At 50.6% G+C, this 57,671-nt stretch carries 52 protein-coding genes (1 of these 52 cut by a window edge); 24 read left to right on the top strand and 28 right to left on the bottom strand.

Annotated features, from left to right (window positions below):
• A protein-coding gene (xthA, locus tag MED297_RS06525) for an exodeoxyribonuclease III (protein WP_008043409.1) crosses the window boundary here: on the top strand, nt 1–337 show its final stretch. It extends 488 nt beyond the left edge of the window; the window shows 337 of its 825 coding nt (coding positions 489–825); the start codon falls outside the window, past its left edge; its stop codon occupies nt 335–337.
• A gap of 257 nt (nt 338–594) precedes the next feature.
• Here the strand turns inward: xthA and MED297_RS06520 are convergent, their stop codons facing one another.
• Nucleotides 595–3,525 (bottom strand): insulinase family protein, encoded by a 2,931-nt coding sequence (locus MED297_RS06520; protein ID WP_008043406.1) that lies wholly within the window; start codon nt 3,523–3,525, stop codon nt 595–597.
• Between the two features lie 296 nt (nt 3,526–3,821).
• Between MED297_RS06520 and MED297_RS06515 the strand changes: the two genes are divergently transcribed.
• Nucleotides 3,822–6,473, top strand: coding sequence for a helicase-related protein (locus MED297_RS06515; RefSeq protein WP_008043403.1), 2,652 nt, complete (start codon nt 3,822–3,824; stop codon nt 6,471–6,473).
• 119 nt (nt 6,474–6,592) lie between these two features.
• Nucleotides 6,593–7,345, top strand: coding sequence for an enoyl-CoA hydratase-related protein (locus tag MED297_RS06510; RefSeq protein ID WP_008043401.1), 753 nt, complete (start codon nt 6,593–6,595; stop codon nt 7,343–7,345).
• 13 nt (nt 7,346–7,358) lie between these two features.
• On the opposite strand, the gene MED297_RS06505 is transcribed toward MED297_RS06510, so the two are convergent.
• Nucleotides 7,359–7,994, bottom strand: coding sequence for a TetR/AcrR family transcriptional regulator (locus MED297_RS06505; RefSeq protein WP_008043400.1), 636 nt, complete (start codon nt 7,992–7,994; stop codon nt 7,359–7,361).
• 287 nt (nt 7,995–8,281) lie between these two features.
• On the opposite strand from MED297_RS06505, the gene MED297_RS06500 reads away from it, so the two are divergent.
• The 6 genes from MED297_RS06500 (at nt 8,282) to MED297_RS06475 (ending at nt 11,347) form a co-directional block, all read left to right on the top strand.
• Nucleotides 8,282–8,953: a Bax inhibitor-1/YccA family protein gene (locus MED297_RS06500; protein WP_008043397.1), complete on the top strand. Its 672-nt coding sequence runs from the start codon at nt 8,282–8,284 to the stop codon at nt 8,951–8,953.
• A gap of 108 nt (nt 8,954–9,061) precedes the next feature.
• Nucleotides 9,062–9,448 (top strand): sulfurtransferase complex subunit TusD, encoded by a 387-nt coding sequence (gene tusD, locus MED297_RS06495; protein ID WP_008043395.1) that lies wholly within the window; start codon nt 9,062–9,064, stop codon nt 9,446–9,448.
• A gap of 3 nt (nt 9,449–9,451) precedes the next feature.
• Nucleotides 9,452–9,799: a DsrE family protein gene (locus MED297_RS21125; protein WP_008043393.1), complete on the top strand. Its 348-nt coding sequence runs from the start codon at nt 9,452–9,454 to the stop codon at nt 9,797–9,799.
• Nucleotides 9,799–10,059, top strand: coding sequence for a hypothetical protein (locus tag MED297_RS06485; protein WP_008043391.1), 261 nt, complete (start codon nt 9,799–9,801; stop codon nt 10,057–10,059). Before MED297_RS21125 ends, MED297_RS06485 begins: the two co-directional genes overlap by 1 nt.
• A gap of 8 nt (nt 10,060–10,067) precedes the next feature.
• Nucleotides 10,068–10,379, top strand: coding sequence for a TusE/DsrC/DsvC family sulfur relay protein (locus tag MED297_RS06480; protein WP_008043390.1), 312 nt, complete (start codon nt 10,068–10,070; stop codon nt 10,377–10,379).
• The gene (locus MED297_RS06475; protein ID WP_008043387.1) at nt 10,376–11,347 is read left to right on the top strand and encodes a glycosyl transferase family protein; all 972 of its coding nucleotides are present in this window, start codon (nt 10,376–10,378) and stop codon (nt 11,345–11,347) included. Before MED297_RS06480 ends, MED297_RS06475 begins: the two co-directional genes overlap by 4 nt.
• Here the strand turns inward: MED297_RS06475 and cysG are convergent, their stop codons facing one another.
• From cysG to MED297_RS06445, 6 genes are all read right to left on the bottom strand, one after another.
• Complete coding sequence (gene cysG, locus MED297_RS06470; protein WP_008043386.1) at nt 11,348–12,718, bottom strand: siroheme synthase CysG; 1,371 nt, start codon at nt 12,716–12,718, stop codon at nt 11,348–11,350.
• A 66-nt stretch (nt 12,719–12,784) separates the two neighbouring features.
• On the bottom strand, nt 12,785–14,074 hold the full coding sequence (gene serS, locus MED297_RS06465; protein ID WP_008043384.1) for a serine--tRNA ligase: 1,290 nt from the start codon (nt 14,072–14,074) through the stop codon (nt 12,785–12,787).
• A 21-nt stretch (nt 14,075–14,095) separates the two neighbouring features.
• Nucleotides 14,096–14,491, bottom strand: coding sequence for a fluoride efflux transporter CrcB (crcB, locus tag MED297_RS06460; RefSeq protein WP_008043383.1), 396 nt, complete (start codon nt 14,489–14,491; stop codon nt 14,096–14,098).
• Nucleotides 14,488–15,807, bottom strand: coding sequence for a replication-associated recombination protein A (locus MED297_RS06455; RefSeq protein ID WP_008043381.1), 1,320 nt, complete (start codon nt 15,805–15,807; stop codon nt 14,488–14,490). The genes crcB and MED297_RS06455 overlap by 4 nt, the downstream gene beginning before the upstream one ends.
• Nucleotides 15,807–16,436: an outer membrane lipoprotein periplasmic chaperone LolA gene (gene lolA / locus MED297_RS06450; RefSeq protein ID WP_008043378.1), complete on the bottom strand. Its 630-nt coding sequence runs from the start codon at nt 16,434–16,436 to the stop codon at nt 15,807–15,809. Before lolA ends, MED297_RS06455 begins: the two co-directional genes overlap by 1 nt.
• A 13-nt stretch (nt 16,437–16,449) precedes the next feature.
• The gene (locus MED297_RS06445; RefSeq protein ID WP_237613418.1) at nt 16,450–18,774 is read right to left on the bottom strand and encodes a DNA translocase FtsK; all 2,325 of its coding nucleotides are present in this window, start codon (nt 18,772–18,774) and stop codon (nt 16,450–16,452) included.
• 89 nt (nt 18,775–18,863) lie between these two features.
• Between MED297_RS06445 and aat the strand changes: the two genes are divergently transcribed.
• The 3 genes from aat (at nt 18,864) to infA (ending at nt 20,647) form a co-directional block, all read left to right on the top strand.
• Nucleotides 18,864–19,589, top strand: coding sequence for a leucyl/phenylalanyl-tRNA--protein transferase (gene aat, locus MED297_RS06440; RefSeq protein WP_008043373.1), 726 nt, complete (start codon nt 18,864–18,866; stop codon nt 19,587–19,589).
• Nucleotides 19,590–19,592: 3 nt separating this feature from the next.
• Entirely contained in the window at nt 19,593–20,324 is a 732-nt protein-coding gene (locus MED297_RS06435; protein ID WP_008043371.1) for an arginyltransferase, read from the top strand.
• Nucleotides 20,325–20,428: 104 nt separating this feature from the next.
• Nucleotides 20,429–20,647, top strand: a complete 219-nt coding sequence (gene infA, locus MED297_RS06430; RefSeq protein ID WP_008043370.1) for a translation initiation factor IF-1 — start codon at nt 20,429–20,431, stop codon at nt 20,645–20,647.
• Nucleotides 20,648–20,726: 79 nt separating this feature from the next.
• Here the strand turns inward: infA and clpA are convergent, their stop codons facing one another.
• The gene (gene clpA / locus MED297_RS06425; RefSeq protein ID WP_008043368.1) at nt 20,727–22,997 is read right to left on the bottom strand and encodes an ATP-dependent Clp protease ATP-binding subunit ClpA; all 2,271 of its coding nucleotides are present in this window, start codon (nt 22,995–22,997) and stop codon (nt 20,727–20,729) included.
• Between the two features lie 16 nt (nt 22,998–23,013).
• A complete protein-coding gene (gene clpS / locus MED297_RS06420; RefSeq protein ID WP_008043367.1) occupies nt 23,014–23,355 on the bottom strand; it encodes an ATP-dependent Clp protease adapter ClpS in 342 nt (113 codons plus the stop codon).
• Between the two features lie 341 nt (nt 23,356–23,696).
• Here clpS and cspD point away from each other — a divergent pair, with 341 nt between their 5' ends.
• Complete coding sequence (cspD, locus tag MED297_RS06415; protein WP_008043366.1) at nt 23,697–23,960, top strand: cold shock domain-containing protein CspD; 264 nt, start codon at nt 23,697–23,699, stop codon at nt 23,958–23,960.
• A 111-nt stretch (nt 23,961–24,071) separates the two neighbouring features.
• Here the strand turns inward: cspD and MED297_RS06410 are convergent, their stop codons facing one another.
• Nucleotides 24,072–26,303, bottom strand: a complete 2,232-nt coding sequence (locus MED297_RS06410) for an NADP-dependent isocitrate dehydrogenase (RefSeq protein WP_008043365.1) — start codon at nt 26,301–26,303, stop codon at nt 24,072–24,074.
• A 144-nt stretch (nt 26,304–26,447) separates the two neighbouring features.
• Here MED297_RS06410 and MED297_RS06405 point away from each other — a divergent pair, with 144 nt between their 5' ends.
• Complete coding sequence (locus MED297_RS06405) at nt 26,448–27,134, top strand: pseudouridine synthase (RefSeq protein ID WP_008043364.1); 687 nt, start codon at nt 26,448–26,450, stop codon at nt 27,132–27,134.
• Here MED297_RS06405 and fabV read toward each other — a convergent pair.
• Nucleotides 27,070–28,248 (bottom strand): enoyl-ACP reductase FabV, encoded by a 1,179-nt coding sequence (gene fabV, locus MED297_RS06400; RefSeq protein WP_008043363.1) that lies wholly within the window; start codon nt 28,246–28,248, stop codon nt 27,070–27,072. The two genes, MED297_RS06405 and fabV, sit on opposite strands and share 65 nt — an antisense overlap.
• Before the next feature lie 173 nt (nt 28,249–28,421).
• On the opposite strand from fabV, the gene MED297_RS06395 reads away from it, so the two are divergent.
• The 6 genes from MED297_RS06395 to MED297_RS22410 all read left to right on the top strand — a co-directional run bounded on the left by MED297_RS06395 (nt 28,422) and on the right by MED297_RS22410 (nt 33,946).
• On the top strand, nt 28,422–28,877 hold the full coding sequence (locus MED297_RS06395) for an NUDIX domain-containing protein (RefSeq protein WP_040556709.1): 456 nt from the start codon (nt 28,422–28,424) through the stop codon (nt 28,875–28,877).
• A complete protein-coding gene (gene mnmA / locus MED297_RS06390; protein WP_008043361.1) occupies nt 28,874–29,968 on the top strand; it encodes a tRNA 2-thiouridine(34) synthase MnmA in 1,095 nt (364 codons plus the stop codon). The genes MED297_RS06395 and mnmA overlap by 4 nt, the downstream gene beginning before the upstream one ends.
• A 6-nt stretch (nt 29,969–29,974) precedes the next feature.
• Nucleotides 29,975–30,607, top strand: coding sequence for a high frequency lysogenization protein HflD (gene hflD, locus MED297_RS06385; RefSeq protein ID WP_008043359.1), 633 nt, complete (start codon nt 29,975–29,977; stop codon nt 30,605–30,607).
• Between the two features lie 119 nt (nt 30,608–30,726).
• Nucleotides 30,727–32,094, top strand: coding sequence for an adenylosuccinate lyase (gene purB, locus MED297_RS06380; RefSeq protein ID WP_008043358.1), 1,368 nt, complete (start codon nt 30,727–30,729; stop codon nt 32,092–32,094).
• A gap of 138 nt (nt 32,095–32,232) precedes the next feature.
• Nucleotides 32,233–33,351, top strand: coding sequence for a cupin domain-containing protein (locus MED297_RS06375; protein ID WP_040556708.1), 1,119 nt, complete (start codon nt 32,233–32,235; stop codon nt 33,349–33,351).
• Nucleotides 33,341–33,946: a lytic transglycosylase domain-containing protein gene (locus tag MED297_RS22410; RefSeq protein ID WP_008043353.1), complete on the top strand. Its 606-nt coding sequence runs from the start codon at nt 33,341–33,343 to the stop codon at nt 33,944–33,946. The genes MED297_RS06375 and MED297_RS22410 overlap by 11 nt, the downstream gene beginning before the upstream one ends.
• A 29-nt stretch (nt 33,947–33,975) precedes the next feature.
• Here MED297_RS22410 and MED297_RS06365 read toward each other — a convergent pair whose 3' ends face one another.
• The 4 genes from MED297_RS06365 to htpG form a co-directional block, all read right to left on the bottom strand.
• Complete coding sequence (locus MED297_RS06365) at nt 33,976–34,212, bottom strand: hypothetical protein (RefSeq protein WP_008043351.1); 237 nt, start codon at nt 34,210–34,212, stop codon at nt 33,976–33,978.
• A gap of 14 nt (nt 34,213–34,226) precedes the next feature.
• Nucleotides 34,227–34,580 (bottom strand): hypothetical protein, encoded by a 354-nt coding sequence (locus MED297_RS06360; protein ID WP_154650860.1) that lies wholly within the window; start codon nt 34,578–34,580, stop codon nt 34,227–34,229.
• A gap of 113 nt (nt 34,581–34,693) precedes the next feature.
• On the bottom strand, nt 34,694–35,254 hold the full coding sequence (locus tag MED297_RS21120; protein WP_161599278.1) for a YfaZ family outer membrane protein: 561 nt from the start codon (nt 35,252–35,254) through the stop codon (nt 34,694–34,696).
• 170 nt (nt 35,255–35,424) lie between these two features.
• Nucleotides 35,425–37,308 carry a molecular chaperone HtpG gene (gene htpG / locus MED297_RS06350; protein ID WP_008043345.1) on the bottom strand — a complete coding sequence of 628 codons (1,884 nt, stop codon included), beginning with the start codon at nt 37,306–37,308 and terminating at the stop codon, nt 35,425–35,427.
• Between the two features lie 291 nt (nt 37,309–37,599).
• On the opposite strand from htpG, the gene MED297_RS06345 reads away from it, so the two are divergent.
• Entirely contained in the window at nt 37,600–38,916 is a 1,317-nt protein-coding gene (locus MED297_RS06345) for an MFS transporter (protein ID WP_008043343.1), read from the top strand.
• A gap of 123 nt (nt 38,917–39,039) precedes the next feature.
• A complete protein-coding gene (locus MED297_RS06340; RefSeq protein WP_008043341.1) occupies nt 39,040–39,357 on the top strand; it encodes a hypothetical protein in 318 nt (105 codons plus the stop codon).
• An 82-nt stretch (nt 39,358–39,439) separates the two neighbouring features.
• Here MED297_RS06340 and sucD read toward each other — a convergent pair whose 3' ends face one another.
• The 9 genes from sucD to sdhC form a co-directional block, all read right to left on the bottom strand.
• A complete protein-coding gene (gene sucD, locus MED297_RS06335) occupies nt 39,440–40,312 on the bottom strand; it encodes a succinate--CoA ligase subunit alpha (RefSeq protein ID WP_008043340.1) in 873 nt (290 codons plus the stop codon).
• Nucleotides 40,309–41,478 (bottom strand): ADP-forming succinate--CoA ligase subunit beta, encoded by a 1,170-nt coding sequence (gene sucC / locus MED297_RS06330; protein WP_008043339.1) that lies wholly within the window; start codon nt 41,476–41,478, stop codon nt 40,309–40,311. Before sucC ends, sucD begins: the two co-directional genes overlap by 4 nt.
• Nucleotides 41,479–41,602: 124 nt before the next feature.
• A complete protein-coding gene (gene lpdA / locus MED297_RS06325) occupies nt 41,603–43,042 on the bottom strand; it encodes a dihydrolipoyl dehydrogenase (RefSeq protein WP_008043338.1) in 1,440 nt (479 codons plus the stop codon).
• A gap of 75 nt (nt 43,043–43,117) precedes the next feature.
• Nucleotides 43,118–44,392, bottom strand: a complete 1,275-nt coding sequence (gene odhB / locus MED297_RS06320) for a 2-oxoglutarate dehydrogenase complex dihydrolipoyllysine-residue succinyltransferase (protein ID WP_008043337.1) — start codon at nt 44,390–44,392, stop codon at nt 43,118–43,120.
• Between the two features lie 29 nt (nt 44,393–44,421).
• Complete coding sequence (locus MED297_RS06315) at nt 44,422–47,265, bottom strand: 2-oxoglutarate dehydrogenase E1 component (protein WP_008043321.1); 2,844 nt, start codon at nt 47,263–47,265, stop codon at nt 44,422–44,424.
• A gap of 93 nt (nt 47,266–47,358) precedes the next feature.
• The gene (locus tag MED297_RS06310; protein ID WP_008043320.1) at nt 47,359–48,066 is read right to left on the bottom strand and encodes a succinate dehydrogenase iron-sulfur subunit; all 708 of its coding nucleotides are present in this window, start codon (nt 48,064–48,066) and stop codon (nt 47,359–47,361) included.
• Between the two features lie 12 nt (nt 48,067–48,078).
• A complete protein-coding gene (gene sdhA, locus MED297_RS06305; protein WP_040556705.1) occupies nt 48,079–49,851 on the bottom strand; it encodes a succinate dehydrogenase flavoprotein subunit in 1,773 nt (590 codons plus the stop codon).
• Nucleotides 49,852–49,854: 3 nt separating this feature from the next.
• Nucleotides 49,855–50,202, bottom strand: a complete 348-nt coding sequence (sdhD, locus tag MED297_RS06300; RefSeq protein ID WP_040556703.1) for a succinate dehydrogenase, hydrophobic membrane anchor protein — start codon at nt 50,200–50,202, stop codon at nt 49,855–49,857.
• Nucleotides 50,196–50,570 carry a succinate dehydrogenase, cytochrome b556 subunit gene (gene sdhC, locus MED297_RS06295; protein WP_008043317.1) on the bottom strand — a complete coding sequence of 125 codons (375 nt, stop codon included), beginning with the start codon at nt 50,568–50,570 and terminating at the stop codon, nt 50,196–50,198. Before sdhC ends, sdhD begins: the two co-directional genes overlap by 7 nt.
• 412 nt (nt 50,571–50,982) lie before the next feature.
• Here sdhC and gltA point away from each other — a divergent pair, with 412 nt between their 5' ends.
• Complete coding sequence (gene gltA / locus MED297_RS06290; RefSeq protein WP_008043316.1) at nt 50,983–52,257, top strand: citrate synthase; 1,275 nt, start codon at nt 50,983–50,985, stop codon at nt 52,255–52,257.
• Nucleotides 52,258–52,273: 16 nt separating this feature from the next.
• Here the strand turns inward: gltA and MED297_RS06285 are convergent, their stop codons facing one another.
• Both MED297_RS06285 and topA read right to left on the bottom strand, forming a co-directional pair.
• Nucleotides 52,274–53,308: a pyridoxal-phosphate dependent enzyme gene (locus tag MED297_RS06285; protein WP_050762882.1), complete on the bottom strand. Its 1,035-nt coding sequence runs from the start codon at nt 53,306–53,308 to the stop codon at nt 52,274–52,276.
• Between the two features lie 259 nt (nt 53,309–53,567).
• The gene (topA, locus tag MED297_RS06280) at nt 53,568–56,264 is read right to left on the bottom strand and encodes a type I DNA topoisomerase (RefSeq protein WP_008043313.1); all 2,697 of its coding nucleotides are present in this window, start codon (nt 56,262–56,264) and stop codon (nt 53,568–53,570) included.
• Between the two features lie 127 nt (nt 56,265–56,391).
• On the opposite strand from topA, the gene MED297_RS06275 reads away from it, so the two are divergent.
• The gene (locus tag MED297_RS06275; protein WP_008043312.1) at nt 56,392–57,099 is read left to right on the top strand and encodes a hypothetical protein; all 708 of its coding nucleotides are present in this window, start codon (nt 56,392–56,394) and stop codon (nt 57,097–57,099) included.
• Nucleotides 57,100–57,204: 105 nt separating this feature from the next.
• On the opposite strand, the gene MED297_RS06270 is transcribed toward MED297_RS06275, so the two are convergent.
• Nucleotides 57,205–57,671, bottom strand: a 467-nt coding sequence (locus MED297_RS06270) for an acetyl-CoA C-acyltransferase FadA (protein WP_008043311.1), incomplete at its 5' end; no start/stop codon positions are given.

Here is a 57,671-nt window from a genome sequence, read left to right as displayed (position 1 = left end):
TATCGGTGAGAAAAATGCCAAGCGTTGGCTACGTGAAGGAAAGTCTGCCTTCTTGCCGGAAGAGCGCGAATGGTTTGAAAAACTGCGCGCTTGGGGGCTGGTGGATTCCTACCGTCACCTTTACCCGGACAGTACCGAGCTGTTTTCGTGGTTCGATTATCGCTCGAAAGGCTTCGACGACGACCCGAAACGAGGACTGCGAATTGACCACCTGATGATCACGGAACCCTTGGTGCCATTGATTCAGTCCGCTGGCATCGATTATCACATCCGTGGCATGGACAAACCCAGTGACCACGCCCCAGCCTGGTTGGAGCTGGACTTACCGTTAGCCTGATCTGAATAAATGAAAAGGGGCCGATCAGTCGGCCCCTCAGACTGATGACAAAGTCACCACCGGTTTCGAGACGATGAAAAGGTAGCTTTCAAATGGACGTCGAAAACATGGCGGTCCGGCGTTCCGGTGTTTTCGTCGAGCTTATCAGGTGGTCCGGCATTCCGGCGATACTTGCAGCGATCCATTTGAAAGCTACCTTTTTGTCGGCGGGGTTTATCAACAAACTGAGGGGTCGATAATTCGGCCCCTCTTTTGCGTTATGACAGTTTATGCCAGGTGAATCCGTCGCCAGCCAACTGTTCAGCGTTCGCTGAGTCGGTGATGATCGCTTCCGTACGCGAGTCGGGAGCAAAATAGGTGTTCGCGACCTGAATCAGGTCGGCCTTATTCACCGACAGCAAACCTTCACGATATTGACGGCGAAACTCGTCGGTTCGACCAAACAAGCGATTCTGATACGCCCCTTTCACTTCACCCGCAGGCGATCCCGGTTTGTCCAGGGAGCTGACCACGCCCAATATGGCTTGTTCGACCTGATCGTCTGAGAACTCACCCTGCCGTACCCAGTCGAGACTCGCCGTGAAATCGGCCAGGGTTTCCTGCAGACGAGGGTCTCGATAAGAGTAAAAGCGGAACACACCGTTACTGTTGTCATGACTGGCGCCGCCACCGTAAGCACCGCCCTGTTCCCGGATTTTGGTGTGCAGTACATTGTTCTGTAAGACACCGGCCAAGACTGTTAATTTCGGCGAATCGGCGTGGGTCGGTGGAACCGTTGAGTACGCGGCTGCACAGAAATTGACATTGGTGTCGGTGCTCCAGACCGCTCGATCATCCCCAAGTCGGGACAGGGTTTGATCTATAGCCGTTTGTTCTTCGACAAACGTAAGCCGGCTTTGCTGCAGTCGCGCTTCCATGTCTCCCAGCACGTCCTGCTCGCCAATAATTAACGCATGAGGTGACTGTTGCTGCATTTTCTGATGCAGTGACTGCAAAGCACTTAACCACTGCTCCAGCCGGGTCGGGTCTTCCTTCCATTGTTGCACCCAGTTTGTCAGGCGAACGATTGCCGGTAACCCGGTGCCATGGTAAATCAAGGAGCTGCCGTTACTGTGTCTGGCCGATGCCGCCTGCATGGCGAGGCCATGTCCACTGCCGGTCACGCCCTGCAAGCGACGGGAACTCATTAACGTCATGTAATCCCGCACCCGCGCAGTTTCGTCAAAGCGCGCGTCCAGCCAATGCATCGCCATAATGTCTGTTAAGTCAGCAAAATATCGATCCAGTGACTTCCCGGTAAACACCAGATAACCGGTTAACTGATCGGTATCGGTCAGCGATGATTTATAAATGGAATACAGGTTCACATTGCCGGTTCGTGCGGCCTGGCGTTGTTGCGTTTCCAGGTAGCTCAACTCCCCGGCTCCGAGCTCGGACAGCAAGGACGTATAAAGCGGAAACAGTTCGCGCTCAGCGTCCGTCAACGATGGAATTGGCCAATACCACTGCTGATAAGCCAGGCCGTTGGTGCCGGCGCTATAGGCAATCACTGGTGATGTCTTAACTGGGCTATGCCGTTTGACGTCTGGTTTGACGTCCTTGAGGGTCACTTTAGGCAACAAATCGCCGTCATCAACCTGTTCCTGGCGTTCTTTCAGCGCCGCCGCCTGATCCAGAATGCGTTGTTTTTCATCATCGGACAGAGTTTGTTCGATGGCCTCCAGTCGAGCCTGTTCATTTGCCTGTTGACGGCTTTTCATTTCGTTGTCGGGACGCATGACCAAACGAACCCGATGTGCGTTGTCCAGCAGTAATCGCTTCACCAGAGACTGAATGTAGCCCGGTTCGCGGGTTCGTTGACGAAGAATATCCAGTGCACCATCAATATCGAGTGCGTCCATTACCGATCCGCCATGGGTCGCTGCGCCCGTAACGCTGAATATCAGCTGCAACCCGTAGGGATAGCCATCACCGGTGATTTCCCGTTGCGACAGTTCCAACTGGTGCAGCATGGCATCAATGTGCTCTTCTTCGACGCCCTGATCCGCAACCGACTGCAACGTATCCAAGACCAGCTTCTCAAATGCCTCGGCCTGTTCTGGTTCACTGCCCTCCAGACCACACATGAACAGCATTTCCCGGTTGGAGTCGTCTAACCCGCATAACGGTGATGGGTTCGTTCCTAACTCGGAGTTTTCCAGCGCCTGACGCAGCGGTGAGGCACTGTTGTCCAACAACAGGTCACTGAGCAGATGTGCTTCGAGCTGACCGATAAGATCGGTACTTTCACCCAGCAACCAGCCGATTGAATGATAGGTTTTACCGTCAGTTTCGCCTTCGGAGGGGTATCGCTCAGTCACTTCGAGTGGTCGGCTGAAGCGTTTTTCCCGCGGCACCGAGAGCCGATGCTCTAAAGGATCGAATGTCGACAGCGCCTGAGTTTCCATCCGTGCTTGTATGTCAGACGCCGGACGGTTACCAAACGTAAAAAAGGACGCATTTGACGGATGATAGTGCGTCTTATAAAAGGCTTTCAGCTGCTCGTAGGTGAGATCAGGAATGTGTTCCGGATCGCCCCCGCTGTTGTAATGATAGGTATTGCTTGGGAACAGGTAACTCTTGAAGGCCTGATAGAGCTGCGACACAGGAGAGCTCATCGCGCCCTTCATTTCATTGAATACCACCCCTTTATAGGTCAACCCGGAGCTGGCATCGTCAGCCTGATTGAACTCCAGTCGATGTCCTTCCTGCAGGAAGTCCAGTTCGTCAAGCCGTGAGAAAAACACCGCATCCAGATAGACCGAGAGCAGATTCTCATAATCTTTGGTATTTTCACTGGCAAAAGGATAGGCCGTCCAATCACTGCTGGTCATCGCGTTCATAAAGGTGTTCAGCGAACGACGCGTCATCATGAAAAACGGATCACGAACGGGGTATTTTTCCGAGCCACACAGCGCGGTGTGTTCCAGAATATGCGCTACGCCGGTTGAGTCTTGCGGCATGGTTCGTAAAGACACCATGAAGACATTTTCGTCACTGTCAGCGGCGAGATGATAGTGTTCTGCACCGGTTTTTCGGTGCCGGTAATACTCCAGCCTGACATTCAGGGAATCGACATACCGGCAATCCACCAGATCAAAGGCGGAATGAGGGGTGACTTGCGTGGACCTGAGATCGATTTGTGTCATACATCCTCGGCTGCTACAAATTTGGCGTAATCCCGGCGAATGATCGCCAGAATGATTCTCTTGTCGGGTATTGTAACCGTTCGCAGGCCAATCAACACCCATGATCAACGAACCCGGACCGATCGGTTGTGCCCTGCTTTCACGCCCAGGCATACGAATCGGATGAGGGATCTGCCCATCTTGAGGGTCGTTCCGATTGAGAAAGGTCGTTAAAATTTCATCCGGTAATGGCTTGTGCTTTCATCCATTGCCGAAATACGTAGAATACCCGCCCCTAATCAAACTCAGAGGTGCATATGGCCGAATTTGTACAGGGTCAACGCTGGCTCGTCGACAGCGAACCAGAACTCGGATTGGGGATGGTACAGAGCGTCGATGCGCGCGCTGTCCTGCTGTATTTCCCGGATTCAGATACTGAGCGCCAATATGCACTTCGCGATGCACCACTGACACGCTACACGCTCGATGTCGGTGAGACACTGGATCATCGGGATCAGGGCGAAAAAACCATCGCTGTCGTCCATTCTATGAATGGTTTGATCGTTTATGAAACGACCGACCAGCAAATGGTACCGGAAACCGAACTGGCCGATAAAGTGAAACGCAACAACCCGATGGTGCGTTTGCTCACCGGACAAACCGATCATCCAAACTGGTTTGCCTTTCGCTCAGCGCTGAACAGCGGCATTCAGGCGATCTGGTCGACACATCTGAACGGTTTGCTCGGAACCCGCTCAACCTTACTGCCGCATCAGCTTTATGTTGCCCGCAGCGCGACTGAACATTCCCATGTCAGAGCCCTGCTGGCTGATGAAGTCGGCCTGGGTAAGACCATTGAAGCCGGACTGATTATCAACCGCTTACGCCAGCAGGGACGTATCCGACGTATCCTGATTGCCGTTCCGCCTGCCCTGCAAGCACAATGGCTGGTCGAACTGATCCGTCGGTTCTCGCTTTTCTGTGAAATGTACCAAGGGCCGGAACATGATTTCGCGATTGGTCAGGTCCATCTAATTACACACACTGAGCTCACCAGTGAAGAGACCCTGGCACACATCAGTGAACAAGATTGGGACATGCTCGTCGTCGACGAAGCCCATCATTTAAACACCGAAGCCGACGAGGCAGACTCACTGCACTGGAGTCAGTTTGCACGTCAGCTTCCCCATCTACTATTGCTGACCGCAACGCCAGAACAACTGGGGCAACAATCTCATTTTGGGCGCCTTCAGTTACTGGACGCCGGTCGTTTTGCCAGTTTTGAACAGTACCAGGCCGATGAAGCATCGTTTGCCGATCTGACTGATATCGCCCGTGCGCTGAACGAAAATCAGGTCACCCCGGACGTCATTCAGCAGTTGGAGAGCCTTGGTATCAGCTGGCAGAACGATGCTCATCAGGCACTTTCCGCCCTGCTGGATCGGCATGGAACCGGGCGAGTGGTTTATCGCAACACGCGCAAAGGCGTCAGTGGCTTTCATCGTCGCCAAGCCGACCTTGAACTGTTTGCAAGCGATTCAGACCGCGTAAAAGCGTTGGCACAATGGTTAAAAACCAATCGTGATGAAAAGGTTTTACTGATTGCTCACGATAAAGAAACGGCAAAGAGTCTTGCCTATGAACTGTGGCACGACTTCGGCGTGGACGCGACGTCCTTCCATGAAGACCTGGATCTGATTGAACGGGATCGCGCGGCGGCTCACTTTGCGGATGTCGATGACGGTGCTCATATTCTGGTTTGTTCGGAAATCGGCGGCGAAGGCCGCAACTTTCAGTTCTGTCACCATCTGATCCTCTGGGACATCCCCAGCCATCCGGACAGTCTTGAACAGCGTATTGGTCGTCTGGACCGAATCGGACAAACACAAACCATTGGTATTCATGCCTACTTGCTTCAGAACAGCGACGATCAACGTCGATACCAGTGGTATCACGATCTTCTCGGGTGCGTGGAGCAAAGCCAACCTGCCGCCGGTACCATTCACGAACAGTTTGCCGAAGACTGGTTTGCCCGGGGCGATGACGCCTTGGCAGACAGCATTCGTAAACAAATGCGCGAGTTGACTGAACAGCTGGAACAAGGCCGGGACATACTCCTTGAGCTGAACTCCTGTCGCCAGCCTGAGGCGGATAACATCCGCAACCAGATTGAAACGTTGGAACAGAATCACCCTCTGTCCGTTGTTGAGATGGCGGCCAACCTGCTGAACCTTCACTTCGAATCCATCGCCAATGGCATCTATGAGCTGATTCCGTCCAGTAACATGCTCATCCCCGTACTACCTGGCATTCCTGAGGGCGGCGCGGTGGTCACCTTTGACCGGCAGATTGCCAGTCAGCGTGAAGACACTTTGTTTTTATCCTGGGAGCATCCGTTTATTCAGGGACTTGCCGACATGCTGCAAGGTTCTGAACTGGGGCAAGCCTCTATTGCTCTTTTGGAATCAGAGCAGGTACCGGCCGGTCAACTGTTGATGGAAGTTCAGTGGTCGGTTTCCGTTCCGGAACGGCTAACACATGCTCTGAAACCTCACCTGAATACGGCGCTGTTCCGTACCCTGGTGTTAGAAGGTGGCGTCAAAGATCTGAGCGGGGTGTTATCGGAAGACGCACTGCAAGCCCAGATTAAAACCTTACCGGTAAAAATTGCCCGCAAAATGATCCGGGAAGCCAAAGAGCGGATCTCGCCGCTTTATGAGACCAGCCAGACTCTTGCCGAAGATCGCTTTAACACTGCACTGGAAGAGACGCGTGCGTCTTTAGTGGCCGCGAATCAAGCGCGGGTGGAACGCATGAGTTATCTGGCCTCGGTTAACCCGATTGTTACTCAGGCCGATGTAGAGAAGCTGAAGATTCAAACTTTGCTCGAAGAGGAAGCGTTGTCTCAGTGTGAGTTCAGTACCAGCGGTGTCCGATTGATCCTTTGTGCACCACCGGGAAGTCTGTAAACGATCACTCGTCACCCGATGTTAACAAAAAAATTGGCACCGGAGCAGAATCTGGTTTACCTTGAAATTCGGGCCACGTGATTGTGGCCGCCCCCTTCAACGAAAAAATAAGAAAAAATATGAAGGAAACGATATTAATTGAGCGCCCGATTCCGGGGCTTGCAGTGGTAAAACTCAATCGCTATGAGCAGGATAATGCTTATGATGATGAGATGGTCTGTACCCTTATCACAGCCTTTGATGATCTTATGGAAGACGACAGTCTGAAACTAATCTGGTTGACGGCCGTCGGTGAAAACTTCTGCCGGGGGCCGGATATTGAGTGGGTTCGTCGTCGGCAACATTCCGGGCGCGCTGAACATCAACAAGACGCTGAACAACTGTCTCGATTGTTTCAAACGCTTTATGAGTTCCCTATTCCAATTATGGTAACCGTTCGGGGTATGGCTAATGCGGCGGCCGTTGGTGTGCTTTGCTGCTGTGACATCGTCTTGGCCGCAGAACGCGCTCATTTTACGATAACCGAAACCCGCCACGGCCAGGTGCCGGCCCTGCAAAGCCCCTATTTGGTTAAAACGCTGGGCGAACGAGCGACCCGCTACTATTCACTCAGCGCAGAGTCAATGGATGCCTACACCGCGACTCGTTTGGGGCTGGTGAACAAAATCGTTCCGGAAAATGAACTGGATTCCATGGCCGATCTGCTGATTCAACGGATGCTTAGCCGTAAGGGGCTGTCACTGCGACAAACCAAGGCCATGATCAGTTTGTCTGCTAATGAACCGTTCGATGAATCACTGGTGGAAACGCTGATCGATTGTTCGACGGATATCCGGCTCAGTCAGTCGATCGATGCCGATACCACCGTTTGAGCCGTTATACCGATCAGGATTCCTGCTCTAAAGCGGCCGACAGGAACGGAATCAGCATCTGCATCACACGCTCGACACTGGCGTCGTGACCGGTATCCGCCTGTGCCATACTGCGCAACACTTCCAAGCTCGACATGGTAAACACCGCAGAGCCGATGGCGAAATGAATGCGCCAAAAGATCTCATCACTCGACAACGTTGGATGCGCTGCTTTGAGGTAGCCAATAAACCGACCGTATGTCTTAGCGTAATTTTCATTCAGAAAACGCCGTAAATGCCCTTGCGCTTGGGTATAAGCAAGGCCCAGCAATCGCATAAACACAGATAGTTTATTGTAGCGTTGATGGGTTTCGACGCCGGTCAACATGGTTCTGGCCAACACACCGAGTACGTCCTGAAACGTCGGCTCCCGATTGGTTGCCACCATGGCATCGAGCTCTTTGTCGAGTTTCTGAGTGAACGGGGTCAGAAAACGGGCAAACACGGCTTGGATCAGATCCTTTTTGGATCCGAAATGATAGTTAACCGCAGCCAGATTAACCTTGGCACGGGTCGTAATCATGCGCAAAGACGTTTCAGCAAACCCTTTCTCCGCGAACAGCTGCTCGGCCGAGTCGAGAATACGGGTGACGGTATCTGCTTGAGTCATAACTTCAGCTCTTTTCAAACGATCGTTTTAAACGACTAGAATAGGCTTTTTTTCAGGGACTTGCAGCAACTTTTTCACACTTTGCTTACATTTACCGGTAAGCTCACCGCTGGATTGGAATCACCCGGTGCGTTTGCCGGACCGAACCGGTCTCGGTTTCTGACGTAAAATATGTGATAAGGACTTGAGATACTTAATTGTTTTCTTAACACTAAGGGTGATGGGTTGAATTCGGGCGTAACACCCCGATTTTTACACCAGATTAAAATAACATTGGAGGTGGCTTTATGGCCCAATTTGATCAAGTAACGTCGACCCGCACTGAGTCAGCGTTGTCGACCAACAAGGTATTACGTAATACCTATATGCTGTTGTCTATGACACTGGTGTTCAGTGCCTTCGCGGCTGTTGTGTCCATGGCGCTGAATCTGCCACAGGGCGCTTCGCTGATCATGAGTCTCGCGGCAATCGGTATCGTCTGGTTTGTGCTGCCACGAACCTATAACTCCAGCATGGGCATTGTCTGGACCTTTGTGTTTGCTGGCCTGTTGGGTGCCGGCCTTGGCCCGATGCTGAACTTCTACCTGTCGTTGCCAGCAGGACCTTCAATGGTCGCTCAGGCACTGGGTGGTACTGCTGTGGTCACCTTTGGTCTGTCTTTTTATGCTCTGACAACTAAGAAGGACTTCAGCTTCCTCGGTGGCTTCCTGATGGTCGGTTTGATCGTCCTGTTGGTTGCAATGGTCGCAAGCTGGTTCCTGCCGATTCCAGGTTTGCAAATCGCCATTTCTGCCGGCGTTGTTCTGTTGATGTCACTGATGATTTTGTTCGATACCAGCCGCATTATTAATGGCGGTGAGACCAACTACATCCGTGCAACCGTTTCGTTGTACCTCGACATCTATAACCTGTTCGTACACCTGCTGCATCTGGTGTATGTCCTGACCGGTAATGACTGATTATTCAGTCTCAACCTAGTGATAAGAAAGCCGCATCTCGCGGCTTTTTTTGTATCTGAAAACTGAAAACCATTACAATGCCATTTCTGCCTGACTGACAACCCAACGATGAAATTTCAGATTAACGTTTATGGCGCACCGTGGACGGGGAACTCCGCAAGAAGTGCTCAACAATTCATTCAACACAGCCTTGATAGCGGACATGACATCGCGCGCGTGTTCTTCTTCTTTGACGGTGTTTATCACGGCTTAAACACGCAATCTCCCGCGTCCGATGAGTTTGACTTACTGTCTCAATGGCAGGCGCTTTCTGATCGCGGTGTTGAACTGTTGCTTTGCATCGCAGCCTCCGCTAATCGGGGCCTGCTCGATGATGCTGAAGCTAAACGCTACGATAAATCAGCCATTACTGTCGCCCGGGGGTTTTCCCTGACGGGCTTAGGCCAGTGGGCCAGTGGCTTTCATGACGCCGACCGTTTGATAACCTTTAAGTAGCCTATGTCATTTCAACTTATTATCATCAAATCAGCCCCTTATGCCGGTCGTCAGAGTCACGAAATCTTAGAAGCGGTCATGAGCCTTGCTCTGTTTGATATCGAACACCGGATCGTTTTTTTTGAGCAGGGCCTGGGGTGGTTGTTACCGAATCAGCAACCGGTCGGGCAAAAATCACTGGAAAAACAACTGGCCGCACTGCCGATGTATGGCAGCGAGTCTCTGCACTATTGTCAGGAGCACGCTGAGTCGGTACTAAACGACCTTGCCATCAATGATCAGGTTTCCCCCATAACGTCTGCCGCTTTGGCTCAGTGGATACAAGACGCGGCTCATGTGGAGGTGTTCTGATGATCTTAACGCTGACTAACGCACCAACCGTACTTGAGCATGAACTCTTTCAGCAATTATTAACGCCGGAAGACATTCTTATGGTGACAGACCGAGCTTTGATGCTCAGCATTCGTCAAAACCCCTACCCGGCCAAAGGCTATCTCCTGCTCGAGGACAGCCATAGTCTGGGGGGCGCGCAGCACGACGACTGGCAAACGTTGAGCACCAACGATTGGGTTTCACTAGTGACTGAACACGACAAACAGATAACCTGGTAAATGACAGCATGGCATACGAACGCGATCATTTAGGATTTTTACAGGACGCCCGGCAATGGGATATGCAATGGGTTCATCAATCGGCGGAAGCGCTCAATCTTGAGATCACTGACATTGATGAACAAATCATTCAGGCCCTGCGCGATTTTTATTTTGAATATGATCTTTCCCCGGCTATGCGCCCATTGGTTAAGCACATTAAACAAACAGTAGGCCCCGACCAGGGGAATTCAATCTGGCTTATGCAACGTTATGGCGAAAGTCCCGCCAGAACGCTGGCTCTTTTGGCCGGCCTACCAAAACCGAAAAACTGCTTATGACTGAACAACTTTCATTGCCGGGCCTGATTCGAGCGTTGGGACGCGGAAAAAAAGGCAGTCGCAACCTGACCCGAGCCGAAGCTCACTATGCAATGTCATCGATTTTGGATGGCACCATGACACAAGCTCAACTCGGTGCCTTATTGATGTTGATGCGGGTTAAAGAAGAAACGCCGGAGGAAATTGCCGGCCTGGTGGATGCGTGCCACGATGCCCTGCCACACCCTGAAATGAACCGTGTGGATGTAAACTGGCCCGCCTATGCCGGTAAGAAAAAACAGCCGTCCTGGTATCTTCTCGCAGCTAGGCTGTTAGCCGATAATGGTATCCGGGTGTTATTGCATGGCGGTGGCGAACATACAGCGGGTCGACAATACGCGCGGCAAATTTGCCCACTCATAAACATTCAGGTGGTCGACACTCTTGATTCGGCCGCCGATGTTGTCAATCAGCAAGGTATCGCGTATATCGCCGTCAAGGATGTACTGCCGGTGATGTCCGATCTGATTGATATGAAAGCTGAGCTCGGACTTCGGTCTCCGGTCAACACGCTGGTACGTCATTTGAATCCTTTGAATGCCCGCCTGACTCTTCAAGGCATGTTCCACCCCCCTTACATGGCCATTCATCACGAAGCCGCCATCCTTCTCGGTCAACAACAGAATATCGTTATGAAAGGAGACGGCGGAGAGTTTGAAGTACGTCCGGACAGCGACACGCGAATCGCCGTTTCCGATCAATCAGAGCCCATGACGCTGCCACCTGTCTTCAATCAGCGAGCTGTGCGCCCCGATCAGGTTCAGGCCGAGCCATTAACCGAACTCTGGAACGAGACTGAGCATAACAGCTACGGAGAAGCGGCCGTCTGCCAGACGGCAGCGCTAGTATTGTCACAGCTGGAAGGCTTGCCAATCGAAACCGCAAAGCAGCAGACATTGAACTGGTGGCAGAACCGAGGCGCACTCTGATCAGGGTTGGTACCAGTTCAGCTTAGCGTGCAGACTGACAACCTCTCCAACAATGGTTAATGTGGGTGCCTGTGGTTTTTCCCGATCCACAATGTCTGGCATGGTTGCCAGCGTTCCCACCCATACGTGCTGTTCAGGCGTTGTCCCCTTCTGTATCAGTGCGATCGGTGTTTCCGGATGGCGACCATGTACGATCAGCTGCTCACATATCTGACGGATGCCGGTCAGGCCCATATAAAAAACCAGTGTTTGTGCTGTTGAAACCAGATCTTCCCAGGGTAAGTTCGTCGTACCATCTTTGAGATGTCCGGTCACAAAGCGCACCGATTGAGCGTAATCCCGGTGAGTTAAAGGAATGCCCGAGTACGCAGCGCACCCGGAAGCGGCGGTAATGCCGGGCACCACCTGAAAAGGAATCTGATGCTCGGCTAACAGGTCGATTTCTTCGCCACCCCGGCCGAAGATGAATGGATCGCCTCCTTTCAAACGCAACACCCGCTTACCTTCTTTCGCGAGGCTGGCCAGACGTTCATTGATCGCGTCTTGAGGTAAGGTGTGGGCAGAACGCCGCTTGCCGACATAAATTCGGTCAGCATCGCGACGAACAAGGTCCATAATGGCGTCAGAGACGAGTGCATCGTATACCACCACATCGGCTTGCTGCATCAGACGAAGCGCTTTAAAGGTTAACAGATCCGGATCACCCGGTCCTGCGCCGACCAGATAGACCTCGCCCTGCACTCTCAATTGAGGATCATCCAATGTCTTCTGCAGGCTGCGTTCAGCTTCATCGAGCCGGCCGGCATATACGTGTTCTGCCGTGACGCCATTCAACACCTTTTCCCAGAAACGCAACCGATCCGATGACGACGTAATCACCTGTTTTACTTTTTCGCGATAGGCGGACGCCAACCTTGCCAAATGTCCAAAACTTGCAGGGATCGTGCTTTCGAGTTTTGCACGTACTGTACGGGCCAGTACCGGCGCACGACCGCTCGAAGTAATACCAATAATGAGGGGGTTTCGGTCAACAATTGACGGGAAAATCACATTACAAAGATCCGGACTGTCCACCACATTGACCAGCATACCGCGAGCTTTCGCAGCATCGCTGACTTCCTGATTGAGCGCGGTGTTATCGGTTGCACAGATGACCAGCGCATGACCGTCGAGATCCGTCTCCCGGTACTCTCGATACTCACACTGACAACTGGGACGCCTGCTAATGTCTTCCCGAATTTCAGGGGCAACTACGCGGACGTTAGCGCCGCTGCGTTCAATTAGGGTGATTTTCCGCAGCGCGATGGTGCCACCACCAACAACCAATACGGACTCACCGTTAAACTTGTGAAATAAAGGAAAGTAATCCACGGTTTGGCTCCATGTCCGGCAGTCAGAAACAAAAAAGCCCCGTTATGGGGCTTTGATGCTAGGGGTTCAGGCAAAAGGAATGAAATCGACCCCACCCATATAGGGTTGCAGCACGGCCGGTACGTTCAGTCCGGTATCGGTCTGGTAGTTTTCAAGAATGGCCACCAATGTTCGACCGACCGCCAAACCAGAACCATTCAACGTATGTACCAGTTCCGGCTTGCCGGTTTCCGGGTTTCTATACCGGGCTTGCATCCGACGGGCTTGATAATCTGTCATGTTGGAACAAGACGAGATCTCCCGGTAAGTGTCCTGCGCAGGTAACCAGACTTCTAAATCGTACGTTTTAGCCGCACTGACACCCAGATCTCCACCACACAAGATCACTTTACGGTACGGAAGTTCCAGTGCCTGCAATACCGCTTCGGCATGGCCCGTCAGCTCTTCAAGCGCCTCAAAGGAACGTGACGGCTCCACGATCTGTACCAGTTCAACTTTTTCAAACTGGTGCTGGCGAATCATGCCACGGACATCACGACCGTAAGAGCCAGCTTCAGAACGGAAACACGGCGTATGCGCAGCCAGGCGTACTGGCAGATCAGCGACATCAAGAATTTCGCCACGAACGATGTTCGTCAGCGGAACTTCAGCCGTAGGTATCAGGTAGTATTCCTGGTCAGCATCCAGTTTAAACAGATCTTCACCGAATTTTGGCAGTTGACCGGTACCGTACAAAGAATCGCGATTAACCATGAACGGGACGGCGGTTTCCAGATACCCATGCTCATTGGTTTGAAGGTCCAGCATGTACTGAGTCAGCGCCCGGTGTAAGCGAGCCACCTTTCCTTGCATTACCGCAAACCGGCTGCCCGTCAACTTGGCTGCGGTTTCGAAATCCAGCCCGTTCAGGGCGGCACCCACATCGACATGATCTTTGATGTCAAACGCAAAGCTCGGCGGGGTTCCCCAACGGGCCACCTCCACGTTGTCATCCTCATCCTTGCCTTCCGGTACACTCGCGTCAGGCGTATTGGGGATGGAATACATCAAGTCGTCCAGCTGATCCTGAACCTTTTTAAGTTCGTGTTCTTTCTCATCCAGCGAGGCTGCAATTTTGTCCAGAGTTTCCTGGACCTTGGCTTTTGCCTCGTCCGGCGTCATACCTTCACGAACATATTGACCAATGGCTTTTGATGCCTTTTTACGCTCAGCCTGAAGCTCTTCGGTCTCTACCTGTAAGGACTTACGACTGGACTCCAGAGACTGAAAGGCCGATACATTCAGGTCGAAGCCTTTAACTTTCAGTGTCTTTGCGATGGAGTCGATGTCTTGTCTCAGCTGCTTGATATCCAGCATAGGGATTCAGTCCTTACGTTTTCAAAAAATAAATCTGCCTGTCGCGTAGCCGGCCGTGACTGCCACAAGGCAGATCAATACGGAAGCTAGCGCATAGGTCAGAGCGATAGATATAAAATGTTGTTGGAACAGTGACAGCAATTCCAGGGAAAAGCTGGAAAAGGTCGTAAAGGCACCCAAAAACCCAACCAGAATAAAACTCCGCAGACTTCCGGGTACCTGTGGGTATTTTATGGTGAACAGCACAAAAGCCAAGCCCATAATGAAGCTTCCGAGCACATTCACAGCAAAGGTTCCCCATGGGAATGCGCTACCGTGTAGACGATTCAGCCAGCTCACAACGCCGAAACGGGCCATCGCCCCTAAAGATCCGCCAAAGCCGATGACGGCCCAGTGCCACAATGACATCTGCATCATGATTCATCCTCCTGATTCTGCGCCTGTTCGTCCAACTGCTTTAAAAAGTCGAGTTTTTGCCGGATTTTCTGTTCCAAACCACGGTCCACCGGATCATAGAATCGTTGTCCCTGCATGTGATCAGGCAAGTAAACTTCACCTGCGGCATAAGCGTGTGGCTCATCGTGGGCGTAGCGATAGTCACGTCCATAGTCGAGGTCTTTCATCAGCGACGTCGGCGCATTGCGCAGGTGCAGTGGCACCTCGGCACTGTGAGACGACCGAACTGCGCTCATCATGGCATTGAAGGCGGTGTAAACGGCATTTGATTTGGGTGCGCTGGCCAGATAAACCGCGGCCTGTGCCAGCGAAAGTTCCCCTTCCGGAGATCCCAGCCGTTCCTGGCTGTCCCAGGCATTTAAAGCCAGGGTTAATGCTCTCGGGTCTGCATTACCGATATCTTCTGAGGCAATTCGCACCATTCTCCGGGCCAGATACAGTGGATCGATACCGCCATCGAGCATTCGACACAACCAGTACAACGCGCCATCGGGTGAAGATCCGCGAACACTTTTATGAAAGGCCGAAATCTGGTCGTAGAAATTCTCACCGCCCTTATCGAAGCGTCGCGGCTGATGGCTGAGTAGTTCGCGGATATCATCCAGGGTGATGACAGCCTCGGAGGTGAAAAAATCGATCGCAATTTCGAGAAAATTAAGAAAGCGACGCGCGTCACCGTCCGCAAACTGGATCAACCCGTCTAAGGCGTCATTTTCGATGGCTAACTTTGCTATGCGCTCGTCCAGAGACCTCGCCCGTTGCCACAGTTGCCGGAAGTCGTCGTCAGTAAACGACTTTAAGACGTAAACACGGGCCCGTGACAATAGGGCTGAATTGAGTTCAAAGCTCGGGTTCTCCGTGGTTGCGCCAATAAAAATAAAGGTACCATTTTCGACATAAGGCAAAAAGGCATCCTGCTGGGCTTTATTGAAGCGATGCACCTCGTCGACAAACAGAACGGTCACCTCGCCATAAGCCTGAGCTTGCTTGGCTTTTTCAGCCACCAGTTTGATGTCCTTTACACCAGCCTGAACGGCTGAGAGCACTTCGAACCGAGCCTCGACGGTATTGGAGATCACGTTCGCCAAAGTGGTTTTACCCACGCCCGGTGGACCCCAGAAAATCATCGAATGAAGATTTCTGTTTTCCAGCGTTTGTCGCAGCGGTTTACCTGGACCCAGAATGTGCTGTTGTCCGATGTAATCGGTAAGCGTCTGAGGTCTGAGCACCTCAGCCAGTGGTTGGTAGGCATGCCCCTGATCAAACAGGTCCGTCATCACATCTGCTCGAAAATGTCGGTACCGTCAGGCGGGGTAAATACAAAAAGATCATCCGCCAGCGGTGAGTTCACGTCCACATTACTGAACGTGACCTGAGTTTCCTGCCCTAGAGAATCAAGAATTCGCAATTGATTGATATGACCGGCCGGGTCAAAGCGCATCAACAGTTCATCGAAAATGGCGTCGTCTGAGCTTGGCGTTAAGCGATATGCAACGCCATCTTCCAACGCTACCTTAATCACGCCATAGTCATCGGTCAGCGTTTGCCGCGGTTGCGTCAGAATCATCGCCGGAGACTGACTTAAGTTTTGATTCAGTGACTGATAAGTAGCCTGTTCCAAGTCTGGATCATATACCCAGAGCAGTTCCCCATCCGCAATGACACGCTGCTCAAACGGTTCCTGAACATGCCAATGGAAACGGTTAGGCTTGCTGAGCTGAAACGTACCCGATGAAACATCAGCCCGTGGTGAGGTTTCCTGATACGTTCTCTGTTCAAAATCGGCCGATAAGGTTTCCAGGGCTTCAAGCTGCTCGATAAGAGCAGCCCGAGCCTGATCATCAGCATAGGACGCCGCCATGACCATGAAACTGATAGCAAAAACCGATATTTTTTTTCCAATCATTCTGAGAAATCCTTTACATGGATGGAGGTGGTGGTGCGAGCACTTCTCGGGCGCCGTTGTGACCGGGCGGACTTACCACGCCCGCCGCTTCCATCGCCTCAACCAGACGAGCCGCCCGATTGTAGCCAATTCGCAGTTTTCGTTGCACGGATGAAATCGAGGCTTTACGTGAGGTTGTCACGAACTCAACAGCCTGATCAAACAACGCATCGGCTTCAGGATCGTCATTGTCAGACTCAAAGCCGGGAATACCCGGCACATCAGCGTCGCCACCACTGGTAATTTCTTCAATAAACTCAGGTTCGCCGCGCTTTTTCCAATCCGCAACAATGGCGTGAACCTCATCGTCATCCACAAACGCTCCGTGAACCCGAATCGGAAGACTCGTACCAGGCGGCATATAGAGCATATCCCCGTGACCTAACAGTTGCTCTGCTCCACCCTGATCCAGGATTGTTCGGGAGTCGACTTTTGATGAGACCTGAAATGCGATCCGTGTCGGGATGTTGGCTTTGATCAGTCCGGTAATAACATCGACAGACGGCCGTTGAGTTGCCAAAATCAAGTGGATACCCGCAGCACGTGCCTTCTGCGCGATTCGGGCGATTAACTCTTCCACCTTTTTACCGACAATCATCATCATGTCGGCAAATTCGTCGATCACGACCACGATGTACGGCAATGGTTCCAGAACCGGGGCTGGCTCGCTCGGATCAAGTGCCTGAGTCGGGTCGTACAGTGGATCAAGTATGGGCTCGCCATTCTTGATCGCCTCGGAAACCTTCTTGTTAAAACCACCGATGTTGCGGACCCCAACAGAAGCCAACAGCTTGTAGCGCCGTTCCATTTCTGCAACGCACCAGCGTAGGCCGCCTGCCGCTTCCTTCATGTCGGTAATCACCGGTGTCAGCAGATGCGGAATGCCTTCATAGACGGACAACTCAAGCATTTTCGGATCGACCAGAATCAACCGTACTTCTTCGGGGGTTGCCTTAAACAACAGGCTGCACAGCATGGAGTTCACACCAACCGACTTACCGGAGCCTGTGGTCCCCGCAACCAGCAAATGTGGCATTTTGCCCAGGTCGGCGACCACCGGGGCACCGGAAATGTCATGTCCAAGTCCCAGTGACAAGACGCTTTTTGATTTGTCATACACCTGAGACCCCAGCACATCGCTGAGCCGGACAATGGCACGCTTCTCGTTGGGAATCTCGATACCAACCGTGGTTTTTCCCGGGATGATTTCAACCACACGAACGCTGACAAGCGCCATGGACCGAGCCAGATCTTTGGCCAGATTGGAAATTTTGGAAACTTTCACGCCCGCAGCAGGCTGAATTTCAAACCGGGTAATGACAGGCCCGGGCGCCACTTCGGTTACTTCCGCCTGAACACCAAAGTCTTTCAGTTTGATTTCCAACAACCGAGACATGGCTTCTAATGCTTCAGCCGTAAATCCGCCCGCTTCGTCACCGTCCGACGGTGTCAGCAGTCCCAGCTCAGGCAATGAACCACTGACAGGCGTATCATCGAACAGCGATTTCTGCTTCTCTTTGGCGACACGATCACTGGGCTCGCTGGCTTTCTTCTTCAACGGTTTAATTTGAGGCGGCTTGCGCTTGGACTGTTTTTCAATCTGAATTTCCAGATTCTGTTTGCGCTGTTCAACGACTTTTCGTACTTCGGCTTTTTCAGATGCCGCTTTTTGACGTCGCAGCCAACGATCGCGCAACGCTCCAGCCTGTCGGAACACCCAAGCACCGATACCATCGACGACCTTTAACCAAGAAATGTGTGCGGCGAGCGTCAGTGAGAGGAACCAAATCAGAATCAGAATGGCGGTGCTGCCGGTCAGGCCGAAAATCGGAAAGAACCATTCAGACACACCGATCCCAAGATAACCGCCTGCGGTACCCAGATGATCACTGGCGATGTGAACGGTTGCCAAGGCGCAGCCAACAATCAGAAACATCAACCAGCCAACCGTCCGCATAGCCGTAATCAGCGGGTTCCACGGTTGTGACTTTTTCCGTTCCCGAAACACGACCCAGGCCCGATAAAACGCGATCATAGGCAGCGCAAAGGCGAAAATACCGATCATGCTGATTAAAAATGAGGCTAACCAGGCACCGGCAGTCCCGGCCAGGTTTGTCACCTGAGCGGAACTTGATTCGGCATAAGCCCAACCCGGGTCTTTTGGGTTATAGGACAGCAAAGCCAGGCTTAAGAACAGACCAATCGCGAGCGATGAGATCCAGATCGCCTCATGAACAAAGCGCGATTTGACCTCGGTAAACCGATCGTCCTGTTGATATGCCTTCAAACGTTCAGCCAAAAAGCCCCCTTTACTGGTTTGCAGTCCTGAAAATAGTGCATAAGATAACACAGATTGATGGCCAACTTATTGAATTAGTGACACTTTTTATGCCACAACTGACCTTGCTGAAAGCTGAACAACCACCCTCTTTTCCGCCGACATCCATGGCGCTGGAAGAACCGGAAGGCCTGTTGGCGATCGGTGGTCAGCTGACGGAAGAATGGCTGTTAAACGCCTATCAAAGAGGGATCTTCCCTTGGTTCAGCCAAGGCGACCCCATCATGTGGTGGTCTCCGGCGCCGCGCATGGTACTCATTCCCGGGCAGGCCCACATCAGTCGCAGTCTGAAAAAGCATTTTCGCCGCCAAACTGCACTGACTGTTCGCGCCAACACGGCGTTCGAACGCGTTATCGGATTTTGTGCCGATGAATCCCTTCGTCAGGAAGGCACCTGGATCACATCAGATATGCAGTCGGCTTACAATGATCTGCACTACTCCGGTTGGGCGCATTCCGTTGAAGTCTACGATCATGATCAGCTGATTGGCGGTCTTTATGGAATAGGGATTGGTTCGGTTTTCTATGGCGAGAGCATGTTCTCGTTGCGCAGCAATGCTTCCAAATATGCCTTCATCGCACTGAGTGCATGGGCTGCTGAGAATGATCTGAACCTGATCGATTGTCAGCTTTACAATCCTTACCTCGCCTCGCTCGGTGGAGAGTTGATCGGACGAGACGACTTTGAATCGTACCTTCCCCATCAGAAAAACCGTCTATGCTTAGGGAACGGACAAGATCTGACACTGAGTCTGCAGCAAGCGATGGGTCAATAAAGCATGAGCAATTCTGAGTCATTAAGGACGACCACCATAAAACTGTTCAGAACCGGGGACCATGATTGCAGTTATCTGCCCGATCGACAGTCCAGAACGCTGTTCCTGGACCCTGAACTGAACTACGACACCCGACTCTATGAAGAGCTAACACAATCCGGTTTCCGGCGCAGTGGCCGACACCTGTATCGCCCTGACTGCCGCGGTTGCCAATCCTGCATTTCTGCCCGAATTCCGGTTAACGATTTCAAGATGACCCGCCGCTTTCGGCGGGTTCTGAAAAAAACCGATCATCTGCGTTTAGAAATCGCTCCCGCGACTTTTCGCGACGAAGACTATGCGCTGTTTGAGCGTTATATCAATGAACGACATTCAGACGGCGATATGTATCCGGCATCCAAAATCAGCTATCAGGACTTTCTGGCTACGGAGACTCCTTTTTCATGGCACCTACGGTACTTTGACCAGGACCGTTTAATTGCTGTAGCGGTAACGGATCAACTCCACAGTGGATTGTCAGCTATCTATACGTTTTTTGAACCCGACATCGATTACCTGTCCCCAGGTGTGTTTTCAATTTTGCGTCAACTTGAGCTTTGCGAACAACGAAATCTGCCTTACCTTTATTTGGGATACTGGGTACCCGGGTGTCAAAAAATGCAGTACAAAACCGATTATCGCCCTATCGAGTTACTGGTAGATGGTCGTTGGCAACGATTGGTTACCCGCGACTAACTTGAAAGACGAAGCCTGCAAAATTTCACATTTCTTTGCCAATTGGCTTTTTTTCAGGCAGAATGCGCGCCGATTAATTCCCTCAAAGGTTTGTAAAGGTCTCTATGGCGAAAGAAGATGTAATTGAAATGGAAGGCGAAATTCTCGACACCCTTCCAAACACTATGTTCCGGGTAAAACTGGAAAATGGGCACGTTATCACGGCACACATCTCCGGAAAAATGCGAAAAAACTACATTCGTATTCTTACCGGCGACAAAGTTAAGGTTGAGCTCACTCCCTATGACTTGACGAAAGGCCGCATCGTTTACCGCGCTCGTTAATTACAGTCTTCAAGTCATAAAAAAAGGCACCCTAGGGTGCCTTTTTTATGTCTGGGTGTACCACTTTGATTGGATGTGATCAGGCTTCCGCCATCTCATTCAGAATCTGAATATCCAGTTCATCATCGACCACGGTCACTTCGGCAGTACCGCCGTCAGCCAATGCACCAAACAGGATCAGATCGGCCAGAGGTCGCTTGATGCGTTCCTGAATCAGTCGTGCCATCGGGCGAGCCCCCATGTTGCGGTCGTAGCCTTGTTCAGCTAACCACTCACGTGCCGCCTGATCAACTTCCAGGTGCACACGCTTGTCATCCAACTGTGCCTGAAGCTCGACAAGGAACTTATCAACGACATTAAGCACAACTTCAGCTGGCAACGCTGAGAACTGCACAATACCATCCAATCGGTTCCTGAACTCTGGCGTAAAGGTCTTCTTAATGGCTTCGACCCCGTCGGTACTGTGATCCTGTGTAGTAAAGCCGACTGAACGACGACTCATCTCCTGAGCACCGGCATTACTGGTGAGAATCAGGATGACATTCCGGAAATCGGTTTTCCGGCCATTATTGTCAGTCAGGGTGCCGTGATCCATCACCTGAAGTAACAGGTTAAAGACATCCGGGTGGGCTTTCTCAATTTCGTCCAGCAACAGGACACAATGCGGGTGACGGTTTACGCCGTCCGTCAACAAACCACCCTGATCGAATCCAACGTAGCCTGGAGGTGCACCGATCAGCCGTGAGGCTGTGTGGCGCTCCATATACTCGGACATGTCAAAACGTAACAGTTCAACGCCCAGCGATTCAGCAAGCTGCTTCGTCACCTCGGTTTTACCGACGCCTGTTGGACCGGCAAACAAGAACGATCCAATCGGTTTATCAGCTGACTTCAGGCCTGCGCGCGCCAATTTGATAGCCGAAGCGATGTTTTCGATGGCCTCGTCTTGACCAAACACCGTCATCTTCAGGTTGCGTTCAAGATTTGCAAGCAACTCTTTGTCGTTTTTATTGACAGATTTCGCAGGCACCCGCGCAATGGCCGCCACTACTTTTTCAACGTCATTGACGCCAATCGATTTCTTACGTTTGCTTTCCGACTTCAATCGTTCAGCCGCGCCAGCTTCGTCAATCACATCGATGGCTTTGTCAGGCAAATGCCGATCGGTAATGTATCGATCCGACAGCTCAGCGGCCGCCCGCAAGGCTTTGTCGGTATATTTCAGATGATGGTGTTCTTCGAAGCGCGACTTGAGTCCCTTCAGGATTTTATAGGTCTCATCCACAGACGGCTCATTGACATCAATCTTCTGGAATCGACGGGTTAATGCCGAATCTTTTTCAAAAATGCCGCGGAACTCTTGGAACGTTGTTGACCCAATACAGCGCAATTCGCCAGAACTGAGCATTGGTTTGAGCAGATTTGAGGCATCCATGACACCACCAGATGCTGCACCGGCACCGATGATGGTATGAATCTCATCAATAAACAAAATGGATTTGTCTCGCTTTTTAAGCTCAGCCAGCAGCGCTTTCAGCCGCTTTTCAAAATCACCACGGTATTTTGTACCCGCCAGCAACGCGCCCAGGTCTAAGGAGAACACCTGTGCGCCCAACATGATTTCGGGGACCTTGCCGTCAATGATCCGCTTAGCCAGACCTTCGGCAATGGCCGTCTTACCCACCCCGGTTTCGCCAACCAGCAACGGATTGTTCTTACGACGTCGAGACAAGATCTGAACAACACGGTCAACTTCGTAATCCCGACCTACTAACGGATCAATACGCCCGTTGGCGGCGGCTTCATTCAGATTGGTTGCAAAGCTTTCTAACGGATTAGATCCGCTGCTTTCAGCTCCGCCCTCTTCCTGACTCTGCTCAGAATGAAAGTCCTGATGCTCTGCATCGTCGGATTGCACCTTTGAAATACCATGAGCGATGAAATTAACGACATCGATGCGAGAAATACTTTGCTGTTTAAGGAAGTAAACCGCTTGGCTTTCCTGCTCAGAGAAAATCGCAACCAGGACGTTAGCCCCGGTTACTTCTTTTTTACCCGAAGACTGAACGTGGAAAACCGCGCGTTGCAGAACCCGCTGAAAGCCCAGCGTTGGCTGTGTTTCACGGTCTTCATCGTCGACCGGAATCAGCGGAGTTGTGGAATCAATAAACTCAATCAGATCTCGGCGCAGCTGTGGTATGTCCGCCGCGCACGCACTCAGGACATCGGCCGCCGCGTGATTGTCCAGCAACGCCAGCAACAGATGCTCAACAGTCATAAACTCATGCCGTTTAGCCCGTGCTTCCTTAAACGCACTGTTCAGGGTTAACTCTAAATCTTTGCTTAACATAATGTGTCACCCATCCTCAACGACTCTCGTCGTCCAACTCTTCAACCTCGCACAGCAGCGGATGCTGGTTTTCACGCGAATAATCATTAACGAGTGCTGCTTTGGTTTCGGCAATATCTTTAGTATAGACGCCGCAGACACCTTTGCCTTGTGTGTGTACGGCTAACATAACCTGAGTGGCTTTTTCGCGGTTCATCGCGAAGAACTGCTCAAGTATGTGTACCACAAACTCCATCGGAGTGTAGTCATCGTTCAGTAAAACCACGCGATAGAGCGACGGACGCTTCAGTTCTGGGTCCGCCGTCTGAAATGCTACATCGCCCTCACCCTCACGTGACGATTGATCGTCATCACCCATTCTCGGTTCAAAATTCGGGCCAGCTTTTACAATCATAGACACAGATTTCATTAGATAAATTCAGGTGTATTATCGATGACTTGCCCGGATAATGCGACTTACGCCGGGGGAAATCCTCTTTTTTAGAGCTGATCTACAAATCAAACGTCAACTCGATCATAAGTCCTTAAATATGGGTTGACTTGCCACTTTCAACGGTATTCCATAACCCGACGTCGCGATTTACTAAAGATATGTACGCAGAACAGAGTCTTTTCGATCGCACGCAGTTGTTGACTTTACAGTCAGGAAGGGACTGAGTCAGCAGTGTTGGAGTAATAAACGGTCGTAAGGAGTCCGATATGCCAGTAGGGAAAGTTAAGTGGTTCAATAACGCCAAAGGGTTTGGATTCATCGTTTGCGATGATCACAAAGAAGACTTGTTTGCTCACTTTTCATCTATTCAGATGGAAGGCTACAAGACACTGAAAGCCGGTCAGGATGTGGAGTTTGAAACCGTCAAATCTGAACGAGGCATTCACGCCGTCAACATTCAGGTTGTCGATGTCACGCAACCGGTCACCCAAGCAAAAACGGCCTCGTCTGCATTGCCCGAGACTTCCTGAGCATTCTTTCGATCCTCAGATGTAAAAAAGCCCAGTTGATACTGGGCTTTTTTGGTTAAAAGGCTTAAGAAGCTAAGGCAGAGCTATGGCTCTGCCTTTACAAGCCTGGCTTTACTTCACCAACTCCAGAGCGGCATTTAACGTTGCACTAGGACGCATAGCCGAAGACACGAGCGCCGTATCGGGGCGGTAATAGCCACCAATATTGACCGGACTGCCTTGAATGTCATTCAGCTCTTTTACGATCTGCTCTTCTTTGCCGTGCAGCTCTTTGACCAACACTTTGAAGCGTTCGGCCAGTGGCTTATCTTCATCCTGAGCGGCCAGTTCTTCGGCCCAGTACATGGCCAGATAGAAATGACTGCCTCGGTTATCAAGCTCGCCTGCTTTTCGTGATGGACTCTTGTTCTCTTCGAGGAACTTAGCGGTCGCTTTGTCCAGTGTCAGACCGAGGAGTTTCGCACGTTGGTTATCGAACGTTTTACCCAGGTGCTCGAAGGACACGGCCAGTGCCAAAAATTCACCCAGGGAATCCCAGCGCAGGTGATTCTCTTCGACAAACTGCTGCACATGTTTCGGTGCTGAGCCGCCCGCACCGGTCTCAAACAAACCACCGCCATTCATTAACGGCACAATTGACAGCATTTTGGCCGAAGTCCCTAGCTCCAGAATCGGGAACAGGTCTGTCAGGTAATCACGCAGTACGTTACCCGTGACGGAGATGGTGTTTTCACCATCTTTCAAGCGCTGTAACGTGTACCGCGTAGCTTCGACAGGTGCTTTGATCAGAATTTCCAGACCGTCAGTATCGTGCTCTTTCAGGTACTCGTTGACCTTATTGATCAATTGCGCATCGTGTGCACGGTTGGCATCCAGCCAGAAAACGGCCGGCCAGCCAGTATCACGCGCACGGTTCACAGCGAGTTTAACCCAATCACGAATCGGCGCGTCTTTCACCTGGCACATACGGAAGATGTCACCCTCTTCCACTTTCTGCTCCAGATACACGTCACCGGTTTCCGAAACAACCTTCACCGTACCGGCAGATGCCATTTCGAAGGTTTTATCGTGGGAGCCGTATTCTTCTGCTTTTTGAGCCATCAGACCAACGTTCGGACAGGTTCCCATAGTACGCGGATCAAAGGCACCATGTTCTTTACAGAAGTCGATCGTGGCTTCATAGACACCGGCATAGCAGCGGTCTGGAATCACCGCTTTGGCATCTTTAGGTTGACCATCAGGTCCCCACATCTGGCCCGAGGTGCGGATCATGGCTGGCATTGAAGCGTCGATGATTACGTCAGATGGGACATGCAGGTTGGTGATGCCCTTATCGGAGTTCACCATTGCCATCTCAGGTGATTCTTTGTACAAAGCCTCGATATCCGCTTTGATCTCGTCTTGCTTGTCTTGCGGCAACTGCTCCAGTTTGGAGTAAAGATCGCCAATACCGTTGTTAACGTCGACACCCAGTGGTTTTAGAACTTCCGCGTGTTTAGTAAGTACGGAATCATAAAAAACGGTTACCGCATGGCCGAAGATGATCGGATCACTGACTTTCATCATGGTGGCTTTCAAATGCAGTGAAAACAGTACATCTTTAGCTTTAGCATCGGCAATCTGTTCTGCAAGAAACGCTTGCAGCGCTTTCTTACTCATTACAGCTGAGTCGATAACTTCACCTGCCAGCAGCGGCGACAGTCCTTTCAACTCCTGAACCGCACCGTCTGCGGAATGGAACTCAATTTTAAACTGACCGTCTTCGGCTACCGTCGTAGACGTTTCGGAGCCGTAGAAATCGCCATCCGTCAGCGATGAAACGTGGGATTTGGAGTCTTTTGACCAGGCCCCCATGGAATGCGGGTTGTTACGGGCATATTGTTTTACCGCCGATGGTGCGCGGCGATCGGAGTTACCTTCACGGAGCACAGGGTTAACCGCACTGCCTTTAATTTTGTCATAACGCGCTTTTATCTCGCGCTCTTCGTCGTTTTTTGGCTCAGCGGGATAGTCCGGAAGCGCATAACCTTTGGCCTGCAGCTCCTTAATGGTTGCCACTAACTGCGGTACCGATGCACTGATGTTCGGCAACTTAATAATGTTGGCATCCGGCTGTTTCGCCATCTCGCCCAGTTCAGCCAGGGCATCTGAAATGCGTTGTTCTTCTGTCAAAAACTCAGGAAAATTGGCGATGACGCGACCCGATAGTGAAATATCGCGTGTTTCAATTTCAACCTCAGCCGCCTTGGCAAATGATTGAACGATGGGAAGAAGGGAATAAGTGGCCAGCGCTGGGGCCTCATCAGTTTCCGTATAGATAATCTTAGCTTTCTTATCAGTCATGATGTTTCCTAGTTAGAAGAGGAATTTGCAGACAACTCTCCCTGCCTGCATATCGGACGCAAATTTTCGGGCAGGAATGATACCAGCAGTTCAATTTAATGTAATCGGACTTTAGAATTATTCTTTTTTTGCCATCAGGTCATCATGTCGCGATATCTTCTGTTCAATAAACCTTTTCAGGTCCTCACCCAGTTTACCGACCCTGATAATCGACAAACTCTGGCCGATTTTATCGATGTACCGGAGGTCTATAGCGCGGGGCGACTGGATTACGATTCTGAAGGGCTGCTATTGCTCACAGATGATGGCGCTCTGATTCACAGCATGATGAATCCCCGATTTAAAACTCCGAAGACCTATTTAGCCCAGGTGGAAGGTGACATTACAGATGAGGCCATTCGACGCCTTGAGAGTGGCTTACAACTGAAAGATGGCCCTACTCTGCCTGCAAAAGCAAGACGCGTATCAGAGCCTGCATGGTTATGGCCTCGACAGCCGCCTATCCGTGAGCGCGCAACGATACCAGCGTCTTGGGTAGAACTGACCCTGGTTGAGGGCCGTAACCGCCAAGTGCGTCGAATGACGGCCGCCGTTGGCTTTCCGACATTAAGACTGATCAGGGTTGCTTTAGCCGAGCTCACCGTTGAATCACTCTCTGTAGGCCAGTACAAAGAAGTCGATCGAGAACTCATTGTAGATAACGGTATAAAATGGCAAATCAAAAAAAGCAGCCCGAAAGCTGCTCATTCAAAACATCAGACTACGGTTAAACGACAGGATCGACGTCGGCATCGTAATCGACGCCCTCAAAGCCGAAACCGAAAAGTTTAAAGAACTCTTCCTGATACCCTTTAAAATCCGTCAACTCGTCCAGGTTCTCCGTGTTAACCTGCTCCCAGATAGCGGCAACCTTTTCCTGAACACTGGCTTTCAGTTCATTGTCTTCCATGCGGATTCGACCTGTGTCGTCCAGATTTAATGCATTTTCTGAAAATAACTGATCGAAAAACAAACCGGTGATTTGTTCAATACAGCCTTCATGGGTGCCCTCTTCTTTCATTACCCGGTACAAGGCCGAAATATACAGTGGCATAACGGGTATCGCTGAGCTTGATTGCGTGACCAGCGCTTTCAGGACCGCAACATAAGAAACACCCTGGTATTTATCGGCCAGCTTTTTATTGATGGCCACAGAGGCGCGGTCAAGGTCTTCTTTCGCTTTACCGATGGTTGCACCGCCATAAATCGGCCAGGTCAGTTCTTTGCCAATGTAGGTGTATGCTGTGGTTTTCACGCCATCAGCCAACACGCCAGCATCGTCCAGTGCGGTCATCCAACGTTCCCAATCTTCACCACCCATTACTTTCACGGTATTGAAGATTTCCTCTTCCGTTGCCGGTTCCAATGTTACTTCGCCAACTTCCCGGGTATCGGTATTCAGATTTTTTCGGGTAACGGCTTTGCCAATGGGTTTTAATGTCGATGAGTAGACGGTCCCGGTCTCCGGGTCTTTTCGGCGCGGCGCACCCAGCGAATACACCACTAGGTCGATCTTACCCATATTGGCTTTTACCGCTTCAATAACCGCGGTTTTAGCCTCGTCACTGAACGCATCGACATTTAAGGACTGCGCATAAAGCCCTTTTTCCTGAGCCGCTTTCTCCAGTGCCCGCGTGTTATACCAGCCTGCACTGGCAGGACGTCGTTCGGTCGGTTCTTTTTCGAACATGACGCCCAGCGTATTGGCCCCAAAACCGAATGCGGAAGTAATTCGCGACGCCAGTCCATAGCCATTTGAACACCCAATGACCAAAACGTTTTTTGGTCCGGATGACGGTGCATTTTGCGCGGCGACATAGTCAATTTGCTGTTGCACATTTTCAGCACAGCCGACCGGATGTGCGGTCGTACAGATAAACCCACGAACTTTAGGCTTAATGATCATGAACTGATTCCTTACCGGTTATACATTCATTGAACTCAATCCGCGCAGTATACCTCCGTTCGGAATCACTGAGATGCACAAGACTTGTGAACACAATGACATATTTCGTTCCCGAGTATGCCTGAAAGTTGGTAAAGTTCCGCCCATTGACACATGGCATCACAGGAACATTAATGAGCATTCCCCATCTGACTGTCGCCGTTGTTTGCCAAAAAGGGCAAAATATTTTGATGGTCAATGAAATAGATAACGGTATAAATTGCTGGAATCAACCTGCAGGTCACGTCGAGCCCGGTGAATCTCTGGAATCCGCAGCGATTCGTGAGGCGTTGGAAGAAACCGGCTACCACGTCAAACTACTCGGCATCCAGGGCTTGTACCAGGGCCGCCATATCACATCGGGAACGCATTATGTCAGGGTCTGTTTTGTCGCCGAAGTTACCACTAAATCTGACCACCCATTGGATCCGGATATTTTAAGCGCGGAGTGGTTATCGTTAGACGCTCTCCTGAATGGGGACTATGTGCTGCGCAGTGAGATCACCCGAGCCACCCTTGAAGATCTGAGGAACGCGCCCATTTACCCCCTCACAATGATCAATTCCATCGGTCCCGGAGCATTAACATGAGTTCAAACAGCGAAACCAAAGTCATTGTCGGCATGTCCGGCGGTGTGGATTCTTCGGTCACGGCTGCACTTTTGCTCGAACAGGGGTACCAGGTGGAAGGCCTGTTCATGAAAAACTGGGACGAAGACGACGGTACCGAATACTGTACCGCCAAAGAGGACCTGGCCGATGCCCAGGCTGTTGCAGACCGGTTAGGCATTCACTTGCACAAAGCCAATTTTGCAGCTGAGTACTGGGACAACGTCTTTGAGCACTTCCTGGAAGAGTATAAGGCGGGACGTACGCCAAATCCGGACATTCTTTGTAACCGGGAAATTAAATTTAAAGCGTTTCTGGAATACGCCTTAACGTTGGGTGCCGACAAAATTGCGACTGGTCACTATGCCCGGACCGACACGATGAATGGCAAAGGTCGTTTACTGCGCGGCAATGATCACAACAAAGATCAAACCTATTTTCTGCACGCTGTTGGTCACGAACAGTTCGAAAAAACGCTGTTTCCGGTTGGTGAGTTGGAAAAGCCACAGGTGCGCGCCATTGCGGAAAAATACAAGCTGGCAACCGCGAAAAAGAAAGACAGCACTGGTATCTGCTTTATAGGTGAACGTCGATTCAGTGACTTCCTGAAGCAATACCTCCCGGCCCAACCGGGTAAAATTGTGACGCTCGAAGGCGAAGTGCTGGGTGATCATCAAGGCCTGATGTACTACACCATCGGGCAGCGTCAGGGGCTCGGAATCGGAGGTACCCGACACGGTGAGGCGCCATGGTTTGTGGCTCAAAAGAATCTCGCAACCAATGAGTTGGTCGTAGTTCAGGGAACCGATCACCCGGCCCTGTTTACGACATACATGTCACTGAATAACATCTACTGGGTAGACGATACAGGTCCGGAACTACCGGTAACACTGGCTTGCAAGCACCGATACCGCCAACCGGATCAGAGTTGTGAGCTCAGCCGAAATGCTCAGGGTGAGTATCAGGTTACCTTCCATGAGCCTCAGCGCGCTATCACACCGGGCCAATCCGCCGTTTTTTATCTTGGTGACGTCTGCCTGGGTGGCGGCGTTATCGAAACCACCTGGAACTAATCCTTTATGTTTGACACACCCTTAGATCGACAAGTTCATTCTCTAGCCGGTATTTTTCAGGCCGCGACGTTGGTCGATGGCTTGGCGAAAACCGGAGAGGTCGACTCTCAGGCGCTGCAAACCGCCGTTGAAACCATCTTAAACCTGAATCCGACATCTTACGCCGACCTTTTCAAGAGCAGCGATCATTTTAAGCCTGGTTTGAAAACCCTGAAAGATGCGCTTGCAAGGCACGGCAAAGGCGTAAGCCGAGAAGTTCTGCAGTATGCCATGGCCATCATTGCGGTGCAGGGCAAACTGAGTAAGCAAACCGAGCTGATGGATACACTGTCAAGCGAGTTAGATCGAGCGGTGGATCAACACCAGTACTTTGATGATTTTCTGCACGAATCCGTATTAGCGGCAACAGCGAGATGTTATGAAAACAGCGTATCGAAGCTGAACTTCCGTATCCGTGTAACCGGAAATCCAGCCTATCTGCAGAACCCTAAGATTGCAGAAAAAGTACGCACCCTTTTGCTCTTTGGCATTCGTTGTGCACTTCTCTGGCGTCAGGCCGGCGGACGGCGATGGCAATTCATGCTGCAACGCCAAAAGATCCAGAATCAGGCTCAGCACCTTCTCGCAGATATTTCCTGACTTATCAGTCATATCTGCAACCCTCTCAGCCCCGCAAACGCGGGTGCTCTGAGCTTATTATTCCGGTATACTCGCCGCGCTTTTTCGGTGTCCCGCTAGGATTAATAGGCTAATACTTTATGGAATTTTCCACTTTAACCGCGTTATCCCCCATTGATGGTCGCTATGCCGGCAAAACTGAGAGTCTGCGCGAGTTCTTCAGCGAATTTGGACTCATCCGCTTCCGAGTCGAAGTGGAGGTCCGATGGTTACAGCATCTGGCTGCCCATGACGGAGTCAAAGAATGTCCGCCCTTGTCAGCTGAAGCCTCAGCATACCTGAATGCCATTGTTACGGAGTTTTCCACAGAAGACGCTCGCAGCATTAAAACCATCGAAGCAACGACCAACCACGATGTAAAAGCGGTGGAATACTTCCTGAAAGACAAACTCAAAAGTCATCAAGAACTTCAGCCCTACCTCGAGTTTGTCCATTTTGCCTGCACCTCCGAAGACATCAACAACCTGTCTCATGCTCTGATGCTGCGCAATGGCATGGTCAGTGTCATCCTGCCCACATTGCGAGAAGTAACTGACGCCATCCGCCAATTGGCTCACAAACTGGCCGATGTACCCATGTTGAGTCGAACGCATGGTCAAACAGCATCGCCAACAACCGTCGGCAAAGAAATGGCCAATGTTGTTGCCCGGCTTGAGCGGCAAATACAGCAAGTCGAGGCCGTTGAATACCTGGGTAAAATTAATGGTGCGGTTGGCAACTACAACGCCCATTTGGCCACCTACCCGGACATTGACTGGGAACGAAACGCCCAAAGTTTTATTGAAACACTGGAGCTGACCTGGAACCCGTACACCACACAGATTGAACCGCATGATTACATTGCCGAGCTGTTCAATGCGCTGGCTCGCTTTAACACCATCCTCATCGATTTTGACCGCGATGTCTGGGGCTATATCTCCCAAGGGTATTTCAAACAAAAAACCATCGCCGGTGAAGTCGGCAGTTCCACCATGCCACACAAGGTCAACCCGATTGACTTTGAGAACTCAGAAGGAAACCTCGGCATTGCCAACGCTGTCATGGCGCATTTGGCTGAAAAGCTGCCCATTTCCCGGTGGCAACGCGACCTGACGGACTCAACCGTCCTCCGAAGCATGGGGGTCGGTTTGGCTCACTCGTTGATTGCTTACCAGTCTTCACTGAAAGGCATCAGCAAACTTGAAATCAATGCAGATCGTCTTGCCGCGGATCTGGATAACGCCTGGGAAGTGATGGCCGAGGCCATACAGACCGTCATGCGTCGTTACGGCATTGAGGAGCCCTATGAGAAACTCAAAGCCTTTACGCGAGGCAAAGCTATCACACAGCCGATGATGATCGACTTTGTGAAACAGCTGGAACTTCCTGATTCTGCTAAAGAAGAACTTCTGGCGATGACGCCGTCAACTTACATCGGTAACGCTATTGAACAGGCTCGTCGAGTGTAATAGCACCTACAACCGGGGGTTAGCTATCGCTGGCCCCTTACCTCTTTAAACGCACCTCAACGCGTATTGATATTGCCCCCTGAACTCACCATCCTGAATCTGCTAGACTGAATGCACCGCATTCGGCCGGAGTACGATATGCCCCCTGTTCAAAACCCGTTCAACTCGCAAGAATTCTTGAATACTTACTGGCAACAAGCGCCATTGTTGAAACGAAATGCTCTGTCTTTGCACGACATTATCACAGCAGATGAGTTGGCCGGGTTAGCCACAGAAGCGGAGGTTGAGTCGCGACTGATTTCCGGTTCGAACGAGACTGAACAATGGACATTGCAACACGGCCCTTTCTCTGATGATGTTTTTCAGACGCTGCCAGAGCGTGACTGGACACTTTTGGTACAGGCTGTTGACCACTGGGTACCCGAAGTACGGCAAGTTCTGGCGCAGTTCAGCTTCCTGCCCCGTTGGCGCATTGATGACATCATGATTTCTTTTGCAACGGATGGTGGCGGAGTTGGGCCCCATTTCGATCAATACGATGTCTTTCTCGTACAGCTGGCTGGTCAACGAGAATGGAAAATCGGGCAGATGTGTGATGAGGATTCTGACTTGGTCGAAAACATCCCGGTAAAAGTCCTGTCAGCTTTTGAAGAGCAGGATGCCTGGGTGCTTGACCCCGGTGATGTACTTTACCTGCCACCCGGGGTTGCTCATTGGGGAACCTCTTTAGGCGACTCGATGACTCTGTCGGTGGGCTTCCGAGCGCCATCTGACAGTGAAACCATTGCCGAACTCGGCCATTTTATGAGCAGCATGGTCAGTGATTTTCAACGCTATGGCGATGCAGGTATATCTCAACGTAATCAAACACCGCATGCCATTGAAGAAGAAGACATCGATCGGGTTCAAGCCATCATAAAGCGCCTTGCAGACGACCGCTCTTTGGTCTCTGAATGGTTTGGCCAGTACGTTACAGAACCAAAATATGACGATATGAACGTCGACACGCAGGATTGGTCAGACGAGTCCTTCATGAAACATTGGCAGCACCATCCTCTTTATCGTAATCCAGGAAGCCGGCTGGCTTATCGGGAACAGACCCTGTTCGTGGATGGACAAAGTTATGGAGTCAACGCCACTCCGGAGGAGCTGCACCTGATCTGTGATTGCGATGTGCTGCCATACAATCATAACGTTCACATTCAACGCATCGCCTTACAACTGTTAAACGCCGGAGCGCTGATCTTTGAAGATTGATTTTACGATTCTGTTGTTCGTTACAATATGGCTGTTTCCGTCGGTGACTCTGGCGTCAAACCTGTTTATTTACATCTCACCCACGGGTGAAAGAGTGGTGACAGACCGACCCATCAATCTTGATGGTTACGAACTCGAGCAAAACGCATTGGACGCAAGGTCCGCGGGTCAATCTCTTCGTTATCAGGACAATCAACAGAATCGGAACCTGATCGAGCGATACATCAACAACGCGGCGTATCTGTATGATATGGATTCAGCCTTGATTAAAGCGGTTATCCGACAGGAGTCAGGCTTTCAAATCGATGCCCGATCGGTGAAAGGTGCGATGGGACTCATGCAATTGATGCCCGACACGGCGCGCCAGTATCGGGTACGTAACATTCTAGACCCAAAAGAAAATATCTATGCCGGCACTCAGCACCTGCGTTACCTGCTCGGTCGTTACAATGAACTGCCACTCGCTCTCGCCGCTTATAATGCCGGAGAAGGCGCCGTAGCCAGGTATCAGGGCATTCCACCCTTCAGAGAAACGCAAGATTATGTTCAGAAAGTGATGCGGTGGTATCAGGAATACCGGGGCAACGACGGCTGAGAAGAGCCAGACCGCCGCTCTGGTTTGGTTTAATGAAGCGTCTCGTACTCGACAGCCTCTTCATCAGTCAAATCATCATCCAGACTTGCCGCCTGAACCCCTGCACCGATCATGACTCGCGCAATTTCAGAGGTTTGACCATTCAGCATTTCTTCAGCTTCCGGTGAAAACTCAATACGCACTAAAGGCGCTTCGTTTTCATCATCAGAACTTTGCAGGACGAAAGATCCATCGGATAACTGCATAATTTCCCAATATTTCGCCATTTTATACCCTCTGCCTAGTATTCCTGATTATATTCGCGCGCTGATACTAACCAGCTTTCAAAATCGCTCAGCCACTGACGCATCTTTTGGATTGGACTGTCCTCGGCTGTTGCTGACACTATTTTGATTTCAGAGCGGTTTGGCATCGGCTTCTGAGCCAGCAGCAACTGATGTCGCGCGATTGTATACTCATAAAGCCGCTCGCCAGGTTCGTTCAGCATACGAGCCAATTCTTTAACGGACATCAGTCCCGTTGCTTCCTCACTAAACTCCCGCAATAACAAACTGATGGATGTCGCTTTGCCTGGAGCTTCCTGCCCGGTAACTTCGAAAACTGCCGAGCACAGCAATTGATCAAACAGCAACAACCAAGCGGTTTCCTTTGCAAACGCCAAACCGGCATCTGGATGGCCGCTGGTTGAATCTGGCATTAACCGACGCACGGCCTGATGCAGACGATTGGTTGTCGCGGTTACATTCATCAGTAAGTAATTCGAAAACCGATATGGAATGTGGAATCAACCGCTTCCCAGACATTACCATCTGTATAGGTCCCACCCAACACGTGGTACCCCAGAAAAGCACGAGCTTGAGGAAGGACTTTATAGGTCAAACGCCCCACTCCTTCGTAAGTGTCAACTAAGTCGCCGAAGCTGAGGATGCTTGGCGCCACGTATCCTTGACCTTCCAGACCCAACCCATTCATAAAATCGGGTTGCCAACGCAGAAAACCACCTACGCCGATAGCTACGCTTATATCCGATTGAACCGTGTGCAGCCCGAAACCACGGAAACCAACGCCGCCAATCAGTTCTCGGTTCGCCATAGTGGCGTCAACAGCGTTAAACCCTGCTGACAAAGCCCAATTTCCAGAGTCTTCGTTATAGATGCCGCCCGTTGAGAGATGTGCACCCGTACCGACTAAAACGGCATCGTGTTCCAGCCTGACTGACTTATCTGACAAGGCGAAATCGACTGCGCCGCCCGCAAACACCGAAGCAGACGCTGTAGCGAGAACAGCAGCAAGTGTTTTCTTAAACATAAAGCAACTCTCCAAATTTTCGGCCATTGTAACCAATGCCCACTGTTTCTGCACTGATCGTAAACTGCTCTATTTACTAAAAAGCCGATACCATCGCACTCGGTACGGTATCGGCTTGGCAGAACTTTACCTGTTACTTCAGGCAACGCTCAGTTTTGAACTGAACCCTATCAGTCCATCATTTCCAACAGCAGTTTGTTCAGTCGGGCGACAAACCCGGAAGCGTCATGCAAAGACGACCCTTCCGCAAGGCGCGCTTGCTCAAGGAGAATGTTAGCCAGATCAGCAAAGCGCTCTTCATTGGTTTCCGACTCCAGACGCGTAACCAACGGGTGGTCTGGGTTTAACTCGAAAATAGGCTTGCTGTCCGGTACTTCCTGACCTGCCGCTTCCATGATTCGGCGCATCTGAGCACCCATATCGTTGTCACCAACAACGACACACGCAGGAGACTCAACCAGACGATGCGTCATCCGCACGTCTTCGACTTCATCGGCAAACAGGCTTTTTACACGTTCGAGCAGATCTTTATGCTCATCATTAGCTTTTTCCTGCGCCTGTTTCTCTTCTTCGGTGTCGATGTCACCCAGGTCGAGTCCGCCTCGGGCCACGTCCACCAGTGCTTTACCATCGAACTCCTGCAGGTAACCCATCAGCCATTCGTCGATGCGATCGGACAGCAGCAAGACCTCAATACCTTTTTTACGGAACACTTCGAGATGCGGGCTGTTTTTGGCTGTCTGATGGTTGTCTGCGCAGACGTAGTAGATCTTTTCCTGACCGTCTTTCATTCGGCCGATGTAATCGGCCAATGATACGTCTTGCTTGGCGTCGCCGGTGTGTGATGTCGCGAAACGCAGCAACTTGGCAATTTTTTCCTTGTTAGCGAAATCTTCAGCAGGTCCTTCCTTCAAGACCTGGCCGAACTCTTCCCAAAAGCCCTGATACTCGTCAGGTTTCTTTTTCGCTAACTTATCGAGCATGTCCAGCACACGCTTCACCATCGCGGTTTTAATGCTCTCGATGGTGGAATCACTTTGCAGAATCTCACGGCTGACGTTCAGAGGTAAATCGTTCGAATCAACGATGCCCTTCACAAAGCGCAGGTACAGCGGTAAAAACTGCTCAACGTCATCCATGATAAACACGCGGTTCACGTAGAGTTTCAAACCGCGGACGCGATCACGGTTCCAAAGATCAAATGGCGCCTTTTTCGGGATATACAGCAAAGAAGTGTAATCGAGCTTACCCTCAACTTTGTTGTGGCTCCAGGTCAATGGGTCGCCAAAATCGTGTGAGATATGGTGATAGAGCTCCTGATACTCTTCATCACTGATCTCACTTTTTGGGCGGGTCCAGAGCGCCTTGGCACTGTTAACGTTTTCCCAATCTGGTGCTGTCTCTTCTTTGTCCTCTTCACTCTCCTGAGCCGGAGCCTCCTGCAGCATCTGAACCGGTACCGATATATGATCCGAATATTTTTTAATCAGATTACGCAGGCGCCAGGTGTCGGCAAACTCCGATTCTTCGGCTTTCAAGTGCAGAACAATCCGGGTGCCGGTGTCTTCTTTCTCGATCGGTTCAATATCAAACTCACCTTCGCCAGCACTGTGCCAATGCACCCCTTCAGCGGCAGGCAGGCCTGCTTTGCGGGTATAGACATCAACCGCCTTCGCTACAATAAAGGACGAGTAGAAACCCACACCAAACTGACCGATGAGCTGACTGTCTTTACGCTCATCTCCCGTGAGGCTTTGCAGAAACTCAGCCGTTCCAGATTTTGCAATCGTCCCCAAGTTGTTGATGACATCGTCCCGGCTCATCCCGATACCATTGTCTTCAATAGTAATGGTGTTCGCCTCTTTATCGGCACTGATGCGAACCCGAAGCTCCTGGCCATCGGCCAAAGCGTCGTCTTTTAACGCTTGGAACCGCAACTTATCACAGGCATCGGATGCATTAGATACCAGTTCGCGGAGGAATATCTCCTTGTTTGAATACAGAGAATGAATCATCAAGTGCAGCAACTGCTTCACTTCCGTTTGAAAACTCATTGATTCTTGCTTTGTTTCAGACATATCGCCTCTCAAAAAACACTGTTTCGATGATAACCGTGCAATAAATGGGGTTTTCCTGAATCAATTCAAGGGCTTAGCGTGTCACATTCCGTTACTGATCTTCTATTTCCAGTAGAACCGGCGCCTAATACACCGACCAATGCCTTGTTCGTGAAGCGAACACTGTTCTTTGATTCGCCAAAACCTTCCTTAGGACTGGGATTCCAACGGATATTGGGGCAAACTGACGCCTCTGATGCTGCCCGCTAAATAAAGGAATGACTTCACATGACAACAGCTCAAACACCGGTTAAAAAAAGGGAAATTTTTGGCTGGGCCATGTACGATTTCGCCAACAGCAGTTACACAACGGTCGTCGTGACCTTTGTCTATTCCGCGTTTTTTGTTGCCTATATCGTTCCACCGGAACTGGCTCACTTTAAAAACACCTTCTGGTCTGTCGCTGTCGCCATCTCAACCGCGCTTGCCATCGTACTGGCCCCACTTGTCGGTGTACTGTGTGACTACTCCGGTAAAAAGAAAAAATACCTGGCTTGGTGCACGGCGTTTTCGATTATAGGGACCGGCGGATTGTCCTTTGTAAACCCTGGCAATGTCTACTTAGGCATGCTCTTTCTGGTCATGAGCAACACCGCCTGGATGCTGTCTGAGTCCTTCATCGCGTCATTTCTGCCTGAGCTTTCGACAAAGGATAACATTGGGAAAATTTCTGGAATCGGCTGGGGCATTGGGTACATAGGAGGCCTGCTAAGCCTCTTACTGATGTTTGAACTGATAACCGTAACCTTTGTTGATGACCCGCTGTTGTTCATCGATCAAAACCAAACCGCCATGATTGGGATTGCCTTGTTTTATGCTCTGGGTGCCCTCCCCACCTTTTTATTGGTAAAGGAACGCGCCGTACCGCGGCCCGGTTATGAAGATGCTTCGTTCGCAGTACTCACTCAAGCCGCCCTCGGACGCCTAATTAAGATGCGCGAACTCATTCGTGAGTATCCCATACTATTCCGGTTCTTTTTGGCTTTCATGGTGTTCAGTGCAGGTATCGCCGTCGTTGTGAAATTCTTCGGTATTTATGCTCAGGAGGAAATCGGCATTACCGGACGCAGTCTGGTGCTCATCGGTGCAACGCTGCAGATCAGTGCCATGCTTGGCGCAATTGGTTTCGGGTTTATCGAAGACGTCATCGGCTCAAAGAAAACGATCTTGATATCCCTGCTATGGTGGATTCTCGGGATTGTTGGTATTTATATGCTGGACTCTTTGGTCGCATTGACCGGCATGACCGCAAATAACCTGTTTGTCGCCCTGGCGTTTATCGCCGGTAGTGCCCTTGGCGCCACTCAATCGGCATCTCGGGCGCTTGTCGGTCAACTTGCTAAACCACAAGACTCGGCATTGTTATTCGGCTTGTGGGGTACCTTCGGACGCCTGGCCATCATTTTAGGGATGACATTCGGTCCCATCAGTGATGCCTTGGGACGTCATTCCGCCCTGCTTTTTATCCTCGTCTATTTCGTGGCCGGGGGGTTGATGTTGATGAACATACCGATCCGAAAAGGTACTGAACAAACCGCCCACTAAAAGAAGATCGGGCGTATATTCAGTCAATTTCTCGAATTCATGACCATTGTCCGTCAACTCGCTATTGAAGTTTGGCACAACGATTCGCATCATGAACGTATAACGTTCGAGTAAAAGGTTCTCATGATACGCCGTATTCAATTTAACATTGTTCAAAGGCCCGCTTGGCAGCGATTTCTCATTTTCGCCGCGTCTATCGCGATCGTTGCTGTGCTTTTCTGGATCGGATTAATACTGGTATTCGGTCTGGCCTTTGTGGCGCTGGTCATCGGCGCTATTAACTACGTCAAACTTAAGGTCACCGGGCGGCCGTTGTTTAAAGGCCCACAACACTTTCATCGGTACCAGTCCCAGTTCACCCAGCACAACACCAACCAGTCCCAAGAAAAGCCGTCAGGGCAAGTTATTGAAGGCGAAGTTGTCGACAAGGACGATAAATAACTTCTAACGCAACAGCGTTCTTAATCTCAATCATCAGACATAAAAAAAGCGGCCCTTGGCCGCTTTTTAAGTTAACCAACCTTTACCAGCCGGTCACTTCCTTCAGGGCATCGCCGATTTGAGCCAATGAACGCACTGTTTTAACACCTGCATCTTCAAGTGCGGCAAACTTCTCATCTGCGGTACCTTTACCACCTGAGATAATCGCACCAGCATGACCCATACGTTTACCCGGAGGCGCTGTTACACCTGCGATATAAGATACAACAGGCTTAGTAACGTTTTCTTTAATAAACGCCGCCGCCTCTTCTTCTGCGGTACCACCAATTTCACCGATCATGACAATCGCTTCCGTTGAGGGATCTTCCTGGAACATTTTCAGGATATCAATGAAGTTAGAACCCGGAATCGGGTCACCACCGATACCGACACAAGTCGACTGACCAAAACCATGATCTGTGGTTTGTTTCACAGCTTCATAAGTCAACGTACCGGAGCGGGAAACAATACCGACTTTACCTGGCTTGTGGATATGGCCTGGCATAATACCGATTTTGCACTCTCCCGGCGTAATCACGCCCGGACAGTTAGGGCCGATCATACGAACGCCTTTGCGATCGACATACTCTTTAGCTTCGAGCATATCCAAAGTCGGGATACCCTCAGTAATACAGACGATCAGTTCAATACCCGCATCCGCAGCTTCGCAGATCGCGTCCTTACAGAAAGGCGCAGGAACATAGATGACCGTCGCTGTCGCACCGGTGGTTTCTACAGCTTCACGGACAGTATTGAACACTGGCAACCCAAGGTGAGTCTGCCCACCTTTGCCCGGTGATACACCACCGACCATCTGCGTACCATACTCAATGGCCTGTTCACTGTGGAAGGTACCTTGAGACCCAGTGAAACCCTGACAGATTACTTTAGTGTTTTTATCGATCAATACGCTCATGCTGCACCTCCTGCTGCTGCAACCACTTTCTCAGCACCTTCGGTCAATGAGCTCGCAGCGATAATATTCAGACCACTGTCTGCCAGTTTCTTTGAACCGGCTTCAGCATTGTTACCTTCCAGTCGCACAACGACGGGCACTTTAACACCGACTTCTTCAACCGCGCCGATGATACCTTCGGCAATCATATCGCAGCGCACGATTCCACCGAAAATATTCACAAAAACGGCTTTTACGTTGTCGTCTGACAAGATGATTTTAAACGCTTCAGCAACACGTTCTTTCGTCGCGCCGCCACCAACGTCCAGGAAGTTGGCTGGTGAGCCGCCATGCAGATTCACGATATCCATGGTACCCATGGCCAGACCCGCACCGTTTACCATGCAGCCGATGTTGCCATCCAATGCCACGTAGTTCAGTTCCCACTCAGCCGCATGCGCTTCACGCTCGTCTTCCTGAGTCGGATCCTGCATGGCTTGCAGGTCTTTGTGACGGTACAACGCGTTACCATCAACGCCCAGCTTAGCGTCCAGACAGTGCAGATTACCTTCATCAGTAATCACCAGTGGGTTAATTTCGATCAGCGCCAGGTCTTTGTCGATAAACAGGTTCGCCAATCCGAGAAAGATCTTTGTGAACTGTTTAATCTGCTCACCTTCCAGACCCAGCTTGAACGCCAGCTCACGTGCCTGATATGGCTGAGGACCCACCAATGGATCAATGATTGCGCGCAGGATTTTCTCAGGCGTTTCTTCGGCAACGGTTTCAATTTCAACGCCACCTTCCGTCGATGCCATAAACACGATTCGACGAGTAGCACGGTCTACAACGGCACCCAAGTAGAGTTCGTTGGCGATGTCTGTGCAAGACTCAACAAGAATTTTGCTGACAGGCTGGCCATTTTCATCCGTCTGGAATGTCACCAGGTTTTTTCCGAGCCAATGGGCTGCAAACTCTTTTGCTTCGTCTGCAGACTTCACCAGTTTAACACCGCCGGCCTTACCTCGACCGCCTGCGTGAACCTGAGTCTTTACAACCCACATCTCTCCCGGAATTTTACCAATCGCATCGACCACTTCTTCTGGCGTATCACATGCGTAGCCTTCAGATACGGGCAAGCCGTACTGTTTGAAAAGTTGTTTACCTTGATATTCGTGAAGGTTCATTGTCTTTTCCGTCTTTATTATTTAGGAGCGTCGGACGAATTTATTTTTGGTCTTAGTTTCGATCTGCGTCCACTGGGCTAGTAAATTGAAAAGAACGACAGGTGTCGTCCTTTTCGTCGTTAGCTTAGCGCTTTTTACGATTCACTTTGTGAATTGCCATGTTATCCACGGCTAACGCTGCTTCATGAACCGCTTCCGATAACGTCGGATGCGCAAAACAGGTTAACTGCAGATCTTCGGCACTGGAGGCAAATTCCAGTGCTATTACACCTTGAGCGATCATTTCTGAGGCGCCCAATCCAAAGATGTGCATACCCAACACCCGGTCAGTTTTTGCATCCGCAAGAATCTTAACCTGGCCTTGAGTATCACCAGCTGCCATAGCACGGCCGATCGCCGCGAAAGGAAATGCGCCGGCTTTATAGTCAACACCTTCAGACTTCAGCTCTTCTTCGGTCTTTCCGACCCATGCAATTTCCGGGTGTGTGTAAATCACATTTGGAATTGCATCGTAGTTCATCTGTGCATTATGACCGGCAATAATCTCAGCGACCATAATACCTTCTTCCGATCCCTTATGAGCCAGCATCGGGCCACGAACGACATCACCTACGGCATAGACTCCTGGAACGGTTGTGCGGCATTGATCGTCAACAAAGATGAAACCACGCTCGTCCAGCTTGACGCCACTGTCGTCGCTTAAGCAACCTTCGGTGTATGGTCGTCGACCAACGGCAACCACCAGTTTGTCAAAGGTTTCTTTTTTCTCGCCTTCGCTGTCCTGGTAGGTAACTTCAACTTCTTTGCCTTTGATTTCGGATCCGGTAACCCGAGCGCCAAGCCGAATGTCCAAACCTTGTTTTTTAGTAAAGGATTTAAACGCGTCTTTGGCAATAGCGCCGTCCGCAGCCGCCAGGAACGTATCCATGGCTTCGAGTACGACCACGTCAGACCCTAAACGCTTCCAAACAGAACCTAACTCGAGACCAATAACACCAGCACCGATCACACCAAGACGTTTCGGAACTTCGTTGAACTCCAGAGCACCCGTGGAGTCTACAATGATGTCACCATCGGTCGGCGTTGGCGGAATTTCTACCGGAATAGAACCCATGGCAAGAATCACGTTCTCAGCCTGAATCTCTTCAACGGAGCCATCGTTCTTGGTAACTTCGACAACTTTGCCAGACTTCAGCTTGCCTTTTCCTTCGAATGACGTAACACCATTCCCTTTCAACAGGCCAGCAACACCGGTTGTCAGTTGATTAACAATCCCATCTTTACGCTCAAGCATTTTGGCGACGTCGATTTTCGGGGACTTAATCTGAATACCATGATCTTCAAAGCCATGTGCAGACTCAGCGAACATTTCCGAAGACTGCAACAGCGCTTTCGATGGAATACAACCAACGTTGAGACAGGTTCCACCCCACGTTGTTTTCCCGTCGTCTTTTACCCATTTCTCAATGATGGCCGTTTTCTTGCCCAGTTGAGCGGCTTTAATTGCAGCAACGTAGCCGGCCGGTCCAGAACCGATAACGACTACTTCAAATTGATTTGCCATGGTAACTTTAACCTTTTATAAACTCATTATGCGTGTATGGGGCAATAATGCCCCATATTCAACCCGGATTATAGATTACAGCTCAAGCAGGATGCGGGCTGGATCTTCCAGCATGTCTTTAATTGCAACCAGGAACTGCACTGCTTCTTTACCATCGATCAAACGGTGATCATACGACAGTGCCAAGTACATCATTGGCAATACCTTAACCTCACCATTCACCGCCATTGGCCGTTCCTGGATTTTATGCATACCCAGAATAGCGGTCTGTGGCGGGTTCAGAATCGGCGTCGACAGTAATGAACCGAAAACGCCGCCATTGGAGATGGTGAAGGTACCGCCCTGCATTTCATCAATACCCAGTTGACCGGCCTGAGCTCGCTCGCCGAAGTCACGAATCGTGCTTTCAATGCCCGCGAGACTCATCTGTTCTGTGTCCCGAAGTATCGGTACAACCAGACCACGGTTACTCGATACGGCCACACCGATATCGTAAAAACCATGGTAGACCACGTCATCGCCATCAATTGAAGCATTCACTTCAGGGTGACGACGCAGGGCTTCGGTAGCAGCTTTCACAAAAAAGGACATGAAGCCTAATCGAGTACCATTATGGGTTTTCTCAAACTGATCTTTGTACTTTTTACGAAGATCCATAATCGGTTGCATGTTGACTTCATTGAAGGTCGTCAACATAGCCGTGCTGTTTTTGGCATCCAGCAGACGCTCTGCGATTCGTTTACGCAGCCGGGTCATTGGTACCCGCTTTTCAGATCGGGCAGTTGCTGGAATACCGGCACTGCCAGCGGAAGAAGCGGATTCCATCTGTGGCATCATGCCTGGCATGCTGTGAGCGACATTATTGTCAGCCGAAGCTGCTGGCTTGTCGGTCGCCGGCTTTTCTGCCGCAGCCTTCACAACATCTTCTTTAGTGATTCGTCCACCTTTACCGGTACCGACAATATCGGACGCTGACAGCTGATTCTCATCAGCCAGCTTGCGAGCAGCCGGACTCATGGGTGTATCATCATCGGCGCCTGACTCAGCAGTTGCAGCCTCTGCGTCTTTCGCAGATTCAGCCGGAGCATCATCCGAACCAGAAGCATCTGCTGCGCCTTCTTCGAACTGACCAATCAGTTCCTGGCTCAGGACGGTATCCCCTTCCCCTTTAATGATTTCCTTGATCGTACCATCTGCAGGTGCCACGACTTCCAGAACAACTTTATCGGTTTCGATATCAACGAGAAGCTCGTCTCTTGAAACCGGCTCTCCCGGCTGTTTGTGCCAAGTGGCAATTGAGCCATCGGCGACTGATTCGGGAAATTGTGGTGCTTTAATTTCGATTGCCATGAATGAATCCTTAAGTCTCCACCTACCGCTTACTGTATATTCAGAATCGCGTCGTTTAGGAATTTTTCAAGTTGTTCTAAATGCAGTGACATGTATCCAGCGGCTGGTGATGCAGACGCATCCCGGCCGGCATAACGCAGATACAGGTTTTCACCAACACTGTGCAAAACGCGTCTCATGTGATGTTGACTGGAGTACCAAGCCCCTTGGTTCATCGGCTCTTCCTGACACCAGACAACGTCTTTCAGGTTTTTAAATGGTCGCAGAACTTCGAACAACCGATCCTCTGGGAACGGGTACAATTGCTCAATTCGAACAATCGCGACATTGTTGGCTTCTTCTTTAACTCGCTTATCGAGCAGATCGTAATAGACCTTACCTGAACAAAGCACAACGCGTTCAACGTTCAACGGATCGATGTCGGAGTTTGTTTCACCAATGACTGTTTCGAAGCGACCATTAGCCAGCTCTTCCAACGTAGAGACAGCGTCTTTGTGTCGCAACAGACTCTTCGGAGACATAACCACCAACGGTTTACGCAGATTGCGCATCGCCTGACGTCGAAGCATGTGGTAAACCTGAGCGGGTGTCGTCGGAGCGATAACCTGAATATTCTGCTCTGCGCACAGTTGCAGGTAACGTTCAAGGCGAGCCGATGAATGCTCCGGTCCCTGGCCTTCATAACCATGCGGTAACAACATTACTAAACCGCAGAGACGGCCCCATTTGTGCTCACCCGAGGTAATGAACTGGTCAATGACCACCTGAGCGCCATTTGCGAAATCGCCGAACTGCGCCTCCCATACCACCAGAGCGTTCGGCATCGTAGTCGCATAGCCATATTCAAAAGCCAGCACCGCTTCTTCAGACAAAAACGAGTCATAAATATCAAAGCGTGGCTGATCAGGTGAAAGATTTGCTAACGGAACCAGCGTACTGCCATCTTTTTGGTTATGCCAAACGGCGTGCCGATGCACGAACGTACCCCGACCAACATCCTGACCGGTAATCCGAACCGGATGCCCTTGCTGAATCAAGGTGGCATAAGCAAGTGTTTCTGCAAAACCCCAGTTCAAAGGCAGTGCGCCTTTGGCCATTTTAATGCGATCTTCGATGATTTTATTAACCTGCCGCTGCATTGGAAAGCTTTCCGGCGGCGTATTAATCTCGATCGCAAGTTCCTGCAGAGCTTTGAGATCGGATGATGTATCGTGGTCATCAACAACCGGTTGATTCAGATACGGCGTCCAGTCAACAAACAACTCTTTGTTTGGTTCTTTCACCAATGACTTCGCAACATGTTCTCCGCTTTCAAGGGCAGCACGATAGTCATCCGTAATCTGCTTAATATCAGCACGAGACAAAAATCCCTGCTCTTCCAGACTGTTGCAATAGAGCTCGAAAGTGGTCTTATGCTTGCGAATGGTCTGATACATCATCGGCTGTGTCATCGCCGGCTCATCGGCCTCGTTATGGCCCCGGCGGCGATAACAAACCAGATCAATGACCACATCACGCTTAAACTGTTGACGATAATCGGCCGCCAGCTGCGTTACAAAAACCACCGCCTCCGGGTCGTCTCCGTTCACGTGAAAGATCGGTGCCTGAACCATTTTTGCAATGTCAGTACAGTACTCAGTCGAGCGCGCATCGTCCTGACGTGACGTCGTAAAACCAACCTGATTGTTGATAATAATATGAACGGTACCGCCTGTGCCGTAGGCGCGGGTCTGCGACATCTGGAAGGTTTCCATGACAACGCCCTGACCTGCAAACGCGGCATCGCCGTGGATGCTGACTGGCACAACCAGATCGCCTTGACTGTCTTTTCGACGATCCTGACGAGCTCGTACCGAGCCTTCTACAACCGGTGAAGCAATTTCGAGATGTGATGGGTTAAACGCCAACGCCAGGTGTAACTCGCCACCGCTGGTCATCACATTTGATGAGAAGCCCTGGTGGTATTTAACGTCACCCGAGCCACTGTCAAGAAACGACTTACCTTCAAACTCTTCGAACAGTTCAGCAGGGTTCTTACCGAGAATATTGACCAGCATATTCAACCGGCCACGGTGGGCCATGCCAATAACGATCTCTTTAGCACCGTAAGAACCGCTGCGCTGAATCAGTTCATCCATCAATGGAATTAACGACTCACCACCTTCAAGACCAAATCGCTTGGTTCCGGGGTACTTAGATCCCAGATACTTCTCCATACCTTCAGCAGCAGCCAGGCGTTCCAGAATGTGCTTACGGGCATCTGCGGAATAGTCCGGTTTTGATCGAACGGATTCCATACGCTGTTCAATCCAACGCCGCTCAGCCGTGTTCACAATATGGGTGAACTCTGCGCCCACGGAAGAACAATAAGTTTCGTTCAGTGCTGCAACGATCTCTTTTAACGGCGCTTCTTTTTTGCCGATATAGAGGTTAGCGCACTGAAAAACGGTATCCATATCCGCTTCGGTCAGGCCATGGTATTTCAGATCCAGATCCGGAACGGGCTTTCTGGGTTCGAGATTCAGCGGATCCAAAGCCGCCCGCTGATGACCACGGAATCGATAAGCGGTTGCGAGTTGATGGACACGGACCTGCTTGCGTTCATGGTCCGTCACAATGGAAGGTGCCAGGGTATCCGCAGAGACCTTAGCGGTTTTGCCCATCAACAGATAATGATCACGTACCGGTTTATGCGGGGTATCGGTGGTGACTTCTTCATTAATACTGGGGAGTTTGTCAAAGACAGAGCGCCACTGCTCAGGAACGGAATTAGGGTCAGCCAGATAGGCTTCATACATCTCATCGAGATACGTCTGGTTGCCACCTGAAAAATGAGAAGACAACCATTGTTCTTCCATGGAGGCGTTTTGCATTCGTTATTCCTACACGCTTGGCCGTCCCAAGAGGGCCGGCAGTCTGTTAAATATGTAAGAAAGAGCGGACTCGCCGCTCTTTCTTAATCGCTCTTAAGTTGCACTGCTTAACAGCATAGACCGGATATGCCCGATTGCCCGGGTTGGGTTCAAGCCTTTCGGACAAACACTGACACAGTTCATAATGCCACGGCAACGGAACACACTGAAAGGGTCATCCAATTGAGCGAGGCGATCTTCTGTTGCCGTATCCCGGCTATCCGCCAGAAAACGATACGCCTGCAGCAAACCGGCCGGGCCAATGAACTTATCCGGGTTCCACCAGAACGATGGGCAGGATGTGGAACAGCAAGCACAAAGAATGCACTCGTACAGTCCATCCAGCTTTTCTCGTTCTTCAGGTGATTGCAAACGCTCAATGGCCGGGGCTGGTGTGTCATTAATCAGGTACGGCTGGACCTTCTCATATTGTTTATAGAAGGTAGACATATCGATCACGAGGTCGCGAATCACCGGCAGACCGGGCAACGGGCGCAACACCAGTTTTGCGTCCGCCCCACCCACATCAGACAAAGACGTAATACAGGCAAGACCATTGGTTCCGTTGATGTTCATACCATCGGAGCCGCAGACACCTTCGCGACAGGAACGACGATAGGACAACGTCGGATCCTGCTCTTTCAACAGGTTCAGCACATCCAACACCATCAGGTCTTTACCGGATGGGATTTCCACGTCGTAATCCTGCATGTAAGGCCGCTTATCTACCTCAGGATTGAAACGATAAACACTGACTTTCATTCTTCAATCTCCTCAGTAGGTTCGGACTTTTGGCTGGAATGCATCCATGGTCTTCGGTGCAAAGTTCACACCTCGCTTGGATACGGATTTATCGACCGGGCTGTAGAGTGAGTGACACAACCAATTTTCATCATCTCGCTCTTCATAGTCGTATCGGGCATGCGCGCCTCGGCTTTCGGTTCGCTCGTCTGCAGAAACCGCCGTCGCTTCAGCAACTTCCATCAGGTTAGCCAGTTCGAGTGCCTCAATTCGAGCCGTGTTAAACGACTTAGAATGGTCCGCAAGCACCACGTTGTCCACGCGCTGACGGATTTCTTCAAGCTTCTTACGACCTTCAGCCATTTTCTCACCCTCGCGGAAAACCCCGAAATAGAGCTGCATGGTGTTTTGCAGATCGCGTTTAACGTCGGCGACCGCTTCACCAGACTTACGGCTGTCAAGTGCAGACAAACGGGACATGGCCGACTCAATATCAGACTCTGACGGCGCTTTGCTTTCAAAGCCCTGACGCAGTGATTCTTCGATCTGCATACCTGCCGCACGGCCAAAGACGACCAGGTCAAGCAGTGAGTTACCGCCCAGACGGTTGGCACCATGCACAGAAACACAAGCTGCTTCACCGCAGGCATAAAGGCCTTCGATGATCTGATCTTTGCCGTTGGCGTCTTGCATAATGGCCTGACCACCGACATTCGTTGGAATACCGCCCATCATGTAGTGACAGGTTGGCACCACCGGAATCGGTTCTTTTGCAGGATCGACATGCGCAAATGTTTTTGACAGTTCCATAATGCCCGGTAGACGAGACTGGAGCAGCTCTTCACCGAGGTGATCAAGCTTCAGGAAGACATGATCGGCTTCTTCACCGCCCCCGCGACCCTCTAGGATTTCCATGACCATTGAACGGGCAACCACGTCACGACCTGCCAAGTCTTTAGCATTAGGTGCGTAACGCTCCATAAACCGCTCACCATCTTTATTAATGAGGTAACCCCCCTCACCCCGGCACCCTTCTGTGACCAGGGTACCTGCACCATAAATGCCGGTTGGGTGGAACTGCCACATTTCCATATCCTGGACCGGGAACCCAGCACGTAACGCCATGCCGATACCGTCACCGGTATTGATCAGAGCGTTGGTGGTAGACGCATAGATCCGACCAGCGCCACCCGTTGCCAATACAGTGGCTTTTGAACGGATATAAACGACATCGCCGGTTTCGATTTCAATGGCAATGACGCCAACGACCGCGTTATCGCTGTTTTTAACCAGATCGACCGCGTACCACTCATTCAGGAAAGAAGTTCCTGCTTTAATATTGCCCTGGTAAAGCGTATGCAGTAGTGCGTGCCCAGTACGGTCCGCCGCTGCGCAGGTCCGAGCGGCCTGACCGCCTTCACCAAAATTCTTAGACTGACCACCAAAAGGACGCTGATAGATACGACCTTCTTCGGTCCGGGAGAATGGCAAGCCCATATGATCCAATTCAAACACAGCCTGCGGGCCGACTGAGCACATATACTCAATCGCGTCCTGATCACCGATGTAATCAGAGCCTTTTACTGTGTCGTACATGTGCCAGCGCCAATCATCATTTGGATCATCACTTGCGATTGCGCAGGTAATCCCGCCTTGAGCCGAAACGGTGTGAGAACGAGTTGGAAATACTTTCGAAACTACCGCTGTGTTCAGCCCGGACTCAGCCAACTGCAACGCTGAGCGCAGACCGGCACCACCGCCACCAACAACGATGGCATCAAATGTCATGGTTTTCATGTTAGCCATTCTTCAAACACCCCAAACCGCTGAAAAGCCGATAATAAAGTAGGAAAAGTTCGTCAATGCGATCACACCCAGTACGATAAAACGACTCCAGGCGTTTTTAACGTAGTCTGTCGCTACGGTCCACATACCCACCCAGATATGCGCTACCAGCGCTACCAAAGCCGCTAAGGTATAAATCTTAAACCAGAACTGACCAAAGAGACCTTGCCACTGCTCAAACGTCAAATCAGAGCTAGCCAGCAGATAGACCACCATAAAAACCGCATAAGAGCCCAAAATCACAGCTGAAACACGCTGTGCGAGCCAATCCATCAGACCACTTCGTGAAAAACTCGTAATACTTTTTACCATACCCAGACTCCTACCAAGACAATGCCGATCGCAGACAACACCAGAACCACCTTCGAAGCGACAGGCCCGGTTTCCTTGGTTTCAAAATATCCAGCATCCATAAACAAATGCTTGATACCAGCGATCAGGTGATAAACAACAAAGGAGACAATGCCCCAGGTGATGAACTTGGCGAACCAATGACTCATCACACCTTGCACCTGCCTGAACCCTTCCGCAGATTCAAGACTGGTGGACAACGCCCACAAAAGGAAACCCACAGCGACGAACAAACCCACACCGGTAACCCGGTGAGTAATCGAGGCAATGGCCGTCACTGGCATACGAATCGTCGTAAGATCGAGATTTACAGGTCGATTATTTTTCACGGCAGTAGTCTCTTTTTCTTATGCTTCCCCACGCGGGGGTGAATTTGGAAGAGACGGGCTGAAACGCCCACCTCATGAAGCGACGAGGATTATAGGCACCGGCTTTTATAATTACAATTAATAACAAGCACAACTTTAGCAGTATGAAAAGTGGTTGAAGTCAACAACTGGCTGTGTTTGGACAACTTTTTCGTAATATTCCTACGAAATGGACATCAATTGTACTTTCGACTGAGAGACGATGGTCGCAGACAGGCAAATCTAACGCCAAATTGACTTTCACTTCCAAAACTCTATAGTGATCCGCAAAATCGCTCATCCTTATAATACAGACAACCCCGAGCGACATACCGTCTAACCTTTTTGCGTCGTCTGTGGTGGCGCTGAACCCTGCATATAGAGAGGAGACCTCATGGCCGATAAAATCGCCAAGCTGGTCATAGAAGGACATGACCCGATCGAACTGCCTGTACACTCAGGTACACTAGGTCCGGATGTGATTGACGTACGATCGCTGACATCGGAAGGATTTTTCACCTACGACCCAGGCTTTATGTCGACCGCCTCGTGTGATTCTGAAATCACGTACATAGACGGCGCCAAAGGCATTTTGCTGCATCGTGGCTACCCCATTGATCAACTGGCCAACCAATGCGATTACCTGGATGTATGTTATCTGTTGCTGCACGGTGAGCTGCCAACCGAAGCCCAGAAGAAAGAGTTTGATCACATCATCATGCACCACACTATGGTGCACGAACAGCTGCACGACTTTTTCTCTGGCTTCCGTCGTGATTCTCACCCCATGGCTATCATGGTTGGTGTCGTTGGCGCACTGTCGGCCTTCTATCACGATTCACTCGATATCACGAATGAGAAGCACCGCGAAGTCGCCGCACATCGCCTGATCTCAAAAATGCCGACCCTAGCTGCGATGGCTTACAAGTACTCTATTGGACAGCCATTTGTTTATCCACGTAACGACCTGTCCTACGGCGGCAACTTCCTGCACATGATGTTCAGCAATCCTTGCGAGCAGTATGAGGTCAGTCCGACGCTGGCACGCGCCATGGATAAGATTTTCATTCTTCATGCTGATCATGAACAGAATGCTTCAACCTCAACCGTCCGCCTGGCGGGCTCTTCGGGCGCCAACCCATTTGCCTGTATCGCCTCAGGCATTGCGGCCCTGTGGGGACCTGCGCATGGAGGTGCTAACGAAGCGGTATTAAACATGCTGGCGGAAATTGGCGACGAAGCGAACATCGATGAGTTCATAGCGCGCGCTAAAGACAAGAATGACCCATTCCGGCTGATGGGATTCGGTCATCGCGTGTATAAGAACTACGATCCACGCGCCAAGGTCATGAAAGAAACCGCCGACGAAGTCCTTGCAGAGCTCGGCATTCACAACGATCCCCTGCTGAAGATTGCCGCAAGACTGGAAAAAATCGCCCTGGAAGACCCTTACTTCGTCGAGAAGAAGCTCTATCCTAACGTCGATTTTTACTCTGGCATTATCTTTAAAGCGCTGGGCATTCCGACTGAAATGTTCACCGTTCTGTTTGCGGTTGGCCGTACACCAGGCTGGATTGCCCACTGGAAAGAAATGATTTCCGGGCCGTACCGAATCGGTCGACCTCGCCAGCTCTACACTGGCCACGAGCAACGTGACCTCAAGAAGTAACACCAGAAACCGGCCTCTAGGCCGGTTTTTTTAGCCCTGCAGACGACAGTATCTGCTGATATTCCTGAAAACGTGCTGCATCGTTGTTACCGCCACTAATGACACTGACCACACGTTCTGCGCAATCCAACTCCAGATGCTTCAAAGCAGCAAAGCTTAATGCACCTGAAGGCTCGACCACCATCCCATAGTCATTATTTAATTGATAGATAGCCTCAACAATATCGACCCGACTGACCACCACAACATCGTCCAGCAATGACTGACATATGCTGAAGCCTAACACTCCGGGCGTATCTACGGCGGTACCATCGGCGAATGTGTCTATGTTCCTGAATGTCGAGCGCTGGCCTTGATTCAGCGATTGACGCATCGCCTCAGCACCTTCGGCCTCAACGCCTACGATCCGAACATTTGGAGCTATAGACTTCAAAGCGACACACACACCTGCGGCTAACCCACCGCCCCCGACAGGCACCAGTACGGTATCTGGCGCTTTTTTTAACGCACTGACCAGCTCAACGCCCAGGGTTCCCTGACCAGCGACGACATCTTTATCATCAAACGGATGAATAAATGACAAGTCATGAGTCTGAGCATAGGCTACGGATTCGCGGTAGCAATCGTCGAAATTTTCACCAGAAATAACCACTTTTATCCAGGCCCCGCCTATATAACGGACTTGTTCAACCTTCTGTTTGGGTGTGTTTTTTGGTAAAAAAACTACACCTTGGCTGTTTAATAACCGACAAGAAAAAGCAAAACCTTGCGCATGATTTCCAGCGCTTGCGCAAACAACCCGTCGAAGTTGGCCATTGTTTTTAAGAACCAGGAGTTTGTTCAGCGCCCCACGGACTTTGAAGGATCTTACCGGTGTCAAATCTTCCCGCTTGAACCAAATATCAGCACCAAGCTTCTCGCTAAGTCGAGGGATTCGTTGCAATGGTGTCTGATCAAGGTAAGGCGCGAGACGGATTCGGGCCTGATTGATAGCAGAAAGAGTGACATCAGTTGTAGACAGGCTTGTAAAACCAGGATCGCAATAACACATGGGCTGAACTCCAAACTTAGAACCCGCCGATAGCCACGTCGTTCAACGCACGCAATTATCGGTCAGTGGCTCTGTTTGCCAAACCCACGAATCCATAAAAAAACCCGCCGGTTTGGCGGGTTTTGGACAAATAAACGCTGACCCACCATTCACTATGGAATGATGATCATAATGTTTTGGTCAGCGAATCGATTTGTCATTGAAATACTCTCTATTTAACGATGCAAACTCTATCTGAGTTTCCCTCGCTTGTTAAGGTTTAACTGCTTTTCTTTTTGGTAGCGGCTTTTTTCGGTTTGCTCTTTGCCTTGGCTTTCGCCTTAGCTTTCGGCTTTTCTGTGACATTCCACTGCCCGTTATCAAACCACGCAGACCAACCCGAAGCCTTCCCCTCGCTGGTTTCCGACATCACATACTGTTCTTTGGTCTTACGGCTGAAACGAATGACCGTTGGGTTGCCCTGTGAATCTTCCGTCGGCGCGTCACATAGGTACTGGTATTTCTCGGGCAGCTCTTTCCGATGTGGCACCAGTTCAGCAACAAGCGGTGGCCGGGTTTCACGGTTTTTCGGAAACTGACTGGCGGCCAAAAACATGCCTGCCGCACCATCACGCAATACATAAGTATCATCGACTTTACGACATTGCAGCTCAGGCATTGGAATCGGATCCATTTTTGGCGGTGCGGCTTCGCCATTTCGGAGCAGTTTACGCGTGTTCTTACACTCGTCGTTAGTACAGCCAAAGTACTTGCCAAAGCGCCCGGTTTTCAATTGCATTTCAGACCCACACTTATCACATTCAAGTGTCGGACCTTCATAGCCTTTGATCTTAAACTCGCCACGTTCGATCTTAAAACCGCTGCATTGCGGGTTGTTCCCGCAGACATGCAACTTACGACCTTCGTCAATCAGATAGCTGTCCATCGCGGTGCCGCAGATATCGCAGCGTTCTTTTTGACGAAGCTGATTCACTTCGGCTTCATCATCGTCATCGGCCGAGATCGCTTCGTCACCGGGTACCAGATTTAACGTACCTTTACAGCGCTCTTTCGGCGGCAGGTTATAACCGGAGCAACCTAAAAACACGCCAGTCGTCCCGGTCCGTATCATCATTGGACGCGAACAGGTTGGACATTGAATATCGGTTAAGGTCGGCTCATTTGGCTTCATACCGCCCTCTTCGGCAGGAGCTTCGGCCTTATCCAATTGATCCAGAAACTGCTTATAGAAACGGTTTAAGACATCTTTCCAGTTTTTATCACCATCAGCAATGTCATCCAGGTTTTCTTCTAGCTGTGCCGTAAACTGGTATTGCATTAAATCGGCAAAAGACTGGTTCAGACGCTCGGTGACAATATCGCCCATTTTTTCAGCATAAAACCGCCGACTTTCCAGGCGGACATAACCGCGGTCCTGAATCGTTGAAATAATGCTCGCATAGGTTGAAGGCCGGCCAATGCCAAGCTTTTCCAGCTCTTTAACCAATGAAGCTTCGGTAAACCGTGCCACGGGCTTAGTAAAGTGCTGTTTCGGATCGAGCTTATCCAGGCTGAGCTTGTCACCGACTTTTAAGTCAGGCAGCTCAACAACGTCATCACGCTGACCGGGACGCATCACCCGCGTAAAGCCATCAAATACCAACACACGGCCCTTGGCTTTCAGCTCGTACTCGTTGGTTTCGATACTGAGGGTCGTACTCTTATATTTGGCCGGCGTCATCTGACAGGCCACAAATCGCTGCCAGATCAACTCATACAAGCGCTGGGCATCCCGCTCCATGTCCGACAGCGAAGCGCTCTTACGCTTCACATCAGAGGGGCGGATGGCTTCGTGAGCTTCCTGCGCCCCTTCCCGACTGCCATAGACATTTGGTTTTTCCGGGAGGTATTTGGCGCCATATTGCTGTTCGATAAAATCGCGTGCTGAACTCACGGCCTCTGCACTGAGGTTAGTCGAGTCTGTACGCATATAGGTGATGTGCCCGGCTTCATACAGCCGTTGCGCCATCATCATTGTTTTCTTAACACTGAAGCCTAAACGGGTACTGGCAGCCTGCTGCAAAGTTGAAGTAATGAACGGTGCTGCAGGACGAGAGCTGGTCGGTTTATCTTCACGGTTCGCGATCTGATAGCTGGCATTCTGCAGCGCTTGAACATGCGCGTCCGATTCCTGCTTGTTAACCGGACGATATTTATTGTCTTGATGCTTGGTGACTTCAAATCGCACCGAGCCACGATCCGAAGTCAGATCGGCATGCAGATCCCAGAACTCTTCCGGAACAAATGCCCGGATTTCACGCTCACGTTCGACAATCAGCTTCACTGCCACAGATTGAACGCGCCCGGCAGACAAACCGCGTGCGACTTTGGCCCAAAGCAATGGCGAGACCATAAAACCAACAACACGATCGAGGAAACGTCGCGCCTGTTGAGCATTTACCCGGTTAAGATCCAGCTCACCGGGCTCCTCAAAGGCCTCGTTAATCGCTTTCTTGGTGATTTCATTAAACACCACACGTCGATATTTTTCCGGCACCTGACCGATGGTTTCCTGCAGGTGCCAGGCAATGGCTTCTCCCTCACGGTCCAAATCCGTTGCGAGATAAATCTGATCGGCGTCTTTGGCCAGGCGGCGTAACTCATCGACCACCTTCTCTTTACCAGGCAGAATCTGGTAGTTGGCCGCCCAGTCGTGAGCGGGGTCGATCCCCATGCGGGTCACCAGCTGTTCCTGGGCTTTCTTCTTTTTATAGACTGCCTTTTCTTCGGGAGACATTTTGCGGGTCAGCGCAGCCTGCTTCGCACGCGCTTTGGGATCGACGGGCTTGTTTTGACCACTGGTAGGCAAATCTCGGATATGACCCACGGATGACTTCACGATATAATCCGAGCCGAGATATTTGTTAATGGTTTTCGCCTTGGCCGGCGACTCCACAATAACCAGTGATTTTCCCATGCGCTATAATTCCGCCATTAATGTCTTTTTATATAAGTAACCCAGCTATGCGTATTCCGCAAGCCGGCAAGGGTATATAGAAAGAATTCTTCACGTCAAGAAAGAATACACATTCAGGGTGATTTCCATGTCTTTTTGGGCATTCATCGCAGTACTTGTAATTATGGGCATCATGTTTGGTGGTCTTTATTTGTCCAAAATCGCGTCCAATCGCGAGCAGGAAATAATGGAACGTCGTCGAGCTGTCCGTAATTTGCGCACAGATCTCATTGATATTGATGAACTCATCGGCACCCTTCAGCTCTATGACAAAAACCCTGAACTGCTGGATACGATGGTGAATCAAATGAAAAGTATTCTGCACAGGGGGCTGCAGTTACTTCCTGATGACGAGTCATTGAAGCAGGATATGGATGGCATTGAAGCACGTCGACAAATGATCCAAAAACTACAGGAAGAACCTGAAGAGCCCGAAGTTCCTGAATCTGACCGACAGATCTATCTGATTAAAAAACACTTTGGTCGAACCATTAAAATGCTCCGGCAGTTACAATCAGCTGGTGATTTAAATGAACTCGATATGAGCCAACATCAAACCCGACTGACGCGACAAAGCCTGATGTTGGAAGTTAAAGCCTATGAACAGCATGGGCGAAACGCAAAGAAACAAGGTGATATCAGCAGCGCGGCAAACTTTTTTAAGCACGCTAAAGACCTGATTATGCATACGGACCTGAAGTTCGACGGTAAAACTGAAGAAATTAAAAAAATCTCACGGGAAATTTCAAATCTGTACGTCACTCTCCCCGAAGACGAAGATCCGACATCAGGGTGAAGTACAATCGCCGCCTCGAAATTCACCGTCCTTGAAAGCGAAGACATAAAAAACCCACCAAGCTTTGGTGGGTTTTTGTTTAAGTAGCAATCTCAAGCGAAGGTATCAGACACGCTCGATAATAGTACTGATGCCCTGACCCAGCCCGATACACATGGTCGCAAGACCGAACTGTGCGTCTTTCTGTTCAAGTACATTTAACAGCGTGCCGGTAATCCGTGCACCTGAACATCCGAATGGATGACCCAATGCGATGGCACCACCGTGGATGTTAACGTGATCGTCCATGCGATCCATCAGCTTCAGATCTTTTAACACGGGCAATGCCTGCGCCGCGAAAGCTTCGTTGAGCTCGACATAATCGATATCATTAATGCCCATGCCGAGTTTCTTCAATGCTTTCTGAGTCGCCGGAACGGGTCCATACCCCATAATAGAAGGGTCAACACCGGCCAAGGCCATTGATCGTACAACCGCGCGAGGTTTCAAACCAAGTTCTTTCGCCTTCTTATGAGACATCACCAACATCGCTGAAGCACCGTCAGTGATCTGCGAAGAGGTGCCCGCGGTCA

Origin of the sequence: Reinekea blandensis MED297, assembly GCF_000153185.1 — a bacterium.
In the GTDB taxonomy this organism is placed as follows: Bacteria; Pseudomonadota; Gammaproteobacteria; order Pseudomonadales; family Natronospirillaceae; genus Reinekea; species Reinekea blandensis.
This window is presented reverse-complemented; position numbering and strand designations above follow the sequence as displayed.

What these genes read in the sequence shown, in the direction of transcription:
- MED297_RS06520 (WP_008043406.1), bottom strand. Translation starts at nt 3,525, where the DNA reads ATGACACAAATCGATCTCAGGTCCACGCAAGTCACCCCTCATTCCGCC.
- MED297_RS06515 (WP_008043403.1), top strand. Translation starts at nt 3,822, where the DNA reads ATGGCCGAATTTGTACAGGGTCAACGCTGGCTCGTCGACAGCGAACCA.
- MED297_RS06510 (WP_008043401.1), top strand. Translation starts at nt 6,593, where the DNA reads ATGAAGGAAACGATATTAATTGAGCGCCCGATTCCGGGGCTTGCAGTG.
- MED297_RS06505 (WP_008043400.1), bottom strand. Translation starts at nt 7,994, where the DNA reads ATGACTCAAGCAGATACCGTCACCCGTATTCTCGACTCGGCCGAGCAG.
- MED297_RS06500 (WP_008043397.1), top strand. Translation starts at nt 8,282, where the DNA reads ATGGCCCAATTTGATCAAGTAACGTCGACCCGCACTGAGTCAGCGTTG.
- tusD (WP_008043395.1), top strand. Translation starts at nt 9,062, where the DNA reads ATGAAATTTCAGATTAACGTTTATGGCGCACCGTGGACGGGGAACTCC.
- MED297_RS21125 (WP_008043393.1), top strand. Translation starts at nt 9,452, where the DNA reads ATGTCATTTCAACTTATTATCATCAAATCAGCCCCTTATGCCGGTCGT.
- MED297_RS06485 (WP_008043391.1), top strand. Translation starts at nt 9,799, where the DNA reads ATGATCTTAACGCTGACTAACGCACCAACCGTACTTGAGCATGAACTC.
- MED297_RS06480 (WP_008043390.1), top strand. Translation starts at nt 10,068, where the DNA reads ATGGCATACGAACGCGATCATTTAGGATTTTTACAGGACGCCCGGCAA.
- MED297_RS06475 (WP_008043387.1), top strand. Translation starts at nt 10,376, where the DNA reads ATGACTGAACAACTTTCATTGCCGGGCCTGATTCGAGCGTTGGGACGC.
- serS (WP_008043384.1), bottom strand. Translation starts at nt 14,074, where the DNA reads ATGCTGGATATCAAGCAGCTGAGACAAGACATCGACTCCATCGCAAAG.
- crcB (WP_008043383.1), bottom strand. Translation starts at nt 14,491, where the DNA reads ATGATGCAGATGTCATTGTGGCACTGGGCCGTCATCGGCTTTGGCGGA.
- MED297_RS06455 (WP_008043381.1), bottom strand. Translation starts at nt 15,807, where the DNA reads ATGACGGACCTGTTTGATCAGGGGCATGCCTACCAACCACTGGCTGAG.
- lolA (WP_008043378.1), bottom strand. Translation starts at nt 16,436, where the DNA reads ATGATTGGAAAAAAAATATCGGTTTTTGCTATCAGTTTCATGGTCATG.
- aat (WP_008043373.1), top strand. Translation starts at nt 18,864, where the DNA reads ATGCCACAACTGACCTTGCTGAAAGCTGAACAACCACCCTCTTTTCCG.
- MED297_RS06435 (WP_008043371.1), top strand. Translation starts at nt 19,593, where the DNA reads ATGAGCAATTCTGAGTCATTAAGGACGACCACCATAAAACTGTTCAGA.
- infA (WP_008043370.1), top strand. Translation starts at nt 20,429, where the DNA reads ATGGCGAAAGAAGATGTAATTGAAATGGAAGGCGAAATTCTCGACACC.
- clpA (WP_008043368.1), bottom strand. Translation starts at nt 22,997, where the DNA reads ATGTTAAGCAAAGATTTAGAGTTAACCCTGAACAGTGCGTTTAAGGAA.
- clpS (WP_008043367.1), bottom strand. Translation starts at nt 23,355, where the DNA reads ATGGGTGATGACGATCAATCGTCACGTGAGGGTGAGGGCGATGTAGCA.
- cspD (WP_008043366.1), top strand. Translation starts at nt 23,697, where the DNA reads ATGCCAGTAGGGAAAGTTAAGTGGTTCAATAACGCCAAAGGGTTTGGA.
- MED297_RS06410 (WP_008043365.1), bottom strand. Translation starts at nt 26,303, where the DNA reads ATGACTGATAAGAAAGCTAAGATTATCTATACGGAAACTGATGAGGCC.
- MED297_RS06405 (WP_008043364.1), top strand. Translation starts at nt 26,448, where the DNA reads ATGTCGCGATATCTTCTGTTCAATAAACCTTTTCAGGTCCTCACCCAG.
- fabV (WP_008043363.1), bottom strand. Translation starts at nt 28,248, where the DNA reads ATGATCATTAAGCCTAAAGTTCGTGGGTTTATCTGTACGACCGCACAT.
- MED297_RS06395 (WP_040556709.1), top strand. Translation starts at nt 28,422, where the DNA reads ATGAGCATTCCCCATCTGACTGTCGCCGTTGTTTGCCAAAAAGGGCAA.
- mnmA (WP_008043361.1), top strand. Translation starts at nt 28,874, where the DNA reads ATGAGTTCAAACAGCGAAACCAAAGTCATTGTCGGCATGTCCGGCGGT.
- hflD (WP_008043359.1), top strand. Translation starts at nt 29,975, where the DNA reads ATGTTTGACACACCCTTAGATCGACAAGTTCATTCTCTAGCCGGTATT.
- purB (WP_008043358.1), top strand. Translation starts at nt 30,727, where the DNA reads ATGGAATTTTCCACTTTAACCGCGTTATCCCCCATTGATGGTCGCTAT.
- MED297_RS06375 (WP_040556708.1), top strand. Translation starts at nt 32,233, where the DNA reads ATGCCCCCTGTTCAAAACCCGTTCAACTCGCAAGAATTCTTGAATACT.
- MED297_RS06365 (WP_008043351.1), bottom strand. Translation starts at nt 34,212, where the DNA reads ATGGCGAAATATTGGGAAATTATGCAGTTATCCGATGGATCTTTCGTC.
- MED297_RS21120 (WP_161599278.1), bottom strand. Translation starts at nt 35,254, where the DNA reads ATGTTTAAGAAAACACTTGCTGCTGTTCTCGCTACAGCGTCTGCTTCG.
- htpG (WP_008043345.1), bottom strand. Translation starts at nt 37,308, where the DNA reads ATGAGTTTTCAAACGGAAGTGAAGCAGTTGCTGCACTTGATGATTCAT.
- MED297_RS06345 (WP_008043343.1), top strand. Translation starts at nt 37,600, where the DNA reads ATGACAACAGCTCAAACACCGGTTAAAAAAAGGGAAATTTTTGGCTGG.
- MED297_RS06340 (WP_008043341.1), top strand. Translation starts at nt 39,040, where the DNA reads ATGATACGCCGTATTCAATTTAACATTGTTCAAAGGCCCGCTTGGCAG.
- sucD (WP_008043340.1), bottom strand. Translation starts at nt 40,312, where the DNA reads ATGAGCGTATTGATCGATAAAAACACTAAAGTAATCTGTCAGGGTTTC.
- sucC (WP_008043339.1), bottom strand. Translation starts at nt 41,478, where the DNA reads ATGAACCTTCACGAATATCAAGGTAAACAACTTTTCAAACAGTACGGC.
- lpdA (WP_008043338.1), bottom strand. Translation starts at nt 43,042, where the DNA reads ATGGCAAATCAATTTGAAGTAGTCGTTATCGGTTCTGGACCGGCCGGC.
- odhB (WP_008043337.1), bottom strand. Translation starts at nt 44,392, where the DNA reads ATGGCAATCGAAATTAAAGCACCACAATTTCCCGAATCAGTCGCCGAT.
- MED297_RS06315 (WP_008043321.1), bottom strand. Translation starts at nt 47,265, where the DNA reads ATGCAAAACGCCTCCATGGAAGAACAATGGTTGTCTTCTCATTTTTCA.
- MED297_RS06310 (WP_008043320.1), bottom strand. Translation starts at nt 48,066, where the DNA reads ATGAAAGTCAGTGTTTATCGTTTCAATCCTGAGGTAGATAAGCGGCCT.
- sdhA (WP_040556705.1), bottom strand. Translation starts at nt 49,851, where the DNA reads ATGGCTAACATGAAAACCATGACATTTGATGCCATCGTTGTTGGTGGC.
- sdhD (WP_040556703.1), bottom strand. Translation starts at nt 50,202, where the DNA reads ATGGTAAAAAGTATTACGAGTTTTTCACGAAGTGGTCTGATGGATTGG.
- gltA (WP_008043316.1), top strand. Translation starts at nt 50,983, where the DNA reads ATGGCCGATAAAATCGCCAAGCTGGTCATAGAAGGACATGACCCGATC.
- MED297_RS06285 (WP_050762882.1), bottom strand. Translation starts at nt 53,308, where the DNA reads ATGTGTTATTGCGATCCTGGTTTTACAAGCCTGTCTACAACTGATGTC.
- topA (WP_008043313.1), bottom strand. Translation starts at nt 56,264, where the DNA reads ATGGGAAAATCACTGGTTATTGTGGAGTCGCCGGCCAAGGCGAAAACC.
- MED297_RS06275 (WP_008043312.1), top strand. Translation starts at nt 56,392, where the DNA reads ATGTCTTTTTGGGCATTCATCGCAGTACTTGTAATTATGGGCATCATG.